Raw genomic sequence first — 57,671 nt, 5'->3', positions numbered from 1 at the left:
CTCCCGCCCTGCTGCGCGCGACCGAGCACACCCTCGATCGGCTCGATGCCAGCGTCCGGGCCGTGTTGCAGCGCGCCGCGGAAAAGGGGCTGCGCACTGCGGCCGAGGCACCCCGCGAAGTACTGGAGCTGCTGCGCCTACAACTGCTGCGAGCAAGAGCCCACGGCCAGCTGACGTGCCCGGAGCTGGTGCGCGCCTACCTGCACCACCACCCTGCCGAACGACGCCTCCAGGCCGGACCGGCCGCAACGGTCGCCGACTGATCATTCGAATCGGATAGCTGGATTCAGCAGCGGACTGGGCAGAGACCGCCGCCGGTCGGTTTGGGCCGTGCACCCTGGGCAATGTGCAGCTGTTCCAGCGCGACGCGGTCCGAAACGTGGCCAGGCGCGACTCACTCAGTAGCGCGCGGCGGGAAGCTGCTCGGACTCGGTGAGCAGCTTGCGCACGAGGTTAATGTCGTCGGGTGGGCCGTATTCGGGCACGAGCTGGGAGTCGCGCCAGCGCGCCAGCAGTCGCTCCCGCGCGCGGGGTGTGAGCCCACCGCGGATTCCGTGTTGCTCGGACAGCGGCCGGACCAGTTCAGCAGCCAGGCAGTCGGTCCGCACCGGACAGCTCGCGCAGAATTCGGTTGCACGCCGCCGCCGCCAGCGGGTCTGGTCCACCGGTTCCTCGTAGTCATCGGGACCGAACCACAGCTCAAGCATCGTGCCGTGGCACGCGGCATGGTCTTCCCAGCGGATGCTCATCGTTGACTCGACCTCCTGTTCTGCGGGCCTGGGAGAGCGCGGGCCGGGGCGCGGGGAGCGGGGCACAGCGCGGGTGAGGCGGCGGTGCGGGAGCGCGGCGGGCACACCCTCCATCCGCTCTGCCGCGTCTTGGCCTCGTACATGGCCAGGTCCGCCGCGACCAGCGCTTCCGAGAGCCCGATCTCGCGGCCGAGCGTGCTGATACCGAGTGAGACCCCGACCTGGAGCACTGTGCCGGTGCCGGTGCCGGCGTTGGTGATGGGGATCGGTGTGGTCAGCGCCCACACCAGGGCGTCGAGGTCGCCAGGGCAGACCTCGCGGGTGAGGACGAAGGCCAGCTCGTCGCCCCCGATTCGGCCGACGACGGCCGGGGGACCGAGCTGCGTTGTTAACCGGGTGGCCACGGTGCGCAGCACTTGGTCCCCGACCTTGTGGCCGTGGGTGTCGTTGACGGCCTTGAACGCGTCCAGGTCGACTAGGCCGACCGCGCTGTCACGGTGGCGCATCGCGGCCTGCGCGGCTGGTTCCCAGGCTGCGCGGGTGAGCAGTCCGGTGACGGGGTCGCGGTGGGCGCGGTGCAGTTGACGCGTGCGGGCGTGCAGCCGGGTGGCGGTGACCACCCACCCGGCTGCCGCGGTAGCCGCGGCCGCGCCGAGGGCCGTCGTCGAGTGCGCCTGCCAGGTCGCGGAGGGCGAAGCGGGGCGCCGTTCGAGGAAGAGCATGATCGGGCCTCCCTGTGCTTACGCGCTGCGTTGCGGTTTCGTTCGGCGGTGGTGTCATCTGGGAGTGGGCATGGTCCGGTTCATTGCGGGTCACCTGCTGTTTCCTCACGTCCACGTCCGCAGCGGCGGTAGAACCGTTCGCGGTTCGGTGTGGCCACCTCGTGGTGCAAGACGCCGACCTGTTGACCGGTATCGACGTTGACCGCGCGTGCGGTCCATCGCTGTTTCCCATCGCCGTCGGGCACGTGGGTGCGGTACACCTCGATGCGCACCTGCTGGCCGGGCAGGGTCGGCGCGGTGTGTTCGTAGACGCCGCCGCAGCCGACCAGCGCGCGTTCATCGGGCACGTGGGGAGCGATGACTTCCCAGGTCACGTCCTCCAGCATCGCGATCAGCGATCCGGTGGCCCACACCCGTTCGCCCCTGCTGGCCAGCAGGCTGCCGGGCAGGATCTCCGGCACGGTGTGCTCGACGCCGATGACGCGCAGCGCGGTGTGCAGGGGCGTCGGCTCGGCTGCGGGAATGGCACGGTGCGTGGTGTTGTAGTCGGTCATGACGGGATCTCCACGAGTGCTGGTGCGAGCGGATCGGCTGTTTCGCTGGGGTTTTCACGCAGTCCTGGTTGGCAGGGGTCACGCCAGGACACCTCGCAGTCGGGGCAGAACCACCGCAGCAACGGCTGCGGCAGCCAGCGGGTCGAGGAATGGCATTCCGGGCAGCGCGGTCCTGGTGCCGGACGAGCGCTGGATTGGTGTGCAGCGGTGGCGGTCATGACGGAACTTCCTTTCTGCCGTGAACTTCGTCATCAGCTGTGGCGGGGCCGGATGTGGCCTGGGTGAAGCGGTCGGGGCGGGCAGCGGCACCGGCGGGACGGTGTCGTCCGTCCATGCAGTGCGAGTGGGTCCACTCGCCGAGTCGGGCCGCGAAGCCGGGCCGCGAGGTGTGATGCCAGTACTGGGCATCGCGAACGTTGGCGGTGGCGCCGACGTTGGCCCTGCGCCAGCTGTAGGCCAGCGTGGCGATCTCCATCGCCAAGCCGGGGTGTTCGCGCCAGCACTCGGGGATCGGCTTGGCCGGGCCGCCCGTCAGCCCGACATAGGTCGCGTTGTACCAGGCCACGAAGTTGTCCAGTGTCCATTGCGGACTGTGGCCGTCCGTGCGGTGCTGGCGGTCTTCGGCGGCGGCCGGTGGGGTGAACACCACCCACTGGGCGGGAAGGTCGTGCTTTTCGTCCTGCTCAGCATCGTCGTCACCGTCGGAGTGGCTGTTGTCGAGCCGGTCGCGGAGCTTGTTGACCTTGCTGGACAGGCTGCCGACCATCTCGGTCAACGCGCTGACCTGCTTGTCCAGCTCTTCGATGCCAGCTGAGTCCTGCGCACCCGCCGCGGGTTCACTGCGGCGGCGCGGGGTGATGTCGTCGCTCACAGCGGCTTCACCTCCTGATAGGCGGCGGCCGCCGCGCCGGGCTGCGCAGGGGCGCTGAGGGCGTATCCGTCCGGGGACACGGCGGCCTCGCCGTTGCGCACCGCGTCGACGTCGGCCTTGAGCTGGCGCCAGTCGCGGCGGCGCTTGACGTCGACGGTGCGGGCCAGGATCGGGCGGAGGTGGCGGTGGAAGACCAGGACGCGGCCGCGGTCGACCGTGCGCACCGCGCCGGGCCGGTAGGTCGGCACGGACTCGGTGCCGACCGAGGTGCGGCCGATGCCGAACAGGCCATCGGATTGCTGCTGGTAGCGCCGCCGCTCGTGGTGGTCGGCGATCGTGGAGATCCACTCCAAGGTCTTGGGGTCCTTGATGCCGCCCCAGAGCGTCAGCGTCGTGGTGTTGTCCAGCAGCTGGCGGCGCCCGTTCTCGCCGTAGAGGGTGTCCAAAGTGCGCCAGCGACTGCGCGGCCCAGTGGATGATCACGCCCCGACCTGCCGAATCGGCCAGGATCTCCGGCAGTCGCGGCACGGGTGTGGCGTCGAAGAGTTCGTCGAGGTCGTTGGTGGCCGGCGGGTCAAGACGTCGCGACGGGTACGACAGGGCCATCTCCTGCTCGTTGGTCAGGATGTCCTCGACCAGCGCGGTCAGTACCGGGCGGACCTGGGCGGCTTGGTGTTCCCCGGCGACCAGGAACAGGCTGCCCTGTTGACCGATGAAGCTGCTGGGGTCGAATTCCTCCCCCGGTTTCGGGGAGCACAGCTCGCGCAGGTGCGGGTCGAGCCAGGGCTCGATGACCCGCCGCACGCTCAACCAGACGGCATCGCTGGTTTCGGCGACCATGCCGATCTCGGAGCGCAGGTTGTCGGCCAGCTCGGGAAAGCCGTGCTGGTGCAGCAGCTCGACCGGTTCCTGGTCCGGTGGCTTGGTGATCGCCCATCGGACGAGGTCGGCGACTCCGCGTCCGGCGTGGGCGGCGGCGAGCAGGTAGGACTGCACGACCATCTTCGCGCGTTCGCGGAACACCTTGTCGTTGCCGCCGACGTTTTCCAGTCCCACGGCTGCGGCGTCGACGAGGGTTTCGGCGCGGCGGCGCGCGGTGGTGAACGATTGGCACCCGGTCACCGGCGAGTAGCGGACCTGTGCGGGCCAGTGCACCTCGCCGGTGGTGTCGAAGACCAGCACGGGACCGGCTTCGGGGCGGCGTGTGCGGGCCAGCGCGGCGAATTCGACCAGGTCGGGCTTGGTCGTGGAGGCCAGCAGCGCGCCCGGCGCGGCGAGCGCTTTGTGCACCAGATCCGTGCGTGACTTGCCGGATTGGGTGGGTGCGAAGGCACCGGTGGGGTTTTCCAGCGGTGTGCACATGACCTGGTGAGTCGGGCCGCGGTGCAGCGGTGCGGCGACCTGTTCCAGCGGTGCGCGGCGCCGCTCGCGCGGGCTCAGGCTCGGCCGGGTCCACTCGGCGGTGCGCCGCGCGGCCTCCAGGGAGAGCTCGCGGCGGATATCCTCCCGGCTGGCGTGACCGGGCTGCGACGGGCCGAACCGGCGCCAGGCCAGCCCGGCTACCGTGGCCAGGACAGCCACCGCGATCGCGATGATCGCCAGCGTGACCGTCCAGTACAGGCCCGGTCGCCCGGCCAGCGCCGGTGCCCACGGTGTTCCGAGGCCTGCGGCCGGGTCGGAGGGGTTGCCGAGCACGGCGAACACGCCGGATCCCCAGGTGTCGAAGGTGGGCACGGCCCAGGGGCCACCGGTGAGCACGGTGGCGGCTGCGGCGCCGGCCATGAGCCCGGCAGCCAGGGCCATCAGTGCGCCGAGCACCGAGACCAGCACGCCCATCAGCGCGAGGTCGCGATCGGCGGTCGGTGAAATGCGGTGGTTGCTCATACCTGCGGACTCCCGTTCTGTGCTGGTGGCGGCGGTGGTGTGGTGGGTTCGGCGACCCGCCGGATGGACACGACCTGGGGCGCCCACGCATCGAGGCGTTCGAGGATCACGCCGGTGGAGGAGTCGTAGGCGTTGACGATCACGCCGTGGCCGGCGTACATGCCCACGTGCCGCGGATCGGACGGGGAGCCGAGCGAGCCGGGGATGAATACCAGGTCACCGGGCTGAATGTCGGCGCGTGAGACGGCGCGGCCGTCGTCCTTCTGGCCGTAGGTGCCCGCCGAAATCGGTACCCCGGCGCGGGCCCACGCGGCCTGCATCAGACCGGAGCAGTCGAAGGCGTCCGGGCCCTTGGCACCCCATACGTACGGGGCACCGAGCTTGCTCAGCGCGAACTCCACGGCCGCGCGCTGTTTCGGGTCACTCGGCAGCTGGAAGCCTGGCGGGAGCTTGGCCGGGTCGAGGGGGATGTTCGATGCGCCCTGGTCCGGGCAGCCCAGCGCGGACTGGCTGGTCGATGCCAGCTGCGCCGGATCACTTCCGGTCGGTGGCGGGACCGGGTTGTCCGGGCCGGTCCAGAACTTGTCCATCAGCTGGCTGGCGGGTTGTTCCTGCGGTGCGTAGCGGTCGGGGAACGCCGAGGCCTGCACCTTCTGCTGGGCCACCCCGGGCGGCATGGTGTGCCAGCCGTCGAGTTGCACCAGGTGGTCGAGGAACTTGCCGGTGGCGTAGGCGGGGTTGGTGACCTCCTCCGGCGAACCCCAGCCCATCGACGGGCGCTGCTGGAAAAGGCCGAGCGAGTCGCGGTCGCCGTAGTGGACGTTGACCAGCCGGGACTCGACGATCGTAGTCGAAATCGCCAGCACCGCAGCCCGTTTGGGCAGGTGACGCTGCTGGACCACCGAGGTGATGGTCTGGGCGTTGGTCATCTGCTCGCCGGACCACTGCTGGTCACCGACCTGCTGCCCGCCCCCGCCGGGGCCGCCGTCTCCGTGGCAGCCACCGAAAGCCGTGCCGAGGCTGCCGGAGACCGCCAGGACCGCGACCCCGACCATCGCCGCAGGCAGGATCACGAACGCCGTCAGCGCGACGGCGACCATCGACCACACCGTGCCCTTGCCCGAACCCGACATGGCCGCCTACCGGTCCCCGTCGGATTTCGTGAACTCACGAGGTACCGACCGCAGCTGGGCGTTGGTGTCGAAGGTGTGCTTCTCGGTGCGCGAGAGCACCGACTGGACCTTGTAACCGGGGTTGTTCTCGATCTTCCACAGCGCCCGGCCAGTGCGCTCCATGCACCAGCCCGTGGTGACATCGGATTCTTTCCCGGACAGGGCGAAGTCTTCGACGAGTTCGTCGGCCACCCGCGTGGACTGGCCGAACAAGATCCGGGTGGAGCACAGCGCCAGGAGATCCTTGGCGATCGCGACCTCTTGCGACCCGGCGTTGCCCACGGACAAGAAGTCGCTCGGCTTGTGGCCGACGAGGATCTGGATCTTCTTCTCCGCGCGGGACAGCCGCAGGTCGGAGTCGACGGCCTGCACGGCTTTCGGCCCGAGGCGCATCTGGCGCCAGACCTCGTCGCGCACGACGATCCGGATCTCCCCGTCGTCCTGAAGGTCGGTGATCATCGACGACCAGGAGCCCAGGCAGGTCAGCGCCACGGCCACCGCCTGGTCCCCGCGGCTGCGCAGCAGGGACAGGTCCATCGACTGGATCGGCGCGGCCCAGTCGAGCTCGAAGTTCGTCGGCTCGTCGAACAACCCGGCCAGCGGCCCGCTGACCAGGTTGGCCAGCGCGTCGGTGATCGGCCGCAGGTGATCGAGGAACTGCCGCCGGTCGGCGAAGCGCGTGTCCTCCCACAGCTCTGACGCGGGGTTGGCGAGTTCGCGCTGGACGTCTGGGATGGTGACCGGTCGCAGGTGGGTGTAGCCGTCGGCGGCGCCGACCAGGCGCCGCAGCACCTGCGAGAGCACCGCCTCGTCGGTGACCGTCGGCGAATAGCCCTGCGCTTCGGCCAGCGCGGTCAGCAGCTTGACCCACCGGCCAAGCACCCCGTCCAGCTCCTCGCGCTGCCGGTCAACCGACCAGGAATCCCACCGGCTGGCCAGCGGCCCCAGGTCCAGGGCGTTGAGCCGCGCCGAGGAGCCCCGGCCCAGCGCGATCGGGTTGATGTCCAGCGCCCGCAGCAGCGGCGAGTACTCCCCTTTCACATCGCCGCTGATCAGGGTGCGGACGCCGAAGAGCATCATGCGCAGCAAGAACGCGACCACAGTGGACGATTTGCCGCGCCCGGGCTCACCGAAGATCACCATGTTCGGGTTCGTGCACATGCCGCGCAGCACCCACTCGATGGGGTGGGCGTAGAACGCGCCGCCGGAGACGGTGTCGTAGCCGATGCGGGCTCCCACCGCGGGCACGCCGTTGGCCGCCAGCAGCGGGAACAGCCCGCCGATCTCGTGGGTGGCCGCCTCATACACCGCCAGCGGGGCCTCGACCGGAGCCCAGCCCTGACCGGGCCGCGCCAGGCCGCGACGCGGGGCGATCGGCCGGTTGACCTTCTCTTTTGGTGCTGTGCGCCGGTCCGGTGTGCGCGGTTTCCTCGGTGGCGGGGCACCGAAATCGGCCAGCAGCTGTGCGGCGCTGCGCTCCTTCGTGCGGGTCTTCACAGCACACCTCCCCGTGCGCGCGGCAGCCCGACGCCGACCGGCAGGCAGGCGGCGACGAACGCGGAATCCTGAGCGAGATCGAGCCGCAGCAGCCGGAACCGGCCGGCGGCGTCGTTTTCCAGGCGGGCGGCGTGGTCCTCGACGTTCCAGTGCGCGGGCACCGTCACCGCCGAGGCGGCGGCGTAGCGCACGATGGAGTGGCCTGCGGCCACGGCTCGCTCCTGTGCCTTGGCACCGCTGGCCTCTCGTTCATCCGATGCGGAGGCCGAGAACCCCTTCGAGCTCTTGTAATCGCGCAGCACACCGGCCCGGAACCGGTAGTTCTGCACCGCCCGCGAGGCTCGGCGGGCGTCCATGACCTCGTAGTGAATGGCCAGGCACCGACGTTCACCTGCGGTTTTGACCGCCAGCAGCGGCGAGAGGCTGCCGAAGACGGTGCCCGCCTCGGGCATGAGCACGCTGTAGCTCACGGTGGAGTACGCGTCGTGGTCGTAGCGTCGCCGAGGTGGCGAGGGCGCTTCGGTTGGCCCGGCGGCGGCCTTGGGCAGGCCCTGCTGGCCGTCGCCGGTGAGGTGCCCGGCCCGCAGCACCGCTGAGCTGTCCGGGTTGAAGCCGGTGCGGATCGCCTCGGCCAATGCCGAGCCGGAGAGCCATTCGACGCTGTCGGCGCCGAGGGCCTTGAGCGGGTCTTCGAGACCGTCGAGCACCCGGTAAAGCACCCGCGCCCGGCCCTCGGTCCCGCCCCCGGCGGCGGCCGCCGGTTTACGCAGCGCGTCCTCGGTGCCGGAAATGGTCACGAAGATCTCGTGGCGCACCGAGACGGCGCCGATGGTGCGGTCCAGCTCGTCGGCCGCTTGGCGGGCCAGCGGCGGCGCCGCGTCGACCTCGTGTTTCGAACGCCACACGCTGTACTCGGTGCCGTCGTCAGGCACGGTGCGCACCGACAGCGACATCCGGTCGATCACGTCGCGATGCCCGATGCTCAGCAGCAGGTTGCCCAGCCGGGAGGCCAGCCGCTCGCACTGCTCGTTGCTGAGCATCCCGACACCGGTGTGGGTCAGGCGCGCGGTCGCGCCCCACCGGCCGTCGCCGGTGTCGTGGATCAACGCGATCCGGCCGCGGTCCTTGAACACCGGACCGTCAGGGAACGAGACCCGTTGCAGGACACCAGGCAGATCCGGCTCGTCCGGATCGACCGGCAGGCCCGAGGCGGCCTTGGACTGCCAGCGCGACCAGCCGAACAGCACGCCCAGCTGATGCAGCACCAGGTGCCCGAGCCAGCGGAACGCCGGCCGCCCGCGCACCGGCACGACCACCAGGCACGCGATGATCCCGCAGATCGTGGCCAGGACCAGGGCGGCAAAGAACCTGCCTGCGGAGACGGTCCAGAGCACCGGAACGGCCAGCACGATGCAGGTCAGTGCCTGCACCGGGGTCAGCCCCATGATCCACCCGGCGTGCTCGCGCCGGGCCAGACCGCGATAGATCCGCACGTTGCTGGTACTCATACGATCACCGCCGCTTCCGCTGCTCCACTGGAGGCCGCGCCACCGCCGCCTCCGCCGCTGTTCTTGGGACCGCCGCCCCCACCGCCGCGAGGACTTCCGCCCCCGCCGTCGTCGCCGCCGGGGTCATCCCCGTGGTCGGGCGGTTCGGGAGGAGGCGGTTCGGGGTAGCCACCGCCTGCACTGCCGCTGGTCACGTTCTCGTCGCCGACGCCCTGCGGGCCGAGGCCATCGGAGGAGGTCACACGGCCGCTATTGGCCGCAGCAGGCGAGGCCGCAGCGTCGTCACCGCCGAGGACGTCGTCCTCGCCGTCGCCGCCGGGATCTGCTGCCGACGGGGATGCGGAGTTCTGGCCCCCGCCGCTACCGGAGCCGCCACCATCGCTGGAACCGTCGGAGCTGTGGCCGACGCCGTGGTTGTCCATCTCGCCGTCGGCGTAGTCGGCCATTGCCAAGTCGAAGCGGTCGGCGTTGGCAGACTCCTGCGCATCGCTGCCGCCCCCGCCGCCGAAGAGGGCGTTCGCGGCCCGAATCGCCGGGTTGCCAGAGCCGTAGGAGGACACCCCTGCTCCGGCGAGGGCGTCGCGGAACGTCGAACCGGCATCGGAGCTCGGATCGATGAAAGCGAACAGCCGGAACAGCACAAACGGCACGATCAGGGAAATGATCAAAACCCCGACCCCTGCCAGAAGCCCGGACAGGCCCTTCGACCCGCCGGAAATGGCCACGCCCAGCACCAGCGTCATCGCCAGCACCGGCTTCATAGCGATGCACGCCAAAATCCAGCGGAGCGCCTTCCAGAACCAGGACTTCGTGACGTTGGCCAGCAGCCCCGCGGCGGTGATCGGGATCGTAGCCACGAGCACGTAAATCGCGGCCTCACGGAACAGCATCTCCAGCACGTAGCCGATGCCCGCCGGGACGACCCCGATGAACGCGCAAATCCCAAGCACGACCGCCTTCACACCGTCCTGGGCGGCGTCGGCGAACGCGGTGTGCTGGAGCGCGTCCTGGAAGTTGGTCGACTGAAGGCCGTACTGGAGGATCCCGTGGGTGAGTCCGTCGGCCGCGGCGAGGAACCCCGCCACCATCCCGACGGTCATCGCCAGGGCGATCCCATACTGCACCGGTCCGCCGACCAGCCGCATGAACCCACGCCCGCCCTTGAGGGAAGTCATGGTCATCTGCCAGAAGAACAGCCCCAGCGCGAGCACACCGGAGATCCACAGCATCATGGGCCAGAGCACGGAGATCGGCCCTTCACGTGTGTCCACTGTGAACACTGAGAACCGGTCGGCGAGTTTGAACGCCTCACGCAGGATCCACAGGCTGGCGTCCCACAGCGCCTGCATCGCCGTTTCAAACGCCGAGCTGACCAGCTCTTTGAGCTTGCCGCCGATCGCGCCACCGATGTCGTCGAAGGGCCACATATCAGCCACCCCTCTTCAGATCCCGGTACCCGGCGTGGACCGCGTCGGCGCTTCCCGGCCACGCGCTCGGCGCGGCCGCGGGTAGCGGGCCGGGGGAAATCCGCCAGTCGCCACCGACGTGGCGCAGGGCTTGGCAGTCACCGACGCCGGCGGTGAGGGTTTGGCCCTGGTAATCGACCGAGAACTGGCCGAGCACGCAGGCCACGACGAAGCGGCCGCCGTCGGTGATGCCTTTGATCTGGCCGTGCGTGACCTGGTAGGTCGCGGTCAGGTCCGGTATCGGGCCGGTGGGGTTGATCCCCGCGCTGCTGCGCATCGAGCGCAGCAGCGAGTACAGCCCCGTGGTTTCCGGTTGCGGGGCGCCCGGCAGCGCCAGCTCGCGGAACCCGCGTGCGTAGGTGGCCGGATCCCCGCCGCGCATCGCGGCCTCATCCAGCGTGGTGAGCTGCCCCAACGCACCCTCCGGGGTGGCGGGGAACCCGCCGGAGATCCAGCGCCCGGCGGTCTGGGCGGGCATTGGAACGGTGATGGGTTCGCCAGCCCGCTCGGTGGTCATCGACTGTGGCTGAGCCGAGTGCGCTGGTAGTGCCGCCATCGGGGCACTCGCCAGGGCGTGCTCGGCCGCCAAGTCCCAGCCGCCCGAATCCAGGACCGGCCTCGAGGGCGGCGGGGCGGGAGCCGGTGCGGGCCGGTCGGTGACGTGGTGCGAGACCATCAGCGCGCCAGCAAGCGCGACGACGGCCAAGACCACGACGACGATGGCCGACAGGCTCAGCCCGGCTCGACGCTTGCGCTGCTGGTTCGTGGCAGGAGGGGCCATGACTCAAGCCCCCGCCGCGAAGTGGCTGATGAGCTGGTAGCCGACCCCGTACAAGATGCCGCCGCCAAGGGCGCACAACATCATGATCACGCCGATCTTGCCCGCGCGGTGGTGATCGACCCACCGGCCACCGGCCCACACCAGCAGCCCGATGAAGAAGCCGACCACCAGCGCCACGCCAGCACCCCACTTGACGTTGCCGACGGCCTCGATGATCTTTTGCGAGCCGGGCGGGGCCACTGGTCCTGGGTTGGGGATCTGGGCCAGGACAGGCAGAACCGTGTCCGTGAGGTGCTGAATCATTGGTCGGCTCCCTTCGAGCGGCGGGACAGGCCAGGCAGCCGCCCGGCCGAAGACGCCGCCGGGGTCAGCAGCTCCCAGCGGCGCAGCAGGGGGGTCATGGCCTCGCGCAACCGCTTCGGGGTGACCTCGGCGGTGATCCCGGAGGTGGCGATGTCCGGGCTGTGCGGGAGGAACAGCGCATCGTCGAGCAGGGCCGACACGCGGCGACCTGCGCTGCCGCGCACGCCGGTGGGCCAGCGCCGGGCACCGACAACCACCAGCTGGACCGGTGGCGTCGTGGCGCCGGAGCGGTCCCAGGCGTCCAGGCGCGCGAGAACCTGTTCGGAGTGCAGGAGCGAAGGGCGGGTAGCCCGGCAGACCAGCACCGGCCGCGGTCCCGGAGTGCCAGTCCGCAGCCAGGCACCGGCCCCGGCCAGCGGATGCGCGGCCACACGCCAAGCGTCGTGACCGACGTCGACCACGGTGACCTGCACCGACTGGTTCGACGGCTTGAAGAACCGAGGGGGCGGGACCATGCCGGGGCTGATGACCGGCAGATCGCTCTCTACTCGTGCCAGCAGTGCTTGGGCCCGCCAGGAGACCCGGACGCGCACCGCCGGGTGGGGGCCGGACAGCACGGGGCCGTCCGAGCGGGCCGCCGCGGCAAGGCCGGAGCGGGCGGGATCGGCGGTGTCGACCATGAGCACCCGCCGCCCGGCGATCTGCATCGCGTCGGCGAGCACCGTGGCAACGAGGGTGGCGCCGGCGCCGGGGGACGCCGACAGCACCGGGATCACGTCGCCGAAACCCGCCCAGTCCGCAGAGGCGTCGCTGATGGGTGCCAGACCCTGCCGCTGCACCACGGCTGCGGCCTGCCCTGTCTGCGCAGCGATGCGCAGACCCGCCTCGTCCTCGTAACCGTCGGCCGAGACCGCGGCCCACTGCCCGGCTTCGACGGCGGCGACCACGTCGGAGGTGGGCAGCTCCCCCCACGTCTGGATGGCCGTGCGGGCGAGCTGCCGATCGCGTTCCTGGAGGCCGCCGGGTTCGGCGGGAACGTCGCTGGGCTCGCTGGTGAGCGCGGGCTGTGGATCCGTGTCGGCTGGGGAGGGAGCACACGGCCACTGGGTGGCGGTGGCCGTGCGCTCCGGCTCCGGCAGCGACGGCGGTGTGGTGCCCGCCGCCGGTGGATCAGATGATGTCTCGCCGTTTTCGGAATGCATGGGCGTAGTCGGCACCGTTGAGGGCCCGCCACGCCCCGCACTGCTTTCCGTGAGCAGCGACGCCGTGGTCTGATAGGAACCGTTGCGGGCCAAGTGATTTTGTTCTGGTGCGGCCATGATTTCGTCTCCTTTGCCGTCCGCCTGTGGTGGGCCGGGCTGGTCACGAAGGCGCGTTGGTCCACCGCAGTGCGTGCACCGGTCCGAGGCGCGCGGTCTGGCGCCGATGTGCGGCTGGACAGCTCCGGGCGATTTGAGACGCGCTTGCCCTACTCAGAGCCCGGAAGGGCTGCTGAGCTGCGAAGACTCACGTAGTGCTCACCCGGCGTCAGGCGCAGGGATCGCTGAGAGGGGCTGCGCGCCGGGCAAAGCGGAACAACTGGCTTCCACCGCGGACTGCCCGTATGGGATGTATGTAGGGCCGTGCCTGCTGCGCGGCCCGAGGCCGCTGGGCACCTACCTCATGCGCAACGATGAGTGCGCGGTTGGTTCATATGGCACCTCCCGCATGGGAGAGATCGGCTCCCACGCTGTCTTTCAGACCGCACGGCCGGTTCCCTTCGCCGACTCCCTCGCCGGTCGCTGTTCGCCAGGCGATGGCCTTGGGCCCTTGCCTGACCTGTCCTCAGCGGATGGAGCACGACCAACTCCCCGAGTGGTCCGTGCGCTCCACACGATGGGCGCGTGTTGTGGTCAGCCGGCCATGTCCAGCCCGACAACTTCTTCGCCGCCATCCTCATCAACGACGACGCCGACCTGGCCGCGTTCTGCCAGCATCTTTGCGCGGTCGGCCGGGATGGTCGCTCCCCATACACCCCAGGACGCACCCGCCTCTGCTTCGAGCGCGAGGGCTACCGTCAAGCAATCGTTGATCACGGGGCAACCGCGGCAGGCTCGTTTCGCTTTGAGGCGCCGGTCGTCGGGGGCGTAGCGGCCTTTCTTCGGTTCCCGGTACCACGGATCATGGTTGGCCCGGTATCGCGGGCGTACGGGCTTGGCGCACTTTCCGCGGTGGGAGATGTAGAAGTGCAGCTCCTCGATGGTGGTGTCGGCTTCATGCATGATGGCCCCCGAATGGGTGATAGGGCCGCGGGGTGGTGGGCGCGCCGGGAACACAGGATGCCGCCGGTAGCAAGCCTCCGGCTACGGTGTCCACGAGCGCGCGCCCGCCCCCACTGGGCGGCGTTCGTCCTTGCTGCCAATAGGTTTGGTTCCGCGTGATCGAACACGGATCCGGTTTTTCCTCTTGGTTCGTCCACTGTGGGACGGTGAAGGCCCAACCGGCCAGAGATGACACGTTGACAACTGCTGTCAACAGTTGATCGTTTTCGCTGGTTACCATCGGTGCCCGCACGAGAGGGGGCGTGACGTTGCTACCTGAGGAGCTGGACTCGTTCGTCGGGCGCGAGGACGAGCTGGAGACGCTCGCGTCCCTCGTCGTACCGGGTAGCGGTTCCAGCCTGGTCACGCTGACCGGCCCCGGCGGCAGCGGAAAGTCGAGACTTGGACTCCGGCTCGCCCACCACGTCGAGGGCATGCAGTGCTGGGAGGACGGCGTCGGCTGGGTGTGGCTGCGGCCTGTCCGGGACAGGGCCCGGTTGGCCGACCACCTCGCCACCAGCCTGGGAATCCAGCAAGCCACCAACACCGCAGCCGGCATCATTGACGCACTGCGCAAGCGACGGATGCTGCTGGTACTCGACAACTGCGAGCACCTGCATGCGCCGCTACGTCAGTTCATCGCCGCTCTGTTGCGTGCGGCTCCCGACGTCACTGTGCTGGCCACGAGCCGATCGAGCATGGACCTGACCGGCGAGAACGTGCACCGCCTCGCCCCGTTGAGCACGGCCACGGGCGAGAACTACCAGGACGGCAAGTCCTATGACGCCGCTGAGCTGTTCATTCACCGAGCCCGGCAGGTCAACCCTGGCTTCGACCCCGACGGCCAGTACCGGACGATCGTGGAGCTGTGCCATCAGCTCGATGGCCTGCCGCTGGCGGTCGAGCTGTGCGCGCGCCGGACACAGACGTACTCGCTGAATGAGATCGCCGCGCGGCGCTTTGACCTGCTCAACGCTCCCCTGGACGACGAGCACGACAGCACCGGCGATCTGCTGGGCCTCGGTACCTCGTCGGCTGTGGACCGCGATGATCTGCTCAGCATCGGCCAGGACGACGCCCAACGTGCCCGGACCTCGCTGGACAACGTGCTGAGGTGGAGCTGGGATCTATGCACCCGCCGCCAGCAGCACCTGCTGCAACGGCTCTCGGTGTTTCCCGATGCCTTCGACCTCGAACAAGCCGAGGTGGTCTGCGCCGACGACGAGCTCCTGCCCCGCACGATGATCGCGCCCACGCTCGACGATTTGCAGCGCCAGTCGCTTGTGCAACGCCAATCCACCGCCCTGGATGAGCCGAGTCAGTTCCGGTTGCTCGATACCATCCGCACCTTCGCCGAGCACCGTCTGCGGGAGTCCGGGCAGGCCGAGCAGTTCCGCCACCAGCACTACGAGTGGGTGACGCAGGAATTCGCCCGGGTCGGCAGGGAATGGCTGGGACCGCAGGAAGTCGACATGCTGGTGCGCTGCCGTGGCCTGTTGCTCGACGTCTACGCCGCGCTGGATCACTGCCACGACACCAACAACATGGAAGCGGCGTTCAGGCTGCTCAACGCCACTTTCGCTGCTCGGATCCCGTGGTTCGGCGGCGCGCTGCCGGATATGTCACGGCAGTGGGCACGATTGCTGGAGCGCTACCCGCACCGCGACAATACACGCGCGGTGGCCCTGGCGTCGCTGGCCTACCTGGAGGTCTGTCGCGGCCTGCCCGCCGACATCCCCCTATCCCGGCTCGACGAAGCGCACGCGATCGCCGCGGAACTCGATGTCGAGCTGCTGCAGGTTCAAGTCGCGACCGCGGTCTCGCATTGCTTCGGCAACGGTGACGCCCAGTGCGTGGAGTTGATGGCCCACGCCTACAGCAAAACGCGTGCGCAGGACCCGACCAACCCCGGGTGGGCGATGATCGAAATGTGGTGGTCCATCTGCGCTGCCTTCTACGCGGATACAGACACCGCCGAGGCCATCACCCAGCAGCATCTTCAGACCATGACCGACGCCGGAGCCGAACACGCCCTGGGCTGGGCTCGCTGGGCACGGTCGGTCTTCCTCGTGCTGCATTGCGGCGACGACGCAGCGTTGGCCGAGGCCGAAGAGTTGATGCGGGCGGGCATCGCGACCGCTTCCCGCACCGGTGACCGGTGGATCCCGATCTGGTGGGCGGTGCTGGCGGCTATCCGTGCCGCCAAAGCCAGCGAGCACGCTCGGGCGGCAGAGCTGAGCGGCATCGTCGCCTCGCTCACCGTGACCACAGGCATTCGCGTCGACCGGATCGCCGGGCTTTATCCCGCGTTGCGCGACGGTCAGGACGCCGCTCGGGTCGCTCTGGGCGAGGAGGCCTACCTGGAGCGCTGGCACTCCACGCGGGATCAGTCCGCGGGCAACTACGCGGCCACGGTGGAGCTGCTCACGGCTCCGGTGCGGTTGACCTCTCGCGAGTACGAGATCGTCACGCTCGTCGTCGACGGGTACACCCATGACGACATCGCCAGCACGCTCCACATCGAAAAGGAGTCGGTGAAGCGCAACATGCGACGTGTGTACTCCAAGACCGGGTGCCGGACACGAGCAGAACTCCAGAGCATGGTGTCGCGCTCGGTCACCACCGATGGGCAGGCGTCCTGATCTCCACACGCATACCCGGACAAGCCCCCGGACAAGGCGGCCCCACCCCGGACAGTTCGCCGCGACACCCGGACAATGCGCGGTGTCTGGATGTCACGGGCCGACGTCGTTCGGCAGGGTTCGTCGCGGTGATCATCGCCCCGAACTGGAGTGACTGTGACTGAGACCCAGCGCCTTGCCCTAGATCCTGTGGGACGTGACCTGGCGGGCGAGTCCCGCCGCCTGCGCGCTGCCGGACCAGCAGCGCCGATCGAGTTGCCCGGCGGTATCCCCGCCTGGGGCATCGTGGACCCGGACCTGCTGCGAAAACTGCTGGTCAGCCCCGACGTGTCGAAGAACCCCCGCCTGCACTGGCCGGCCTGGTTCGAAGGCCGGATTCCGGGTGATTGGCTGTTGGCACCGTGGTTGAGCATGGAAAATATGCTCAGCGCGTACGGCAGCGAGCATCGACGACTGCGCACGCTGTTGTCGAAGGCATTTACGCCACGCCGCATTGCCGAGTTGGGGCCGTCGGTGCAGCACACCACCGACGAGCTGCTGAACGCGCTTCCGTCCGCAGCCGAGGACGGGGTGGTCGACGTGCGCGAGCATTTCGCCCACCTGCTTCCCTTCGACACCATCGGCAGGCTGTTCGGTCTGCCCACCTCGATGCACGACGAGCTGCGCGCCTGCATCGACATCGTGCTCGCGCCCGTGCTCGGCGCCGATGTCGCCATGGCATCAGAGCGCACCCGCGAGATCCTCCACGAGCTGCTCATCGCCAAACGCGAGACCGCCGGCGACGACTTGACCTCGGCGCTGCTGGCCGCCCGCGACGGGGACAACCCGCCGCTGTCGGAGACCGAACTGCTCCACACCCTCCAGCTGGTGATCGCCGCGGGTTTCGAAACGACCGTCAACGTCATCGACCAGGGGCTGACCGCGCTGCTCACCCACCCCAAGCAGCTGGAGCTCGTGCGCACCGGCCAGGCGTCGTGGGAGGACGTGGTGGAGGAGACGCTGCGCTGGCAGCCCTCGGTCCCGCACATGCCGCTTCGCTTCGCGGTGACGAACATCCCCGTCAGCGCGACCACCACGATCGCCGCGGGAGACGCGATCATGGCGTGCTTCGGTGCTGCCAACCGCGACCCCGACGTCCACGGAGACGACGCCGACGAGTTCGACATCACCAGGCCGAGCAGGCGGCAGCACTTCGCCTTCGGGCACGGAGCGCACGCCTGCATCGGCTCCGCCCTGGCCCGTATGCAGGCCACGACCGCGCTGCGCACGTTCTTCGAGCGGTACCCGGGCGCACAGCTCGCGGTGCCGACCGAGGAACTGGAGCCGATTTCGCTGGTCGCCAACGGACACCAACACCTCCCGATCCGGCTCTGAACAGATGCCGGATCGGCCTGGACACGACACCGGACAGCCCCGTGCCGGGGCCGGACAGTGTGGCCACCTCTCCCGGACAACACTCGCTGTCCAGGTACAACGGCCCTAGCCATCACGCACAGTGGACTCCGCAAGCGCACGAATGCGACCCCGCCTGGACTTGTCCGGGCGGGGCCTGCGGAGAAACATCCACGCAGCTGGCCCACCAGTCGAACGGATCTCAGCCAAGGGGCGGGTTGCGTAGCTAGCTGGGGAGGGCACATGCGCAGCACATCGACCGTGACCGCAGCGTTGCATGCCGGCGCGACGGAAACGACGGCGGTCACCGAGTTCGGAGCTGCGGTGTTGCGCTGGTGTGAAGACAACGGCGTCAACCAGGTCGACCTGGCCGACGAGGCCGGGCTGCACCGCAGCACCCTGTCCCGGGTGATCCACGGCCAGCGCGATGCCACCGAGGCAATGGTCACCGCCCTGGACGGGGTCATGCGCACCGGCGGGCGGCTCGCTGAGGTCGCCGAGCGCAGTAACCAGCACCGCGCCACCACCCGCACAATCCCTGCGGCGCGGCGCCGCCCGGTGCCCGCGCAACTGCCCGCAGTGTGCGGAACACTGCACGGCCGCGAGCAAGAGCTCGCCGCGTTGGCGGCCTGCGGGCCCGCGCCCGGACTGCGGTTGTGCCTCGACGGGCTGCCCGGTGTCGGCAAGACCACGCTGGCCGTGCATCACGCGCACCGTCTTTCCACCGCTTACCGATCTGGAACGGTGTGGGCCGATCTGCGCGGCCACCAGCTCGGCGGGCCTGCCGATCCCTCCGAGTTGCTTGGCGACTTCCTTGCCACCCTCGGGCTGGAGGTCCCCGATGGGCTGGAGGCACGTAAGCGGGCGTGGCGGTCGGCGACCTGGGCTTCCAGGTTGCTCATCGTGCTCGATGACGCCCGCTCGGCCGAGCAGATCACGCCCTTGCTGCCCGGTGGGACTGGCTGCGCAGTGCTGATCACCAGCCGCTACCGGCTCTCATCGGTGATGGCCGGAGCCGGAGTCCAGCAGTTCACGGTCGCTCCGCTGCGACGGGCGCAGTCCATCGAGCTGCTGCGCGCGCGTCTTGGGAACCGCGTCGACGCTGAACCGGCCACCGCCGGGCGCGTCGCTGAGCTGTGCGCCGATGTGCCCCGGGCAGTGTCGCTGGCGGCCGAACGCCTGTCGGTGCACCCCGAGATCTCGCTGGACGTCCTCCTCGACGAACACGAGGACCGGTGGGCGCTCACCGAGATCGCCGACGAGCCGGGCTGCAGCATGCGCGCCACCCTGCGCCGGTTCTACAACGCACTGCCGGCCCAACACCGGCGCGCCTGGCGCGTACTCGGTGCCGCTGGTGGGCGGATGACCAGCGCCGAGCTTGCGGAGAACACCGGGTGGGCACCTGGCGACACCCGGCAGGTACTCGATGGCCTGGTCCTGGCGCACCTGCTGACTCGCCGTGAAACCACCTGGGAGATGAACGAGCTCATCGCCGCGTGGGGTGCGCACCTGCACACCCACAACACGTAGTAGCTGACACATCGGTGGGGATGGGCGGAATCTCCCCGTTCCCGCCCATCCCCACCGGTTGCCGCGGACCTGCCGCGCCGGACACGGCGATCTCTGCCGGATGAGGGCACATAACCACCGTCAGAAATCACCGAGTCGCCGGTCGCGCCCCGAGAGGTCCACGGTCCGGCGGAGCATGCCACACACCTCGCTTGGCTGTCTTCGTATTGAACCTCATTAAGTCCACTGTGGACATCATTTTGCGCGGGTTAATACCAAGACTGATCAGCGTCGATGGGTTTACCGTCCGCCCTTGCCGCAACGCCCCCTCGCCACGCCTGGCGGGGAACCGCTGTCTCGGGGAGGACCTGATGACCACCACCCACCACACCACCCACCACGCCATCGACCGCGACACGATCGCCGCACGCCTTCGCGAGGCCGACTGGGAGCTCGGCCCGCAGGGGCAGTGGCTGGCGCACCTGATCCACCGTGGCAACGCACCCGGGTGCCACACGGCGCTGCGCGCCGTGCTCATGCCGCCCGCCCACGTCGCCGGCGCCCACCTGCACCGCGCCCACGAGGTCCAAGTGATGGTCCTCAAAGGAATCGCCGCGACGCTCCTGGGCGATGACCTCGCACCCCTGCTGCACGGGGCAGGCGATCCGATCTGCGTCCCACCAGGCACAACCCACGCTGCGGCTAATCTGTCCTCGACGCAGTGGTTGCTCGCCGTCGAGACCATCAGCGACCCCTACTCCGCCGACGTCCGTCCTCTGCCGCACCTGAACGCGCAGGTCGAGGAGACCGCCCGCCGGCTTCGACGGGAACGTGCGGTCGAGGTGTTCAACAAGGAGACCCAGACGGTCGAGTCGGTCGCTGACGAGCTCATCGCCGACGTGGCCATCCCCGCTCGGCGCTCCACCACTGGGCGGTGATCCAGACCATGACCACCACCTACCCCACCACGACCGCTTCCACAGCCACCGGCGGCAACGTGCGGATCCGCCTCACCCACAACGAATCACCATTCCCACCCACGCCCCGCGTGCGAGCAGCACTGGAGCACACCGCGGCCGGGGCTCACCGCTACCCCACCGTCAGCGATGAGGACGACCTCATCAAGAGTCTCGCCCGCCACCATGAGGTGCCCGACGACGGGATCCTGCTCGGAGCAGGGGCGGCCGGACTCCTGCAACTGCTCGCCCAGACCTGCGCCAGCCCGGGTGCGCAAATCGTCGCTCCCTGGAGGGCGTGGGAGGCGTATCCGGATATCGCTACCAGCGCGGGCGCTCGCTTCGTCCCCGTCCCGCTCACATACGACGAGGTCGATCTCGACGCGGTCGCCGACGCCATCACCGAGCGAACCGCGATGGTGTGGTTGACCCACCCGCACAACCCGACCGGCCAAGCCCTCACCCGCAGCGCGTGGGAGCGGTTTCTACAGCGCGTCCCAGCGGGGGTCATGGTGGTGCTGGACGAGGCCTACTACGAATTCCTCGATGCATCCGAACGCGCCCGTGCCGCCGATGGCATCGCGACGGTCCGCGACCTGAGCGTCACCACCAGACTCGTTGTGCTGCGTACGTTTTCGAAGGCCTATGGGCTGGCGGGACTGCGTGTCGGCTACGCCATCACCAGTCCGACGATTGCCCGGGAACTGAGGCATCGCCAGCTGCCGTTCACCGTCTCCACTGCCGGGATCCAAGCGGCGCTGGCCACGATGCGCGACACCGCGGCTCGCGAAGCGCAGCTGTGTGAGATCCGCAGCGAGCGCAATCGGCTCGCGCGCGAACTCGGTGCGCTCGGCTACCCGGTTCGGCCCAGCTCGGCGAACATGCTGTGGCTGCCGCTCCGATCCGCCGCGGAGCAGTTCACCCTGGGGCTGCGCCAGCACGGCATCATCGTGCGCTGCTGGAGCGGGGACGGCGTTCGCATCTCGGTGGGCACCCGCAGCGATCACGACGCCCTGTTGGCGGCGGCTCGTGTCCTCCCCCGCTGACACCCGCACGAGCCCGGCCGCACCAGCTCACGCCAGCGCGTGGCGGGGTGCGGCCGGGCTCGTCGCGATCGGCCTGCTCGCATGGTTGCAACGCGCGCCCGTTGCCGGTCTCGGCATCGCCCTGCCGGAGCTCCACCTCGGCGGCGGTCTCAACGCGGTGCTCACCGCGGCCCCAGCGCTGTGCATCGCCGCTGCCGCCCTGGTCCTGCCCGTACTGCACGCGCGGGTCTCCACCGTGCGAATCCTCGCCATCTCCGCAGGGATGCAGGTGCTGGGCCTCGCGCTACGCGCGCTGTGCGGCACCACCACGATGTTGCTGATCGGATCGCTGCTGGCCTACCTCGGCGTCGCTGCCGCCGGCATCGCCCTGCCCGTCCACGTCCACGCCCACTACCCCCGGCACGCGCCCCGCATCACCGCCGCCGTGGCCGCCCTCATCAGCGTCGGAGTCGCCACCACCACGGCAACCACACCGCCGCTGCTGCACACCGCACACGGCTACCCAGCCATAGCCCTGCTTCTCCCGCTCCCGGTCGCCGTCGCCGCCTGGACCTTGTGGGCACGCCAGAAGCCGAGCTCGGCCCCCGTTCCGGTCACGCGCGGCGCCTGGAGGTGGATGCTGCGAAACCCGCGGACCTGGATCCTCGTCGGGTTTTTCGGCTTGCAATCCGGACTTGCTGTCGGCCTGCTGTCCTGGGAGGCCGTGCTGTTCCGCAGAACTGGGATCCCCGGCGGAGCGGCCGGTCTGCTGGTCGCGGTCACCATGTTCATCTCCATCGGCACCGCGCTGACGCTCGGTGCCCGCACCAACCGCGCCCGCTCCCAAACACCGGGGCTTGCCGTCATGACCTGCGCCGGCATCGCCGGGCTCGTGGGACTGCTGCTCGCCCCCACCAGCGCACCGTGGTTGTGGGCCGGACTCCTCGGCGCCGGGGTCTCTGTTCTGTCCGTCGCGCTCGCTTTGCCGAACCTGCGCACGAACAACTCGCAGGACGGAATGGTCCTCAGCTCAATCGTCCAGGGCGCCGGTTACCTCGTGGCCGCGGCCGGACCCCTCGCTCTCTCGCTGACCACCAGCGCCACCGGCATCACGCTGCTCATCGCCGCCGGACTGGCCCAACTCGTGCTCACCGTGCTGGTCGGCCGCCCGCATCACATCACCCGCCCCGGCTGAACGGGGCCAGGACCGTAGCAGCCGCCTACCGAGGAGGAACACCATGTCGCGTCCCTACGACCGGTCGCAGCAACCCGCATGGGACGGCGCCGAACACCCGGTGTTCGACAATACCGACCCGCTGTTCACCCCCACCACGAACATGAGCACCCACACGCGAATCGGGTGCGACGACTACAACCATTACGGTGTCTTCCCTGACTACGACGACTTCGGTGAATGACCCGGCTCCGAATCAGTGCTGTTCCGGGCCAGCGGCCATCACTGGACCTTTGGTTCTCGATTGACGCCTTCCTGCGGGGATGGTGAGGGGCAACGGTGGCCGGTCGAGCAGTGTGCGACGGATTTTTGGAATCCGGAGCTACCGTTGTAGGCCAGAAACACTCTGCGCGACTGCATTTCCGATCTTGGGGAGGGTGACGTGTCCGAATCGTGGCGTTGCCTGGTTCGACTGGGCGTCCGGAGGCAACACGGTTCATCAGGTTGCCAGCGTCTCCGCAGGCCGCTTTTCCAGCCAGCGCCTCACGACACATCGATTGATCGCCCTCGGCGCCGAGTTCTAGGAGTTGATTCCATTGCCAGAGACAAATCCGGCCCAAATGACTCGAGGAACGACCGCCGAGCACATTGTCTCCGCGGTCGTTCCGGGCCAGCTGCACACGGCGCAGGACTCCGTGCAGCCGCTTCCGGTCTCCGACCTGCCAGAACTCCCGCGCGACGGGACGATGTTGTATCGGATCGCTTCGGTTGATCTCCGAGGACGGGTAGCTGACTCCACCATCGTTCAGGCGCTCGGATGGTCACCTTCGGAACCTATCCAGTTTGGAACATGGCACGGCGCTGTGGCCTGCAACCGAAGTTCAACCGGGTCTTCAGCCCTGACCAAGCGCGCTCACATCTCGATACCCTCCACGTTGCGACGTTGGTGCGGGATCGCCAGCGGAGACCGGGTACTGCTAGCAGCAGCCCCTACTCTCGACGTGCTCGTTATCTACACCATGGCCGCGCTCGATCACATGGTCCTCGGTTACCACGAGTTTCTGACCAGGACGGATCAGCCGTGAGCCAGGAGGAACTCGAGAAGGAAGCCGCTCGGGTGCTACTCGGGCGGCTAGGCCTGACGGCAGCAGATCTCATTGGCGATGGCAAGCGGCCAGCAAGTGACATCTGCGTACCAACCTTCCGCGACTACCTACCACGCGTTGCTGCCGCCATGTCAGATGGAGCCCAACGTACCTACGGACCCTACTGGTCTCAGATTCTTGCGGCATGGGGAGATCGTCGGATCACGGAACCAAGCCCGTTGGAACTCAAACACCTTGCCGCTCAAGCCAAGAAGCAAGCCTGTAATCGACGTAACTCCAGAGGCGGCCAGAGCGCAGCCGAACACCTCGTGTCAGCGGCACGCTGCATGTACAACCACGCCGTCGCGGACGGATGGCTCAATGAAGCCGAAAACCCCGCTCGGCGGGTCACTAAGCCCAGACGCCTCCCAAGCACCCGACGAGCTCTCCCGGATTCCCGATTGCACGAGATAAGCCAAGCCGCAGCGCGAACAGGCAACGACCCCGTTCTGGATGCTCTTCTCATCCGCCTGCACATCGAGACCGCCTGCCGACGCGGCGGAGCCCTCAACCTCACCCTCCGCGACCTCGACCCCGACCAATGCCTCATCCGCCTCCACGAAAAAGGCGAAACCGTCCGCTGGCAACCCGTCTCCCCCACCCTCATGACCCACCTCCGCGAACACGCCCACCAACGCGGCGCCACCAAACCCAGCGACCAACTGCTGCGCTACCACAACCACCGACCCATCACCCGACGCCGCTACGACCACCTCTGGACCCGCATCGGCCAACACCTCCCCTGGGTCCACACCCAAGGAGTCAGCACCCACTGGCTACGCCACACCACCCTCACCTGGGTCGAACGCAACTTCGGATACGCAGTCGCTCACGCCTACGCTGGCCACCACGACGGTAGAAGCGCCAGTGCCACCACCACCTATATTCGCGCCGACGTGAGCGAGGTTGCCGCAGCCGTCGCCACCCTCACTGGTGAAGACCATCCACTCATGCCCACCAACCCCGCGTCTCAGCACACGAGTACCGAAAAGAATCTCCGTTGTGTGGACCATTGAGCACGAATTCGCGCCCTGTGATTGCCAACGGACTTGCGCCGGCGTTGGCGCATCACGGAATTGATGCGAATTGACCGCTGGTTGAAACTCGAGAAAAGTGCGATGGAGATTCCATGACGGGAATTTTCCAATCAGGCGTCTTGAGGGACGGGACGTCCAATGTCAGCGACCACATTCTCGGGAAGTCCATTACGGAGAATGTCGATGACGGACGGCGTCCACAGAAGGGCATCGCGCAAGCAGCTGGTGTTCTGCCTCGGTCAGCTTAGTCAACTCTTCCAATTGCCAGCTCCAACGTGCCCCACACAGCCGGGCCTTCCAACACTGCCGTCGAGCGATCTTAGCTCCCCGCCAGCGGCCGATCTGGTCGCTCCTTCTCTCCCCGCCCGGAGCCACACAAACTCGGCTTCGACCGGGTACGAACCCAGGCGAAGACCTACTGTGCTAACTTCACCGACATGGAGATGAATCCCACGAACGGGGATTCCTCCCACTGGAAGGGGTTCAAGTCCCCCCTCGGACACGCACACTATTCACCCGGTTCGCCGGGTGAATTTTTATTTCGGCAGCTCTCTCACCCGGCTCGTAGCGAACCTGCAGGTCAACGGACTCGTAGAGGCTGGCCAGCCTCTCGGGTTTGGGGCTCGACAGCGCCGCCCTGACGTCGCCGAGAGAATCGACCATCGCATAGACCTCGGCCTCGGAGATCGCTCCGCCCGTCGTCGCTGTGTTCTCCAGTTCGGCACGGGCAGCCGTGCGTTCCGCTTGGGCTGTGTTGATCACATCAGTCAGCGCCGCGGGATCCACTCCGGCACCGATCGCATTGGAACCGACGCAACCGAGCCTCGGCATCAGTCAATCGGGTACACGGCCCGCTCGCCGTAAGGACTCGCCCGAGAAGTCGAGCCGTTGCAGGGCCAGGATCTGTTCCGAGGCCAACGCGGTAGGGGCAAGGCGCCTCAGCTATCCGGAACTTCCGGGCGAGGCAGATCCACTGCACGACGCGCCGTCGCCGTCGTCGTCTAGGACCGTCCCCGTACTCGGGCAAGAATCGCGCTCGTCAGCGGTGATAAACGGTTGCTTTGATCTTGTCCGAACGCACCCCGAGGCCGCTACCAGCCAGATGGGCGCACGTTGCCCATGACGCGCGTGACGGTGATCTCGATGACCACGCGCTCGGGATTGGGACGAGGGGGCCGGTAGCGCTGGGCGTAGCGTCGTTCGGCTTCGGCGACGGATTCCGGATCGTCCTTGATCAGCGCGGTGCCTTCGAGGGTGCTCCAGCGCCGCCCTTCGACCTGGCTGACCGCGACCTTCGCGTCAGGGCCGCCAGCCAGGACGTTGCGCACTTTGCGGGTCCCAGCGCTGCTGATGATGCGTGCGATGCCGGTTTCAGCGTCGAAGGTGGCGCCGACCGGGACGAGGTGCGGGCTGCCATCCGGGCGCTGAGTGGCGAGGGAGCAGATCCTGCGTTCCTGCCAGAAGTGGTCGTCCCTCGACTCGGTCGCAGCTGGTTCGGTCGTCATGTGTCCCGCTTCTCGCCTGGTGGATCGAGCTCGTCGCATCCCAGCACGAGGAGACACCTCGTGGCGCCGGTTGTGCACCGATTCTCCCCCGGCCCCGCGGGCTCCTGAGCAGCGGGTATCCACCACTCAGGAGGCTGCGGACCAGGACCGGGTCAGAGCACCGGGCGAATCACCGCCACATCATCGTGCGCAGGTGGCGAAGCTGGTAGATGTTCCGGGCACCGTGCACGGCGTTGCCAGCACGGCGCCGTCGAGCGCGGTGGGTGTTTCGAGTCCGATCTTGGCAGAGGTGACGACGAGGTGGTCTCCCGTGAGGCACACGCTGGTCGGCTGAGCGCATGGGATGTCGAGGACCTGATCCACCGAGCCGTCCGGCGCGTATCGGCGCACCTGTCCTGCTCCCCAGATCGCCGACCACAGGAAGCCCTCGGCGTCCACCGTCATGCCGTCCGGACTGCCGTTGTCCACGGTCGCGAACACCTGATGATCATGAAGTGTCCCGGCGCTCGGATCGACCCGGTACCGGTAGATCGTCCCCTCGGCGCTGTCGGCGAGGTGCATCACCGCTCCGTCCGCGCTGAACGCCGGCCCGTTCGGGACGGTCAGGCCTTGCACCGCCGTGCTGGTGGTGCCGTCTAGGTTCACGCGGTAGAGGGTGCCGGCGCCCGATGTGTTGTCGTAGGCCATGGAGCCCGCCCAGAACCGGCCGGCCGGGTCGGCGACGCCGTCGTTCATCCGCATTCCCGGGCCGCCTTCCAGCTCGGCCAACCACTGCACGTCGGAGCCGAGCACGGCGATACCGGTTCCGGCGGCCGCGATCCAGCCTCCCCCGCGCAGCGGAGCGACCGCTCCGAGAGGCTCCGGGATCTCGGCGATCACCTCTGGCGGGCCGTCGTCGGGCAACTGCAGCAGGCGGCCGGTGAGGATGTCGACCATCACCACGCGTCCGTCAACCACCCGCAGTCCTTCGCCGAGGTCGAAGCGTTCGCCGGGCCACGCGTTCCACTCCGTCACCGCAACGCCTCGCCTTTCTCCACGTCGAGCAATGCCAGTTCAGAGCGGGTCGGAAGCCCCTCCCAGTCACCCGAGGTCGAGACCGCGAAAGCGCCGCAGGTGTTGCCGCGCGCGAGCCGTTCCGGCACGGGCAGGCCGTCCAGCAAGGCCGACAGATAACCGGAGGTGAAGGCGTCGCCCGCACCGATCGAGTCCACCACCTCAACCCGGTTTCCGGATGCGCTCACCGTTCCGTCCGCTGTGGATGCCATGGCACCGGCGGCCCCCAGCTTGGTCACCACTTCCCGCACCCCTGCGGCGAGCAGGGACTCGGCGCCGCCGACGAGTTCGAGCTCATCGGTTGATCCGATGACCACGTCGGCTCGGCGAGCCAGCGGCGTCAGCACCTCCGCCGCCACTACCGGTGACCACAGCTTCGAGCGGAAGTTGATGTCGAAGGACACCATCGCGCCGACCTCGGCTGCTGCGTCCAGAGCCGCTTCCACCGCAGCACGGGGGCCTTCACCGATTCCCGCCGTGATCCCGCTCAGGTGCACCAGGCTCACCTCGCCGGACACGGCGTTGCGGACGTCGTCCGGGCCAAGCCGCGTCGCGGCCGAGTTCGCGCGGTAGTACTGCACTCTGACGAGATCCGGTAGCCGCTCTTCGAAGAGGATCAACCCGGTCGGCGAATCGTCGCGCGACACCGCGGACACGTCGACGCCCTCCGCGCGCAACGTGCGCAGGATCAGCTCTCCCGCTTCATCGCGACCGAGGCGACTCACCCACCTGGCGGAGTGGCCGAGCCGGGAGAGCCCGATCGCGACGGTGGTTTCGGCTCCGGCGATCGACGTGCGCGCACTCCCGCCGAGCCGCAGGAGCCCCGTGCTCCGCAGGGCCATCATCGTCTCGCCCAGCGTCACGACGGTCATCGCGACCCCACCGCCGCCAGGAACTGCCCGGCGCGTTCCCGCAGCGCCGCGAGATCACCGCCGTGGGGTGCGTCCCCGGCGAGCGGGCTACCGACCCCGACGGCCAGCGCACCTGCGGCGAGGTAGCGCGGCACGTCGGAGAGGTCGACCCCGCCGACCGGTACCAACCCCACGTCGGGGAACGGGTCGCCGAGCGCCTTGAGGTAGCGCGGGCCCAAGCTCTCGGCCGGGAACAGCTTCACCGCAGCGGCTCCGGACCGGTGCGCGGCGAGCACCTCCGAGGGGGTCATCGCCCCGGCGAGCACCGGCATCCCCAGCTCCACCGCTGCCGCCACGCCATCGGAGGCCGCAGGTGTCACGGCGAACCGGGCACCGGCGGCACCGGCGTTCTTCGCGTCCTCCGCACTGAGCACGGTGCCCGCCCCGATGCACGCCTCATCCCCCAGGGAATCGGTGATGCGCGTGAGCACGCCGAACGCATCGGTCGAGATCAGCGACACCTCGAGCAGCCGGACGCCCGCGCCGACGAGCACTTCGGCGGTCCGCTCGCACGCGGCCGGGTCGCTGCCGCGGATGATCGCCATGAGCCGGTGCCGCACCAGCTGTTCCGCCAAGTCCATACCGCTTCTCCTCACCATTCCGCGAACGAGCCGTCCGAGTGCCGCCAGGTCGGGGGGCGCCAGCGGTGCCCCTGCGCGTCGGCGCGGCGCACGGCGTCCTCGTCGATCTGCACTCCCAGGCCCGGTGCCTCCCACCGCCGGATCGCGCCGTCGTGGAACTCGAACGGGGTGCGGTCGAGCACGTAGTCGAGCAGTTCGGCGTCCTGGTTGTAGTGGATGCCGATGCTCTGCTCCTGGATCAGGAAGTTCGGCGTCGCGAACGCCACTTGCAGGCTCGCCGCGAGCGCGATCGGGCCGAGCGGGCAGTGCGGGGCGAGCAGGGCGTCGAAGGTCTCGGCCAGCGACGCGATCCGGCGCACCTCCGAGATGCCACCTGCGTGGGACAGATCCGGCTGCGCAACGGCGATGCCCGCCTGCAGCGGGGCCAGGAAATCCGTTCGCGAGTACAGGCGCTCTCCGGACGCGATCGGAACCGGGCTGGCCGTGACCACGTCCCGCAGCGCGTGCGGGTGCTCCGGCAGCACGGGTTCCTCGGCGAACAGCGGGTGCAGCGGGGCCAGCTCGGGCAGCACGCGGCGCGCGGCGGCGGCGCCGAAGCGACCGTGGAAGTCCACGGCCACGTCACGGGAATCACCGAGGACCTCGCGGACCGCGGCGACGCGGGAGATCACCTCGTCGGTCTCCGCGCGCGTCGGCATTCGGCTCGTGCGACCGGAGGCGTTCATCTTCACCGCAGTCAGCCCGGCTTCGACCTGCGCAGCGGCCGCCTCCGCGACCTGGTCCGGCTCGTCACCGCCGATCCACCCGTAGATCCGCACCTCGTCACGGACCGCGCCTCCCAGCAGCTGGTGCACCGGGACGCCCAAGGACTTGCCGAGGATGTCCCACAGCGCCTGGTCCAGACCGGCGACCGCGCTGGAGAGCACCGGACCTCCCCGGTAGAACGCGGATTTGGTCATCAGCTGCCACAAGTCCTCGATCCGCCTCGGGTCGCAGCCCAGCAGCAGGTCCGACAGCTCCTCCACCGCGGCGCGCACAGTCTCCGCGCGTCCTTCCACCACGGGCTCGCCCCAGCCGACGATGCCCTCGTCGGTTTCCACGCGGCAGAACAACCATCGGGGTGGGACCAGGAACGTCTCCACAGATGTGATCTTCACTCGCCTTGCATCTCTTTCTCTCCGGTACCGATGATGTCCGCGACGTCGCGGGCGGCCTTGTCCAGCAGCGATGCCACGGCAGCAGCAGCGGCATCGGCGTCCCCTCGGCGCACGGCCTCGACCACTTCGGCGTGACTGGGCACGGGGTCGTCCGCGCTGGCCCCATGCACGAGCGCGTCCCGCAGCCGCAGTGCGGGTTCGATGAAGACGTCCATCCGCGAGAGCATGTCGTTGTGGGTGGCCCGCAGCATGGCCCGGTGCCACCTGAGGTCGGCTGCGACCTCGGCTTCCGGACCCACGGCTCGTCTCATGTCCTCCAGCGCGGCGTCCAGTTCGGCGAGGTCGCGGTCGTCACGGCGCTGGGCGGCCATCGCCGCGGCCGCCGGTTCGACGACCGCGCGCACCTCGGCCAGGTCCCGCAGAACCTCTGCCGTGTCGCCTGTTTCGCTGCGCCACCGGATGACGTCGCTGTCCAGCAGGTTCCAGTGCTCTCGGGCGCGCACGTACGTGCCGCGCTTCTGCCGCGCCTCGACGAGTCCCTTGGCGGCCAGCACCTTGGTGGCCTCCCGCAAGACCGTCATGCTCACGTCCAGCTCACGACCGAGCTCACCCAGGTCGATCACCTCGCCCACCGCGATGTCCCCGGCCACGATGCGCGCCCCCAGCGTCGACACCGTCTGCCCGTGCACGCCTCGCCCGCTGTAGGCGTTCATGTCCCATTCCTCCTCGATGCCGCGGTCATGACGACATCTTGTAGACGCTCCACCCGCCGTCGACGGTCAACGCCGTCCCGGTCACGAAAGAGGCATCGTCGCAAGCCAGGAAGGCGATGGCCGCAGCGACCTCCGACGGGTCACCGAGCCGCTTGACGGCGGTCTCCTCGGCGCTGCGCCGCCGGTCGGCCTCGTCGATGTCGTCCCACGCGGCGGTCAGCACCGGGCCGGGCAACACCGAGTTGACCCGCAACGACGTGCCGTACTCCACGGCGAGCTGCCTCGTCAGGCCGGTGAGCGCGGCCTTGCTCGCCGCGTAGGCCGGCCGTCCCGGCAGCCCCACCACGGCGTGCACCGATGAGGTGAGCACCACGGAACCGTTCTGATTGCGTTCGAGGTCGGGCAAGCAAGCCCGGAAACCGAGGAACGTGCCGGTCAGGTTCACCGACAGCTGCCGCTCCCACGAAGCCAGGCTGGTCTCGTGCGCGGGCAGCACGTCGACCGTGTAGGCGTTGCTGACCAGGACGTCGATCGGGCCGAGCGCGTCGCGGCAGCTGTCCACCGCCGCGGCCCACTCCTGTTCGGAACTGACGTCGCAGCGCACCGCAAGCGCCCGCCCACCTGCGGCGTTGATCTCCGCGGCGATGTCCTCGGCGCCGTCGGAGACGTCCAGGATCGCCACCGCTGCCCCGTCGGCGGCGAGCTTGCGTGCGGTCGCCGCGCCGATGCCCTGAGCCCCACCGGTGACGATCGCGACTCGGTCGTCGAGCCGTGCGCTCATCGGTTCACCTCCACGAATTCCCACTGACCCGGCGGGATCGGCACCGGCCGACCCGCACGCACCTCGATCCGTTCCCCGGCCTCGATCACGCCGTCGGCGTAGGGGACGAACTCGTCGTCGGTCCAGTGCCCCAGCTCGGTCACATGCCGAACGGGCTGGTCCCCCGCCGTGACGGCGCAGTCGAGGGTCAGCGTCGTTCGTTCACCTGGCGCGAGGGCGGTCAGCGGCCCGAGCACCTCGCACTCCACGATGCGGGCAGGCGGACCGAGATCGCCCAGGGCCGCTAGCGGTTCTGGCAACGGGTGCTCCATCCACACCTCGACGCGCGAGCCACCGTCCGGGTATTCCGCCTCGGGATCCACGGCGAACGACTGGGTCAGCGTGGCACCCAGGCCGACGTGGGCCAACCAGCCTTCAGCGGCGGGGAAACCGAGCTTGCCGACGACGTCCTGATGGGGCACGTGCACGCAACTGTCCTCCGCCGTCCACTTCGGGTACCCGGTCCCCGCGAGCAGATCGGTCACCTCCGCGGCACCCGACACGTACGTGCCACCCGCCCCATCTCCGGCGAGCTGGGTGACGTTCCACAACGACCACCGAACTTCGCGGTCGCCCGTGTTGATCGCGGTCAGCCTCAGCCGGTACGAGCAGCGACCTCGCCGCAACTCGAACCGCCGCACGAACCGCAGGCCCGTTCGGGGGTCATCACCGCTGGTGAGCGTCACCGCCGCCCCCTCGTCGTCGACCTCGACCTCCGCCTCGTACCGGCCGGAGTCCAGCACCGGGTCCGGCGGACCCGCCCACTGAGCGCTGTGCTCCCACCCCTGCGGGGCGGGCCAGGTCTTGTCCCCGCCGTAGTTGACCCAGTCGCCGAGCTCACCGGAATGCGGCCGGTGCTCTCGCCGCAGAGCGAGGTCGTCGGTGAGCAGTTCGTCGTTGCGCCACAGCTGCTCTCGTCCATCCACACCAGACAGTGAGAGCAGCCGTCCGCCGAGCCTCGGCACCATGCCGAGGGTCAGCAGACCGTTGCCGAGCCACACCACCTCACCATCGGAACTGTGCTCGATGTGCGGCGCACTCCTGTCGTCCCGCACTCCTCACGCCCCCTCGGGTGTCGATCGCGCTCGGGGTGCACGGCTCGCGAGCTCGGACTCGATCTGTTCCAGGCTGCGCTGCTTCGTCTCCGGCACGAGGAAGTACGTGAACAACCACGCAGCGGTTCCGATGAGGGCGTAGATCCAGAAGGTGGTGGTGGGTCCCATCGCGGTGAACATGCTCAGGAACGTGAGCGCGACCAGGACGTTGGTCAGCCACAGAGCCACGGTGGACACGCTCATCGCCGTACCGCGGATGCGCAGCGGGAAGATCTCCGAGATCATCAGCCACACCACGGGGCCGAGGCTGACCGCGAAGAACGCCACGTACGCCGCGATGAGGATCAGCGCCGCATAGCCCGCCGCTCCACCCAGGGATGGCAAGAGGTAGACGCAACCGAGCAGGCCCGCCGTGATCGTCATCCCGCCGATGCCCATCAGGACCAGAGGTCTGCGGCCGATCCGGTCGACGAGGAAGATCGCGACCACGGTGAGCGCGACGTTGACCACACCCACTCCGACCGTGCTCAGGATGGCACCTGAGGTGCCGTACCCGGTGGCCTGCAGGATGGAAGGGGCGAAGTAGATGATGGTGTTGATCCCGGTGATCTGCTGGATGATCGCCAGCCCGATCCCGACGATCAGCATCGGTCGCACCGACGGGTCCGCCAGCCGTGCCAGGCTTCGATCCTGGTTGCGCTCCTGCTCGAGGACCTGACTGATCTCGGTCAGTTCGGACTCGACCTCGCTCGCCGGGCGGCTCCGTTGCAAAACCGCGCGCGCCGCGCCCTCTCGGCCCTTGCTGAGGAACCAGCGCGGTGTCTCCGGCAGGAACAGCATGCCCACCGCCAGGAGAACTGCGGGAACGCCGGCGAGCCCGAGCATCCAGCGCCACGCTTCGGCCGGTGCCAGCGCGGAGTTGATCAGGTAGGAGGCGAGGATGCCGATCGTGACCATGAGCTGGTTCAGCGAGACCAACGCGCCGCGAGTGCGAGCCGGGGTCATCTCCGCGATGTAGAGCGGAACCACGAGCGAGGCGGCACCCACAGCCAGACCGAGGACGAGTCGCGCCGCGACGAGGGTCCACGTGTCGGCGGCCATGCCGGAGCCGAGGGCTCCCAGGACGAACACACCGGCGGCGATCAGCAGCGTCGTCCGTCGGCCGAGCCGATCGCAGAGGCGTCCGCCGGTCAGCGCGCCGATCGCGGCGCCGAGCAGCAGGGCACTGGTGACCACACCCTCCAGGAGCGGGGTGAGCGCGAAGTCGTCGGCGATGAACAGCAGAGCGCCCGAGATCACGCCGATGTCATAACCGAAAAGGAGGCCGCCCAGCGCGGCGACGGCCGACACGGCGAGCACGAACGCGCTGTGTCCGGATTGCGGGGCCGTTGTCATCTCTCGCCACCTACGTCGTTCGACGAGCCGTAAGCTGTCCTCGATGCGCTCATGCCCGCAGCTCCGGAGACGGGAGCAGCACGACCTTGCCCTGGCTGGCACCTGCGGCGAGCCGGTACGCCTCGTCCACGTCGTCCAGGGCGAAGCGGTCGCTGACAATCTCCTCCGGGCGGATTCCCCAGCGGGCGAGGTTCTCGGCCAGCTCGGTCATCGCCACCAGCGAGGTCACCCACGACGCGTGCAACGTCAGCTGCTTGTGCAGCAGCGCGTCCGACACCTCGGTCTCCAGGGTGCCGCCTTCGCCGACCAGGGAGACCCGTCCCCATTCCGCGGCACCGGCGATCGCGGTGGAACGACCCGCTCGCGTTCCCGAGCAGTCGATCGTGGTGCTCGCGCCGGGCGCGTCCAGCACGTCGACGACGAGCGCGGCGGTGTCCTCGGCCGACTCGGCCGGTTCGACGGTCGCGTCGAAGACGCCGAGCTTCTCGGCCCACGCGCGGCGTCGCGGTGAGACCTCGACGCCCACGATGGTGCGCGCACCCATGCCCTTGCCGATCATCCCGGCGGCCAGCCCGACCGGTCCGAGCCCGACGATCAGGAGATCGCCGTCGCCGTTGACACCGATGCGTCGCAGACCTTCGTAGGCCGTGCCGAATCCGCAGGCGATCAACGCACCATCCACATAGGACAGACTGTCCGGCAGCGGCACGCAGGTCGATTCCTCGGCCAGCACGTACCGGGCGTGGCCGCCGTCGCGCTGCCACCCGTACGCCTGCCGTTCCTCCGCGCTGCAGCTGATGAAGTAACCACGTCGGCAGTTGTCGCACAGGCCGCAGCCGGCGATGTGGTAGACGATCACCCGATCGCCCTCGCCGAACCGCTTGCACCCGCGGCCGGTTTCCACGATGCGACCGGCCGGTTCGTGACCGGCGACCACACCGCGATAAGCCGCTCCGTCGACTCCGCGATGTCCCTTGTGCTCGTGGTAGATGTAGCCGATGTCGGACCCGCAGATGCCCGAAGCACCGACCTCGACCAGCACCTGACTCGGCCCCGGTCGCGGTACGTCGAGTTCGCGCAGCACCGCCGTCGAATCACCCGGCAGGTACGCACCGTTCATCGTCCTGCGCTCGTTCATCAGCTCTCCCTCGTGGCGCGCGTGCGCTTGGTGATGATGACGTTGACCAGAACAGCCACGACGATGATCACGCCGCGGACCACGTTCTGCAGGAACGAGTCCACGCCCAGCAGCACCAAGCCGTTTCCGATGACGGTGATGAAGATGACGCCCAGCAACGTGCCGAGCATCGAGCCGCGCCCACCGGCCAGCGCTGTGCCGCCGATGACCACCGCGGCGATCACGTCGAATTCGAGACCCGATGCCGCACCGCCGTTGCCCGAGCCGAGCCGGGCTGCCAGCAGCACTCCGGTGATCGCGGCCAGCAGACCCGTCGTCGCGAACAGCACCACGCGGATCTTGGCGAGGTTGATGCCCGCCATCCGGGCGGCCGGCGCGTTGCCGCCGACCGCGTAGACCGAACGACCGTAGGGCGTGTAGTGCGCGATGTAGGTGAACGCAGCGAACAGGACCACCATCACGATCGCGGGCGTCGGGATGCCGAGGATCGTGCCACCGAGCACCTCGAAGAGCCCGCTCTCCGGGAGAACGACCGGCAGCGCGTCGGTCATGTACAGCCCGAGACCGCCCAGCGCACTCCAGATTCCGAGCGTGGCGATGAACGACGGCACGTCGAACCGAGCCCGCAACCAGCCCGCCAACGCACCCCAGGCCGCTCCGGCCACCAAGGTCACCAGCATCGCGGGGACCACACCAAGTCCCCACTCCGACGCCCCTTTGGCCACGAGCACCGAGGAGAAGGCCACGGCTGGGCCGATGCTGATGTCGATCTCCCCGGCGATGATCACCAGCGTGACGCCCCACGCCGCGATGCCCACCGTGGCTGCGTCGCGGAGCATCCCCAGCTGGTTGTCCAGGCTCAGGAACCCGGCCGCCGTGCTGCCCAGCACCACGTAGAGCACCACGATCGCGGCGATCAGTCCGATTTCGTTGAGCGAGCGTCCGGCGAGCACCCCGCCCGCACTGCGCCGCTGGTCCGGTAACGTCTGTGTCACGGTCATTGTCGTCCTTGTCGTCTCTCAAGCCGCCATCGCAGCGGCGAGCACGGAATCCGTGGTCAGTTCCTCGCCGATCAGTTCTTCCACGACGCGCCCGCCGCGCAGTGCGAGCACCCGGTCGCACACCAGCGGGAGCTCTTCGAGCTCGCCGGAGACGAACACGACCGCAGCGCCCTCGTCGGCGAGTTCCCGCACCAGTTCGTAGATCTCGGCCTTGGCCTGCACGTCGACGCCGCGCGTCGGCTCGTCCAGCAGCAGGATCCGGCTGCCGGCGTGCAGCCACCGACCGATCACGGCCTTCTGCTGGTTACCGCCGCTGAGGTTCACGATCGGCGTGAGCAGGGAGGCCGTGGCGATCGACAGGCGCGCGATGAGGTTCTCGGCAACGCGCCGAACGCGCCCGGGCGACACGGTCGGCCCCGAGCTGACCTTGCTGAATTCGGAAAGCACGAGGTTCTCGTGCACGCCCAGCAACGGCACCACGCCCTCGCCCTTGCGGTCCTCGGGCGTCATGCCGATTCCCAGCTTCTTGCGCACCGCCGGTGTCGCGGCGCCGATGTCACGCCCATCAACGCTGATCGCACCACCGGCCACCGAGCTGAACCCGGCGATGGCCCGCAGGACCTCGGTGCGGCCCGACCCCATCAGCCCGCCGAGGCCCACGATCTCGCCCGGGTAAACCTCGAACGACACATCGACGACTTTCGGCGGCATCGCCAGTCCGCGCACCGTCAGCAGGGCACCGCAGGTCCGGTCGACCGCGCGCATTGGTGGTCGTTCGGCCGCCACCGCGGACTCGCCGAGCATCAGCGCGACGATCGTCGCCGTGTCGGCCTGCTGGACGTCGACGGTGTCGACGATCCGGCCGTCGCGCATGACGGTGGCGCTGTGCGCGATCTTGCGGATCTCCTCCAGGCGATGGCTGACGTAGATCACGGCCACGCCCTGCTCGGCGATGCGGGTGACGGTGTCGAGCACGACGGTCACCTCCTCAGCCGCGAGCGCGCTCGTCGGCTCGTCCAGGATGAGCAGCCGCGGCTGTTCCAGCAGCGCGCGGCAGATCTCCACGAGTTGACGGCTGGCCAGCGACAGGGTCTCGACCAGCGCGGCCGGGTCGATGTCCAGGCCGAGCCGGGCGAACACCTCCGAAGCGCCCGCTCGCATGGCTGCGAAGTCGACGGCACCACCCCGTCGCGGCCAGCGGCCGAGGTAGAGGTTCTCCGCCACGCTCAGCTCCGACACCAAGCTCAGTTCCTGGTGCACCGTGCTGATGCCGAGCTCGGTGGCCCGGCGCACTCCGCCGTCGCCGAGTTCCTCGCCGCGCACCGCGATGGTTCCGCGATCGGCGCGCTCCACACCGGACAGAGCCCGGATGAGCGTGGACTTTCCGGCACCGTTGCGCCCCAGCAGGGCGCGGATCTCCCCTGGGGCGATGCTCAGGTCGGCGTCCGTCAGCGCGCGGACGCCCTGGTAATGCTTGGTCACGCCGCTGACCACGACGACGGGGCTGTCGACCACTGCTTCTCCCTGCGCTCGTTCGGGTTTCCGATCTGGGCGGAAGTCGGTCACGGGACACCGTCCGGGTGCGCGGTCAACCAGGCCCGCCCCTGCTCCGAGGTGCCGTAGAGATCGATCGGAGCGGGCACCACGTGATAGGAGGAGGCCTCGCCGCGGAGGATCTCGTCGGCCGCCCGCCCGGCGAGCTTGCCGACGGCGATGCCCGAGATGTCCACGACACCCTTGAGAACCTCGCCGCCGGCGAGCTCCTGGGCGGCCTCGGTGGACATGTCGCTGCCGAACACGACCGTCTGCCCGACCTTGCCGCGGGCCTGCACCGCTCGAACGGCCCCCATGGTGGCTCCGCCGGCCTCTCCGTAGAACGCGTCGACGTCCGGGTGGGCGGTGAGGATGCGCTCGGCGACGTCGACCGCCTCGTCGATGGTCGAGCCCTCCTGGTTGGCGACGATCGTGGCTCCGGGGAGCTGTTCCTTCAACGCCTGCTCGAAGCCTTGCCGGCGCTGGATGCAGACCTCGACGAACTCGCAGTTGACGACCGCGATCTTGGGAGCGGTCTTGCCGGCGGACCGGAAGTGCTCGGCTGCGCGGTTCCCAAGCATGCGGCCGAATTCGATGGGATCACCCAGGACGTAGGCGGAAACATACTGCCGCGCGCTCTCCTCGGTGATGCAGGTGTTGTAGCAGACCACGGGGATACCGCTGCGGTGCGCGAGCTTGATCGCGGGCACCGACGCGCTGGCCGAAGCCGGTGACAGGATCAAAGCGTCGACCTTCGCCGCGCTGACCTGGTCGATGAAGGTGCTCTCCATCGACGCGTCGCCCTGGGCGTTGATCTGGAGCAGCTGCGGGGCCTCGCCCTGCGCGGTCGCCGCCTGCTGCATCCCGGCGCGAACACCGGCGTAGAAGCCCTGCGCGTCCATGTAGACGACACCGATCCGGCCGTTCTCGCCCACCCTGCCGCCGCACCCCGCGACCAACCCGAGCAGCACCACCGCGAACAGCACCAAGCCGACCCGGCTGCGCCTCGTTGCGCCCATCGATCTCTCCTCGCCACCACGTCCGACGCGGCTGGTAGAACGCCGCACCGCTTGCGGTTCAGAAGTCTGACCCAGGCATGTCATCCAGGTCAAGATTAATTATTAATTAATGTCTATTTGCTCCAGTTTCAGTCGCCACTGACGCCACCGTTCACGTCAACCACACGGCGATGCGGCTATTGCAGCGCAGAACAAAAAGGACCCTTCGTGGCGCTGACCAGGAGCTTTCTCCCTGGTAGCACCGCGAAGGGTCCTGAGATCGCGATTCTGTTGACGTGCTTCGCGCCTCCTGAGGCGTCGTGGCCCCCGTCGGTGCCGGTGTTCAGTTGTGCGCGTGGTCGCGGGAGGGGGCCACGGACCTTCGCGCGCTTCGTCGAACACGCCCGTGCCTGCGCCGAAGCAGCCGAGGTCGACGCCGTCCTGGTCGGCTCGCACACGGCGCGCACCCAGCTCGACGGCTGGGCGTGGAAGCCGATCGAAGACCTCGAACTCGCCATGAACACCTGGCTGGTGCACCGCACCGACGCCCGCGACGTCGTCCCACCCACCATCGCAGCCATCAAGACCTCCGCCGCACGACCGCACTTCGAGGCCACTCCCCCGGCGTGACGAGCGCGGCGAGGCACCGAGCACGTGCGCTCGGTGCCTCGTCCCACTCACGTAGGTGAACGATCAGCCGTTCGCACCTCGAGCACCGGTGGGCACGTACCCGAAGCGGCGGGTCGGGGTCAGCGGGCCGTAGTCCGGCCAGCGGAGCTCGGCTCCGAGGGTGCCCGTCAGCAGCCGCTGCAGTTCGGCGAGGTGGTGTTCGTTCGAACGCACCTGCCGCGGAACGGCTTTCCGCTGAGCGCAGTACGCGGCGAGCGCACCTGCGGCCTCCCCCGCGGTCCACTCGACCGGATGGACCCGGTAGGCGCCGTTGGTCAGGTGCGTGGTGCCCATGGTCTTGCCCGCTGCCAGGACGTTGTCGACCCGGGCCGGTAGCAGCGCACCGAGCGGGATCTCGAAGGGCCAGGTGTCCAGGTCCAGCGTGTTGCGGCCGGACGTCGACGGGTGCAGGTCCATCCGGTAGGCGCCGATTCCCACGCTGTCGTGGAACCTCTCGGCGCCGTCGCGGCCCGGGCGCGCCTCGACGCCGATGTGCTGCTCGCAGACGCGGAACTCGGGGACGATGCGCCGCCCCTCGCGGACGTAGGGCAGTTGAGCGAGACCGTCGTGGGTGCCGAGCACGTCGCCGCGCGGAACGAGTTCGGGATAGCCCTGGCCGCCGTCGTGCCGGGGTGCTTCGGTCTGCATCCAGTGCAGGAACGACAGCGTGAACTCACGGGCCTCGTCGAGAGCGCGCGCGGTCGTCGCTTCGTCCGCACCGACCAGCGGCAACGCGAAGTAGTCCATCATCGGCCAGGCGGCGATCGTGATGTCCGACGGCGGCAGGCCGGAGTCGGACTCGAGCTGGTCGGCGGCCAGCACGCGGCGTGCGTGCCACAGGTCGTAGCGGACGCCGTTCTCGGGCGGGTCCGCGAGGAACAGCGGTCGTTCGCGCGGCTCGTGGGTGACGTAGTCCGAGACGGTCCACCCCAGCAGGGGTCCCGGCCAGAAGTCGGGTCGGTAATCTCGCCATCGCGCGTACCCGTCCGGACGATCGATGACGTGGTCGGCACCGGGTTCGTAGGCCAGCGCCAGCGCCCAGGTGATGGCCTGCTGGTCCAGCGGGTCGGGCGCGTCGAGCGCGTGCGGCTCACCGGTCTGGTCACGGCTCTCCGCCCCGATCACGTGCTCCACCGCGGCGGCTTCGAGGAGATCGCCGAGGTCCGTGGCGTCCAGGTAGGAGGTGCCGCGCAGTTCGTGCTCGCGGTCCCCGTCGGTGACGGTCACCGAATCGACCCGATCTCGGGCGGTGACCGCGCCGGTCACGCGGAAGCCGCGCAGCACGGTGATCCGGCCGAGCGCCCGCCACGGCGCGACCAGCTCCTCGATCACCAGGGCCGCGACCGACGGTTCGTGGGAGATCGGCCCGATGTTGCCCAGACCCGGGTTCAGCCGGGCCTGGGACCGGGCGGCCGCGGTGAGCGGGTAGTGGCGCCGGTAGAAGTCGCGAACCGCGTCGCGGAAGGCGCGATAGCCCGGGGCGCAGCCGGTCGTCTCGATCCACGGGTGCTCGTCCGGCGGGATGCCCTGGCTGGAGACCTGGCCGCCGAGCCACTCGGTCTCCGAGACGATGACGGCCGTACCGCCGAGGCGGGCGACGGCCAGTGCCGCCGCCACGCCGGCGAGGCCGCCTCCCAGCACGACGAGATCGGTGTTCCTGTGCGCGATCACAGCTTCTCCTCCAGTTCGTCGCGCTGTTCTCCCCCGGTCACCGCATCGGCCCGGCGTGGCCAACCTGGCCGGCGAGGTAATCGAGTTCCACGACGAAGCCTGCGACATCGCCGACGGCCCGCACTCCGTGCTCGGCCGGGTCGAGGCGCTGTTCCACGAGATCCTCGACAAGATCGAGGCACGCTCGGCCGACGTCTGGGGCATCGGGATCGGCCTGCCCGGTCCCGTCGAGTTCGCCACCGGACGCCCCATCGCACCGCCGATCATGCCCGGCTGGGACGGCTACCCCGTCCGCGACCGGCTCGGCGGCGTCTTCGACGCTCCCGTGTGGGTGGACAACGAGGTGAACCTGATGGCGCTCGGGGAGGTGCGCGCCGGGTCGGGAGGCCGGCACGACGACATCCTCTACGTCAAGATCGGCACGGGAATAGGAGCCGGGCTGGTCTCCGGTGGACGCCTGCACCGCGGTCGCCAAGGGTGCGCTGGCGACATCGGGCACGCCGCGGTCCTCGACGACGAGTCGATCGTCTGCCGGTGCGGCAACACCGGCTGCCTCGAAGCCGTAGCCGCCGGCGCAGCCCTTGCCCGAGACGGGACGCGTGCAGCCGAAACCGGCCGCAGCGCGGTGCTCGCGGAAGCGCTCCGCGAACGTGGACGCGTCGAAGCCTCCGACGTCGTCCACGCGGCCACCTGCGGCGATCGCACGGCCGTGGAGCTGCTCGTCGCCGCCGCTCACCACATCGGCACGTTGCTGGCAACCCTGGTCAGCTTCTACAACCCATCGCTGGTCGTCATCGGCGGCGGCGTCGCCAAGGCGGGCGATCTGCTGCTGGCCACCATCCGGCAGAACGTCTACCAGCGCTCGCTCCCCCTTGCCACCCGCGAACTCCGCATCGAGCAGTCCACCCTGCACGATCACGCCGGGCTCACCGGAGCGGCTTTCATGGTCCTCGACGAACTGTTCACCCCCGCTCGCCTTGCCCGATGGCTCGACTCCACCACCCCCCACGGCAGCCCGGCGCTGGCCGACACCACCGCTTGAGTCCGCGACATCCGACGGCGCACGGGCGGTCCCAGCAGCACTGGGACCGCCCGCCTTGCGCGCGACGACCAGGCAACCCTCACTCCACCGACGGCTGCACCTCTCGTCGCTCGGTCTCCTCCGCGTTCATGGCACCGCGAGTCTCCGGGCTCAGCGCTCCCGCGACGATGAAGACCAGGACCATCACGAACAGGAACACCATGAGTCGACCGGGCACGTCCGCCAGCTGCGGGCTGGCGAGGTTGACGAAGCTCGGCATCAGACCACCGATCATGAAGCCGAGGTTCCAGCAGATCGCGGTTCCCCGTCCTCGCAGCGCCGTCGGATAGCGTTCGTTGAGGAACACCAGCACCGGGGCGTAGGCGGCGTTGGCGAAGAAGGCCAGGGCCGATGCGTAGAACATGATCAGGCCGGTGCTCGCCGGATCGGTGCTGGTGATCAGCCACACCAGCAAGGGCAGAGCGACGAGGTTGAACGAGCCGATCACCAGCATCGTGCGCCGGCGTCCGAAGTGCTCGCTGAGCTCGCCCGCCGCAACCGCGGCCACGATCACGCCCAGACTCGAGACCAGCAGGATCGTGCCCTGGGCGCTCTGAGCGACCCCGCTGACCTTGCCCAGCAGCGTGGGGAGGAAACCGGAGGTCAGGTAGTACTGCGAACCGGCGCCGGACACCAGCACCAGGTTCAGCACGAGAAGCCCTCCCCTGCCGCCACGGGCCAGGTCGGTGAAGCGCGTCTTCGGACCGGGAGTCTGCTGCTGCGCCTTCCACAGCGGCGATTCCTCGACCCCGCGAAGCACGAGGAAGCTGATCAGCGCCGCCATGAGCCCGGCGAAGAACATGACGCGCCACCCCCAGACGTTGAACTGCTCGCCCGGGAAGATCGCGCTGACCAGGATGAACACACCGCTGGCCAGGGCCGCGCCGATGCCCGCGCCGCCGCCACCGATCAGCCCGGACATCAGGCCTCGCCAGCGCTGCCCGACGCTTTCGGTGCCCAGGGTGTGCGTTGCCGCGACGACGCCGCCGACGAACACGCCCTGCACCAGCCGCAGCGCCAGGAACAGCAGCGGTGCGGCGATACCGGCTGCCGCGTAGGTCGGCACGGCACCCATCGCGGCGGTGGACAACCCCACGCCGGCCAGCACGATGACCATCGTCTGCTTGCGCCCGTTGCGGTCGGCGACCGCTCCGAAGATCGCCGCTCCGGCCGGGCGGAGCAGCACGCTCACCGCGAACGAGGCGTAGACGGCGGCGAGGCTCAAGGTCGGGCTCGCCACCGGGAAGATCAGGTCGCCGACGGTGCTGGCGACGTAGAGCAGGATGAACAGATCGAACAGGTCGAACGCCCACCCCGCCACCGAGGCGAAACTCGCGTACAGCGTGGCTCTTCTGGACAGTCCGGTGTTCCCAGTGGACATGTCCACCTCCTCATCGAGGTGTGTTGGTGTGGTTTGACGGAAACGTTCGTGTGGTTCAACTCGCGGAGCGCCAGTTCGTCGGCGCGGGGGCCACGGCGCGTTCCAGGTCGATCTCCTCCGCTCCCGGAACGCGGATCCTGGTGAACCGGCCTTGGTCGTCGACGGGCGGAATCGTCGCGTCGAGACCCATCTTCGCTCCAACACCGTCTGCTGTGGATGGATCGAGTCGTGATCCTTGCGCGCCACCGACGAGCACCAGATCGCGGTCGGCCTGGAAGCGGGTGGCGACGGCCCACTCGACCTCGTCCGGGTCGAAGACGTCCACATCGGAGTCGACCACCGTCACGTGCTTGATGTCGTAGTGCGCGCCCAGCGCCGCGAGGATCACGTTCTTCACCTCGCCGGGTTCGGGATCGCGGACCTGCACGTAGAGGTGGTAGCGGCACACGCCACCGCGCGGCAGGTGCACGGCCCGCACGCACTGGAAGCTCTGCCTCAGGTGCGCCAGGAAGGAGCCTTCGCGCGGAATGCACCCCAGCAGCAGGTGTTCCAGTCCACCGCCGACGATGGTGTGGTAGATCGGGTCTCGGCGGTGCGTCATCGCGTCGATGCGCACCACGTGGCGGTCGGCGCGAGGACCGTAGTACTGGGGGAATTCGCCGAAGGGCCCCTCCGGCTCCCGGACATCGGCGAGCAGCCTGCCTTCCAGCACGATCTCCGCGTCGGCGGGAACCCGGACCTCGTTGGTGACCGCCTTGGTCACCGGCAGCGGGCTGCCGCGCAGCGCACCGGCGATCTCCAGTTCGTCGTGGTCGATCGGTACCGCCGCTTGCGAGGACATCAAGGTGAGCGGGTCGACGCCGATGGCGATCGCCACCTCCAGGTCGGTGCCCGAGACTTCGGCTTGTCCGAAGAACGCGGCCGTGTGCCTGGGCAGCAGGAGCACCCCGAGCCGGTCCGGCCCGCTGACCTGCAGGCGGTGGATGGACACGTTCTGGGACCCGGTCGTCGGGTTGCGCGCGATGAGCAGACCCGCGGTGATGTACGGGCCGTGGTCGTGCTCGTTGTGCGTGGGAACGGGCAGCGAGCCGAGGTCGACCTCTCGGATCACCTCCTCCTGGCACGGGGCGTGCTCGACCTCGGTCCACGGAACGGGGTCTTGGCACGCCTGCTGGAAGCGGTCGATGAGTTCCGTCTCGGCGACCCCGAGCGCTTCTGCCATCCACTCGCGGCGCGACAGCAGCCCGGACACGACGGTGATGTCCTTCCCGCCGGGCTTCCCGAATACCACCGCGCGGTCGCCGTCGAGCCGGCTGGCGATTCCAGACAGCTCGAACCGCAGGTCCACTCCCGGCCTGGCTGCGGACAGGCGTCCGGTCGCCTGCAGGTGGTCCAGCCAGCCGCGCAGATCAGCGCCGACGGGCAAGGCGTTGTTCGTCATCTCTTCTCCCCGGTGACCGCCGGGACGGTCTTCGACCGGCCCGATGTGAGGTGGGTGCAGGTCATCACCAGCAAGGGCGTTGCGACCGCGATGTAGGCGTTGTCGATGCCGAAGGGGTCACCGAGCAGGAACCAGCCGATGGTGGTCGGCAGCGCGAGCACGATGGCCCAGAACGCACCTGTCCTCGTGCCGTACCGGGGCGCGTAGAACATCAGCAGCACCAGCACTGCCAGTGCCGCGCGGAGCGATTTCGCCAGGAACGTCACGGTGAGCACATCGGTGGCGAACAGCGCCAGCGCGATCGGGACCAATCCGGTCACCACCGTCGCCACCCGGAGGAACAGCACGTCGCGACGGTCGTCCCCGGCGATGTTGAAGTGCGGCTGGTAGAAGTCCTTGAGCAGCAGTGTGGAAGCTCCGATGACCAGAGCCGCGATGGTTCCGAACATCGCGCCGGCGAGCCCGGCGACGACGATCCCGGCCAAGACCGGGTCGATGTCCATCGCGAACGCGGGCATGGCCTGGATGCTCTTGATGTGCGGGTAGACGACCGCGCTGCACATGCCGATGAACGCGGCGAGCAGACCGTAGGGAACCAGGATCAGCGCCGAGTAGAACCCGGCTCGCTGCGCGCGGTGAGCGCTGCCGGCCGTGGTGATCGCCTGCACGACGTACTGGGTCGCGAAGATGGCACCGACACCGGCGATCAGCCACGCGAACATCTGCCCGAAACCCACACCGTGCCAGGAGAACATCGTAGGCGGCAGCGCTGCTCGCAGCCCGTCAACGCCTCCTGCGCGCTGGGCTCCGATGATCGCGAGGATGACCACCCCGGCCATCTTCACGATCGCGTGCACGACGTTGGTGTAGACGACCGATCGCATGCCGCCCACCACCACGTAGAACGTGGCGAGCGCACCGACCAGGACGACTGCCAGGTCGTGGTCGACGCCGAGGAGTCCGCTCAGGATCGCACCACCGCTGGCGTAGACCGAGACGGCGACGATCAGCAAGGAGCAGACCATGATCATCGACGTGGCGGTGCGCACCCTCCTCCCGTAGTAGCGGTCGAGCGCACCGGAGATCGTGTTCTCCCCCAGCTCGCTGAACTTGCGGGCCAGCAGGAAGGCGAAGAGCACGAACCCGATTCCCAGCGAGACGATGTTCCACGCGGCCGAGATACCGGATCGGTATGCCTCCTGCGCGGTCCCGATGCTCGCGCTCGTGCCGATGAACTCGGACGCGAGCAGGAATCCGATGAGGACGGCGGGAAAGCTCCTGCCACCGCTGGTGAATCCTGAGGCGGTGCGTGTCGACCGCCCCGCCAGGAAGCTGATCAGGGCGAGCAACGCGATGTAGCCCGCGACGATGAGAACGACTAACCAACCTGATTGCAAGGGAACCCTCCAACGCCGCTCCGTTGCGGCCAGAGAAACTACGAGCGAAGTTAGGCCGGTGCGCGAGGCCCAGCCAGAACCTGTTGCGCATAGCTCCTATTGGCGCGGGTTATAGCCCGACCGGGAAGTGCACGTGCTTGAGCTCGGTGAACTGCTCGACGCCCTCGATCCCGCGGGTGCGACCCATCCCGGACATCCGCACGCCGCCGGAGGGCATTTCGGCGTAGGAGTGGTTGTACCCGTTCAGCCACACGGTTCCGGACTGCAGCTCGCGCGCCACGGCGAAGCCGCGCGTAAGATCCCGCGTCCACACCGCCGCGGCGAGCCCGAAGGGCGTGGCGTTGGCCAATTCGACCGCGTTCTCGTCGGAGTCGAAGACCTCCAGCGACAGCAGCGGACCGAAGATGTCCTCCTGCACCACGGGCGATCGCGGATCCAGTTCGGACACGAGCGCCGGCGTGAGGAAATGACCCCGCAGGCCATCGGGGTGCACCTGCTGTCCGCCGACGAGGACGCGACCGTCCTCACGCGCGCGGTCGACGGCGTTGAGGACCTTGGTCACCGCGGCTTCGGAGATCAACGGACCGAGATCAGTGCTCTCATCCCTCGGGTCTCCCGGGGTCAAGGCGGACAACCGCTCGCGCAGGAGCTTCTCGGCGTCCTTCGCGTGGCGCGCGTGCACGAGCATTCTGGTGCACGCCATGCACATCTGGCCGCTCGTGATCACGGCGGCGCGGGCGGCCGCCTCCACCGCGGATTCCAGATCGGCGTCAGCCAGCACGAGCATCGAGGCCTTGCCGCCCAGCTCCAGCAGCGGCCTGGTCATGGTGGCCGCAGCGGCGCGCATGACCGCTTGTCCGGCCTCGGTCGAGCCGGTGATCGCGACGGCTCTGGTGTCGGGGTGCGCGACGAGTTCAGCGCCCACCTCGGCGTCACCGGGGAGCACGTGGAGCACCTCCGGTGGTACTCCGGCCCGGTGGCCGAGCGCGATCACGCGCCGGGTGATGTGCGTGGTCTGCGGGGCGGGCTTGACGAGCGCCGTCGCTCCGGCGGCGAACGCCGGAGCCAGATCGCGCAGCAACAGCAGGACGGGCCAGTTCCACGGGGTGATGAACACCGTCGGGCCGACCGGTTCGCGCACCAGGTGCGCCTCGCTGCCGTCGGGCAGGCCGGCGGCACGTCCCAGCGGAAGCCTGGCGAGACCGGCGTTGAACCGCAGGGAGTCGATCGCACCAGCGATCTCCTTGCGCGCTTCACCGATGGGTTTCCCGGTTTCTCGCACCAGGTCGTCGGCGAGCTCCGAGCTGTGGTCGCTGAGCAGGTCCGCCCAGGCGTTCAGGGACTGCGCCCGGAGCCGGTGATCTCGCGGCCACCCGGTGCGCATGGCGCGGGTCGCCTCCGACACCGCTTCGTCGATCTGGGCGTCCGTGGCTTGTTCGGCGATTTCCAGAGGTTCGAGCGTCGCCGGGTTGACCGGTTGGAGCGGTGGCTTCATCACTTCCCACCTCGGGAACGGCCGATTCGCTTGATCCGGTCCAGCAAAGTTCCGAACATCATGCGGAACGCGCTCGGCGCGGCGTGGGACTGCTGCGGTGCTTCTCCGGTGGTGGCGGCCTGGCGGACCGAGTCGGCGAACTGCTCGAACATGCGTCGGCTGATGTCCCCGGCCAGCGCTCGGCCGAACTGGGCGATGCGGCCGGTCAGGTACACGGCCGCATCGGCGCGGAGTTCCGTCCCCGCTGCGGTGGCCTGCGCCCGCAGCGTGATGTCGGCCTGGGTTTGCGCTCCGCCGGTGTCCTGCCCCTGCGCGAGCACGCGGATCGTCCCGGTTTCCCGGTCCTGTTCGAGCACCCGGGCGATCCCGTGGAACGAGAGCTTGATGGGGCCGACCGCGATCCGTGCCCGTCCGGCGTAGAGCTGCTCGCCGAGTTCCTCGGTGAGTTCCGCACCGGGGAGGCATCCCGCCAGCACGCGCACGTCGTCGAGCACGCGCCACACCTCGTCGAACGGCACGTCCAAGGCGGTGTCCACCTGCACCGCGATCGTCGGGTCTCCCTCGGGGAGCACGATCTCCACGTTCCTGCCAGGTTCGCCCGAAGGTTCCGCGCGCTCCTCGACGACCGTCGCCGACCGACCGCCGGAGCGGCCGACCAGCGCCCGCCGAGCGCAGTTGCCCGGTTCCGGGATTCCTTCCGGGTGCGCGGCGCGGGTCTGGGAGACGGCGGTCATGATGTTCCGGTATCCGGTGCAGCGGCAGATCACGCCGGACAGCTCCGCGGGGAGCTCCTCGTCGGTGACCTCGGGCTTGTTGCTGAGCAGGTCGTAGGAGCTGAGCAGGAAACCCGGGGTGCAGAAACCGCATTGCAGGGCGTGGTTCCGGCCGAAGGACTCCTGCAGCGGGTGCAGGTCGTCCGGACGCCCGAGCCCCTCGACCGTGACGACCTCGGCGCCGTCGAGCTGGCAGGCGAACAGCAGGCACGCGCGGGCTGCTTCGCCGTCGACGAGCACGGTGCACATCCCGCAGACCCCGTGCTCGCATCCGACGTGGGTCCCGGTGAGTCCCAGGTGGTCGCGCAGCGCGTCCGCCAGCGTGACGCGGGCGGGGAGGTTCAGCACGGCGGGTGTGCCGTTGACCGTGAACCTCACCTCGACGGTCTCGCCGGCTTCTGCGCGGACCGGTCGAAGCCCCTCCTGCACGGGCTCTTCTGTGCTCGTCATGATTCCACCTCAGCTGTGCCGCGCACCGCACGGCGGTGCGCCTTGGCCAATTCCCGGGCCGCCAGCGCGCGCAGCAGGCGCCGCCGGTAACCGTTCGACGCGTGCACGTCGCCGTCGGTGTCGACGACCTCGCGCACCACCTCGTCGAGCGCACCGGCCAGTTCGGCTTCGTCTCCACCGGTCGTGCGGACCAGGCTGGTCAGGTCGCGGGTGACGGGCCGGTCGGAGACGCCGAAGGCCGTCATCGTCGCGGCGGACACGCCCCTGTCGTCATCGACTCGGACGTGCGCTGCCACTCCGGCCAGCGCGAAGTCGCCGTGCCTGCGCGCGATCTCCGCGAATCCGAACCCCTCGCGCGGCCCGGCCACGGGGAAGGAGATCCCCGACAGGACGTCCTCCGGTCGCAGTGCGGTCGTCATCGCCCCGTCGAAGAACTCACGGGCTCGAACGGGGCGTTCGCCTTCGGGACCCGTCAGCGTCAGCTCCGCGTCCAGGCAGCAGGCGACCGCCGGGAGCTCGGCAGCCGGATCGGCGTGCGCCAGGCTCCCGCACACCGTGCCGCGGCTGCGCAGTTCGCGGTGCCCGACCCAGGGCAGCGCGAGCCGCAGCAACGGCACCTGAGCGGACTCGGGCGCGTGCTCCACGCGACGCTGCCGAACGGTGGCGCCGATCTCCAGCCGGTCGCCCACCGTCCGCAGCGCGTCGAGCCCGGTGACCGCGTTGATGTCCACCAGGGTGGTCGGCCGCGCCAGCCGCATGGCCAGCACCGGCACCAGGGATTGCCCGCCGGCGATGACCTTGCCGCCTCCATCGGCGTCGACGAGTTCGGCAACGGCGTCGGACAACGCCGCGGGGCGTGCGTACGCGAAAGGTGCGGCCTTCATCTAGATCCTCACCGCCCCTGGAACTTCGGGGCGCGCTTCTCGTTGAACGCGGCCACGCCTTCGGCGAAGTCCTTGCTGGAGCGCAGCATCGCGTAGGCCTTGCGCTCCAGCTCGATCCCGCTGTACAGCGGGGCGTCGACGCCGCGGTCGAGAACCTCCTTGGCGGTGCGCGCGGCGAGCGGGGAGAACCCGATCAGCTTGGTCACGAGCTCGTCCACCTTGTCGTCGAGCTCCGCTCGATCGGCGGCGAGGTCGGCGACCAGCCCCCAGTCATGGGCGTCGGCGGCGTTGATCCGGGACGCGGTCAGCACGTGGTACTTGGCGCGCGAGAGCCCGATCAGCCGGGCGAGGCGTTGCGTTCCACCGGATCCCGGGATCATTCCGAGGTTCATCTCCGGCAGCGCGAACTGGCTGCGCTCGGTCGCCACGCGGATGTCCGAGGACAGCGCGAGTTCGAACCCGACGCCGAAGCAGTAGCCGTCGACAGCGGTGATGACGACCTTGGAGCTGCGAGAAGGTGCGGTCACGTTGTGGCCGAGGTCGGTGAAGTCGATCGGGTCGACCTCCATGAAGCCGGCGATGTCGCCGCCCGAGGAGAAGTGCTCGCCTTCGCCTCGGATGACCACGACCTGGATGTCGTCGTCGGCGTCGATCTCGGCGAAGCGGTCGGCCATGACCTGCCGCGTCTCCCAGGTGATGATGTTGTACTTGCCGTGGTCCAGCGTCAGGTACGCGACCCGGCCGTCGTGGCCGCGGGTCAGCTTGATCTCGCCTCCGGTGAGGGCCATGTCGTCAGTTCTCCCCTTCTGTTTCTTCGAGCACCGCGGTATCCGTTGTCGCCGCGGTGAGCAGGCGGTGGATCACGTCGCCGTGGATCGGCAACGTGGTGATGTCGGCGCCGGACGGCGCGAGCGCGTCGGCGACCGCGTTGGCGATGGCCACCGGCAGGCTCATGCAGCTGCCTTCGCCGCAGCCCTTGGCGCCGAGGCGGGTCAGCGGCGAGGGCGTTTCCAGGTGGTCGCTGCGCAGCTCGTAACCGACTTCCGCGGTGGTCGGGCACAAGTAGTCCATGAACGTCGCGGAGGTGGGCTGGCCGTTGTCGGAGTAGCGCATCTCCTCGTACATCGCGCCGCCGATGGCGTGCGCCAGGGCGCCGTGGACCTGACCTTCCAGCAGCACCGGGTTCAGGATGGTGCCCGCGTCGTGCACTGTGGACACCAGCTCCAGGGTGAGCTCGTAGGTCTGCGGGTCGATCCGGCAGACCACGAGCTCGGCGACGAAGCCGTAGCACAGGCTGGAGTTGATCTGGTCGTCCCGGCTGGCGGCCTTGGCCTGCGGTGGTGTGAAGGCGGCTTCCTCGTACAGCCGGGCCGAGGTCCCCTCCGGCAGCGAGCCGGGGTCCCAGTGCACCACTCCGGCGGCGTGCCGGAAATCCACCGACTTCGCGTGGTCTTCGCGGTGTCGGATCCGGCCTTCGGCGAATTCGAGCTCTTCGGGGTCCAGCCCCAGCATCGACCCGGCCGCTGTCCGCATCGTGCGGGCGAGCCGGTCGCACGCCTCGACCAGCGCGCTGGTCAGCAGCGGTGCGAACCTCGACGAGTAGCTGCCGGAGCTGATCGTCCAGGGAGTGGTGGCCGTGTCCATCTCCACCACCGGCCGGACCTTCTCCAGGGGCAGTCCGAGCCGGTCGGCCACGACCTGCTGCGCGACCGTGGCGTGCCCCTGGCCTTGCGGGACGGTGCCCAGCAGGACCGAGACGACACCGTTGACGTCGACGCTGACCCGCACGTGCTCGGTGGAACCGGATTTGCCTCGCCCCGGTGGCCGCTCGTCGGCCGGAGTGGCCAGTCCCACGTACCCGATGTTGGTCGCCGACGGATCGACGATGGTGGCCAGCCCGATTCCGAAGTGCTCGCCGCGCTCCCGCGCCTCCCGCTGGCGCTGCCGAAGAGCGGGGTAGTCGGCGTTCTTCAACGCCATGTCCAAGGCCCGCGGGTAGTCACCCGAGTCGTAGATGCCGCCGGTCGCCGTCCGGTACGGGAACGCGTCGGCCTGCACCAGGTTGCGGTGGCGGATCTCGGCGGCGTCGATCCCGCAGGTCGCGGCGATCTTGTCCATCAGCCGTTCGAGCCCGAAGTAGAGCTGCTGGCCGCCGAAACCGCGGTTGAGCCCGGTCGGCGTCTTGTTGGTCACCACCGCACGGGAGCGGATCTGCACGGCTTCGACGTCGTAGGCCCCGGTGAGGTTGCCGAAGCACCGGTAGAGCGTGCTCGGTTCCGGCGGGCGCAGGTAGGCGCCGACGTTGTCGACGAGATCCGCCCGCAACGCCTGGACCTTCCCTTGCGCGCTGACCGCGGCTTCGAAGCGCATCGCCCGGTCCGAGCCCGCCGAGCTGGCGAGCAGGTGTTCGCTGCGGTCCTCGGTCCAGCGCACGGGCCGCCCGGCGTGCTTGCTGGCCAGCGCCATCAGCACCACGTAGGGGTAGATCCCGGCCTTGATGCCGAAGCTGCCGCCGTTGTCGGCCGGGATCATCAGCCGCACCCGCGAGGTCGGCACGCCCAGCGCTCCCGCGATCACCGGAACCATGGAGAACGGCCCGTGGAAGTTCGCCCAGGCCGCGATCGCCGGACCGTCCACTTCGTCCTGCCATTCGGCGATCACCGAGTAGCACTCCATCGGTGTCGACGAGTAGCGCGGGAACCGGTACTCGCCGCGGACGACGTGATCGGCTGCGGCGAAGAGCTCGTCCACGGGACCGAAGTGGAACGTGCGGTCGGTGGCCACGTTGCCATCGGCCTCGTCGTGGAGCCGTGGTGCCTCGGGGCGCAACGCGGCCTCGACGTCGACCACCGGCGGCAGCGGCTCGTAGTCCACGGCGACCAGCTCGGCGGCGTCCTCGGCGGCGTAGCGGTCGGCCGCGACCACGACCGCCACGGGTTCACCGACGAAGCGCGCCCGGTCGGTCGCCGTCGGGTAGTACCGCATGGGCGTCTTCAGCGACAGCGGGAACGGGTTCAGCGCTTCGAGGACCTCGTCGGGCCCGATCACCGCCGCCACGCCGGGGTGCGAGCGAGCTCGGGTGAGGTCGACGCCGCGGATGCGGGCGTGCGGGTGCGGGCTGCGCACGATCGCCGCCGTCAACGTGCCGGGCAGCGGGTCGAGGTCGTCGAGGAACCGGCCGCGCCCGGTCAGCAGGGCCGGGTCCTCGATGCGTGCCGTGGTGCGTGCAGGCGTCATCGACGTGCTCACTTTCGCGATCCGATCGAAGCGGCGGACAGCTCCGCCAGCGGGTTGAACCGCCCACCGGCGAGTTCGCGGCGCAGGATCTTGCCCACCGCCGACTTGGGGACCTCGGCGACCGCGACGACCTTCTTGGGCCGCTTGAGCGGCGGCAGCCCGGAGCCGGAACGGATGTAGGCGCTCAGAGCGGCGGCGGCGTCCTGCGGGGTCAGTCCCGCTGCGGGGACGAAGAACGCGGTGACGGCCTGCCCCCAGCGGTCGTCCGGCATCCCGACGACCACGACGTCGGCGACCTCCGGGCAGCGGATCAGCGCGTCCTCGATCTCGTCGGGGTAGATGTTCTCGCCACCCGAATTGATCATGTCGTCGACGCGGCCGGACACCCACAGGTCGCCGTCGTCGTCCGCGACGGCGAGATCGCCGGGGAAGTACCAGCCGCCGCGGATGGACTTCGCGTCGGCGTCGGGCCGGTTCCAGTACCCGGCGAACGCTTCCGGCGACTCCATCGAGATCGCGATCTGCCCCTGCTCGCCGGCACCGACCAGCGCGTCCGGCGTGGCCTTCGGGTGCGGGTCGACGAGGCGAACCCGCGTGAACACGCCGGGGCGTCCGGCGCATCCCGGTTTGGCCGCGACGTCCGGCCCGATGGTGAAGGTGTAGATCTCGGTGCTTCCGAAGTGGTTGACGAACACCTCGGGTTCGAGCGCGTCGACGAGCGACTCCGCCAGCGCGGGGGTCATCGCGGCTCCGGCGTAGGCGAGCTTGCGGACACCGGTCTCCCCCAGCCGGCCCGTGCCCAGCAGGCTCCAGTAGATCGTGGGCACCAGGTACAGCGCGGAGACGCGCTCGCGGGCGATCAGCTCCAACGATTCCTCGGCGTCGAACCGGACCTGCGGGACCCAGGTCCCGGCGCTGACCACGCTGGAGAGCAGGGTGCGCAGGCCCATCGTGTGGAACATGGGCATCACGCCGAGGGTCGTCTCGAAGGGAGCCGACCGGCTCTGGTGCAGGTGCGCGACGGCGGCGTGGAACTCCGCCCGGTGCGTGCGCGGAACGCCTTTCGGCTTCCCGGTGGTGCCGGAGGTGTAGAGCATGACGCTCGTGTCGGAGTCGCGGACCCGCACGTCGATCGCGCCCTCGGTCTGGCCCGCGGCGAGGTTCAGCAGCGCTGTGCCCCCAGCCGGGACGCCTTCACCGACGTGCGCGTGCGCCACGGGCTCGGTGAGGTGCAGCGCGGCGCACGCCGTCTCGACCGTGGACTGGTCGGTGACCAGCAACGTCGGTGCCGCATCGGATAAGCAGTAGGCGAGCTCGTCTGCACCGAAGCGGAACGACAGCGGAACCGAGACGGCACCGAGCTTCTGCGTGGCCAGGTGCAGCGAGGCCATCGGTTCGCCGCCGGCGAGCAGGAGCACGACCCTGTCGCCGTGCCCGACACCGAGTTCGGCCAAGGCCCGAGCCAGCTGATTGGTGCGGGCGTCCCACTGCGCGTAGGTCATCGAGCGCTCGCCGCCGACCGCACGTCTGGCGGGGTACCGCTCGGCGGTCCAGCTCAGCACTGTCCCGAGATCCATTCCCTGTCCTCTCGCAGCATCAGCGGTGCGAAGTAAGTCCGAAGCAGATCATCCGTTTCACATCGTCCGAAACAGATGATTGGAAACGTACGGTAGGGTTCGGAGCGTGTCAACGGTTCGGCTTTCCACGACCTCGTACGTCGTGCTGGGGATGATCGCCATGCGCGGGCCCTCGACCTCGTACGACCTCAAACGGGCCATCGGCCACTCGGTGGGCTACTTCTGGCACTTCCCGCACGCCCAGCTCTACTCCGAGCCCAAGCGGCTCGAACAGCTCGGCCTGCTCGACGTCGAGGAGGAGGGCGACGGCCGACGCCGCCGCACCTACACGATCACCGACGCCGGTCTCTCAGCCCTCCGCTCGTGGCTGGCCGAGCCCACCGACCAGCACTACGAGCTGCGCGACATCGCCGAGATCAAGCTCTTCTTCAACGAGCTCGCCGACCCCGACGACATCAAGCGGCTCGCGCAGGACCAGATCAAGCAGCACCAGGCCCGCATCGCCGAGTACGAGCAGATGCAGGAGCGCTTCGGCCACGAGTCGGCCATCTCACGACGCATGGTCACGCTCGGACTCGGCCTGGAGATGGAGCACGCGGCCCTGCGGTTCTGGACCTCGCTCGCCGAACGCGCGGAGCGGGGCGAGTTCGAGGACTAACGCCGCGCGGGCCGCTCGGCCGCTGCGTCCGCGAGCAGTTCCAGGAACAGAGCGGCCGGCGGTGACAGCGGGGTCCTGGAGCGGTGAACGATGCCCAGCTCCCGGGCCGCGCCCTGATCGTCGATCGGGATCGTGACGGGATAGCCCGCGCCGGCGAGTTCCGGCAGCAACGAGACGCCCAGACCGCTGGCCACCATGCCCTGCAGCACGGACAGCTGGGTGGTCTCCACCGTCACGGTCGGCTCGAACCCGGCTCGGTTGCAGATCTGCTCCAGCAGCTCCCGCAGCCCGTAGTCCCGTTGCATGGCGACGAACTTCTCGGACTTCAACTCGGCCAGCGCTATTTCACTCCGGTCGGCCAACGGGTGCTCCGGCGGGACCAGAGCCACGATCGGTTCGCGCACGATCGACCGGCCGACGAGTCCGGGCCGCACCCACGGGGCCCGGATCACCGCGAGGTCCAATCGCCCGTCCTCCACCATCCGCTCGAACTCGGCGGAGACGTTGTGCTCGGTGAGCCGGACTTCGACCTCCGGGTACTCGCGCCGGAAGTCCGCGAGCACGCCCGGCAGCAGCCCGGCGCCGACGCTGGGCAGCACGCCGATCGACACCCGCCCACCTTGCAGGCTGCGCACGGCGGCGGCGCCCGCCCGCGCCCGGTCGAGGTGCGCCAACGCCTGCTGGACGTGGGCGACGAACTCCTCACCGGCCGCGGTGAGCACCACCCTGCGGCCCAGCCGGTCGAAGAGGGCGATGCCGAGCTCCTTCTCGAGCTTGCGGATCTGCACCGACAACGACGGCTGGGCCAGGTAGAGGTCCTCGGCCGCTCGGCTGAAGCTCCCGGCGCGCGCGACCGCGAGCACGTAGCGCAGTTGGTGGAGCTCCATGCCGACATCATGCGCGAACCGACCGCCGATCGGTAGCCGACGACGAGCTCCGCTCTCCGGACCACCGGGTCGCGTGCGGGTGCGGCAACGACAGGGCGTCCAGCGCGCGAGCCACGGTGTGGGTGACCATCTCGTCGATCGACGCCGGCTGGGTGTAGAACGCCGGCACGGGCGGCATCAGCACCGCTCCAGCTTCGGCGGCCTGCGCCATCAACCGGATGTGCCCGGGGTGCAGCGGTGTCTCGCGCAGCATCAGCACCAGGGGCCTGCGCTCCTTCAACGTCACATCGGCGGCGCGCACCAGCAGGTTGTCGTCGAAGCTGTTGGCGATCGCCGACAACGTCTTGACGCTGCACGGCGCGACGAGCATTCCGTCGACCGGGAACGACCCGCTCGCGATCGCGGCCCCCAGATCGTGCTCCGAATGCGTCACCGACGCCCGCTCCCGCACGTCCGCGGCCGTCCAGGACGTCTCCTGCACCAAGGTCGCCCGCGCCGCGCGGGTGAGCACCAGGTGCGTTTCGACTCCCAACTGTGCGAGCAGCTCCAGCGCGCGGACCCCGTAGATCACACCGGACGCACCGGTGATGCCGACGACGATGCGAGGTGGGAAATCGTCGGGACGCATCACACGAACACCCCTCCGCCGTCCACCACGATCGTCTGCCCGGTCACGAAACCGCTGCCGTCGCCGCACAACCACACCACCGCACCGACCAGGTCCTCGGGTTCCATGGAACGCGGCACGGAACGCGTGGTCTTCATGCGTTCCAAGTAGTTCGCATCGTTGATGTCGCGAGAAGCCGCGTCGTCGACCAAGCCGGGCGAGACGGCGTTCACCGCGATGCCCTCCGGACCCAGCTCGCGCGCCGCGGCGCGGGTCAAACCCTCGACCGCCGCCTTGGACGCCACGTAGTGCGCGAAACCGGCCGCCCCGGTCCGGGACACGACGGAGGCGATGTTGACGATCCGCCCGCCACCCCGCTCCCGCATGGCGGGGGCAACGGCGCGGATCGACTGCCAGCAACCGCGAACGTTGACGCGGAGCACGAGGTCCCACTCGTCGTTGGTCAGCTCCGTGAGCGTCCTCTTCGGCCCCAGCGTCCGGTAGATCGCCGCGTTGTTGACCAGGCAATCCAGGCCGCCGAACCGCTCACCGGCCAGGTCCACCACGCGCTGCAGGTCCTCGTCCGACGTGATGTCGCAACCGGCGAAAACAGCTTGACCCGCACCTTGCGCCGTGGCCTTCTCCGCGATCTCCCGACCCGTTTCGGAGAAGCCGTCCAGGTCGGTGGCCACCACGTTCGCGCCCTGCCCGGTCAACGCCATGGTGTACGCAACGCCGATATCACCGGTCGCACCCGTCAGCAGGACGACCTTGCCGGTCAGGTCAGCACCCATCACCGCACCCCTCTCCACCCGCACGAGCCCGCCAGGCGCTGTTGCCTCGCGGACGCCCTGTCATCCACTGAGTCAAAGCGCTCGTGCGGGGCGCCGACAATGAGCGATGCCCTACTCCGGCC

General features: G+C 69.2%; 52 protein-coding genes and 1 pseudogene (1 of these 53 running past the window's edge). 13 read left to right on the top strand and 40 right to left on the bottom strand.

Annotation, left to right across the window (positions count from 1 at the left end; all coding sequences use genetic code 11):
• A protein-coding gene (locus REH65_RS31120; protein ID WP_406690306.1) for a helix-turn-helix domain-containing protein crosses the window boundary here: on the top strand, positions 1–263 show its end. Its footprint begins 922 nt before the window's first position; 263 of the gene's 1,185 nt are visible here — the last part of the coding sequence; the start codon falls outside the window, past its left edge; it ends in the stop codon at positions 261–263.
• Positions 264–398: 135 nt separating this feature from the next.
• On the opposite strand, the gene REH65_RS31115 is transcribed toward REH65_RS31120, so the two are convergent.
• From REH65_RS31115 to REH65_RS31095, 5 genes are all read right to left on the bottom strand, one after another.
• Positions 399–749, bottom strand: coding sequence for a WhiB family transcriptional regulator (locus tag REH65_RS31115; RefSeq protein WP_406690305.1), 351 nt, complete (start codon positions 747–749; stop codon positions 399–401).
• Positions 746–1,471 carry a GGDEF domain-containing protein gene (locus REH65_RS31110; RefSeq protein WP_406690304.1) on the bottom strand — a complete coding sequence of 242 codons (726 nt, stop codon included), beginning with the start codon at positions 1,469–1,471 and terminating at the stop codon, positions 746–748. The genes REH65_RS31115 and REH65_RS31110 overlap by 4 nt, the downstream gene beginning before the upstream one ends.
• A gap of 80 nt (positions 1,472–1,551) precedes the next feature.
• Positions 1,552–2,025 (bottom strand): thioesterase, FlK family, encoded by a 474-nt coding sequence (locus REH65_RS31105; protein ID WP_406690303.1) that lies wholly within the window; start codon positions 2,023–2,025, stop codon positions 1,552–1,554.
• Positions 2,026–2,239: 214 nt separating this feature from the next.
• The gene (locus REH65_RS31100) at positions 2,240–2,896 is read right to left on the bottom strand and encodes a hypothetical protein (protein ID WP_406690302.1); all 657 of its coding nucleotides are present in this window, start codon (positions 2,894–2,896) and stop codon (positions 2,240–2,242) included.
• Positions 2,893–3,342 carry a TraM recognition domain-containing protein gene (locus REH65_RS31095; protein ID WP_406690301.1) on the bottom strand — a complete coding sequence of 150 codons (450 nt, stop codon included), beginning with the start codon at positions 3,340–3,342 and terminating at the stop codon, positions 2,893–2,895. Before REH65_RS31095 ends, REH65_RS31100 begins: the two co-directional genes overlap by 4 nt.
• 1 nt (position 3,343) lies before the next feature.
• Between REH65_RS31095 and REH65_RS31090 the strand changes: the two genes are divergently transcribed.
• Complete coding sequence (locus REH65_RS31090) at positions 3,344–4,201, top strand: hypothetical protein (RefSeq protein WP_406690300.1); 858 nt, start codon at positions 3,344–3,346, stop codon at positions 4,199–4,201.
• Positions 4,202–4,776: 575 nt separating this feature from the next.
• Here the strand turns inward: REH65_RS31090 and REH65_RS31085 are convergent.
• The 8 genes from REH65_RS31085 to REH65_RS31050 form a co-directional block, all read right to left on the bottom strand.
• Positions 4,777–5,913, bottom strand: coding sequence for a C40 family peptidase (locus tag REH65_RS31085; RefSeq protein ID WP_406690299.1), 1,137 nt, complete (start codon positions 5,911–5,913; stop codon positions 4,777–4,779).
• A 6-nt stretch (positions 5,914–5,919) separates the two neighbouring features.
• A complete protein-coding gene (locus REH65_RS31080) occupies positions 5,920–7,449 on the bottom strand; it encodes an ATP-binding protein (protein WP_406690298.1) in 1,530 nt (509 codons plus the stop codon).
• Positions 7,446–8,957, bottom strand: a complete 1,512-nt coding sequence (locus REH65_RS31075; protein ID WP_406690297.1) for an SCO6880 family protein — start codon at positions 8,955–8,957, stop codon at positions 7,446–7,448. The genes REH65_RS31080 and REH65_RS31075 overlap by 4 nt, the downstream gene beginning before the upstream one ends.
• Complete coding sequence (locus REH65_RS31070) at positions 8,954–10,384, bottom strand: hypothetical protein (protein WP_406690296.1); 1,431 nt, start codon at positions 10,382–10,384, stop codon at positions 8,954–8,956. The genes REH65_RS31075 and REH65_RS31070 overlap by 4 nt, the downstream gene beginning before the upstream one ends.
• A 1-nt stretch (position 10,385) precedes the next feature.
• The gene (locus REH65_RS31065; protein ID WP_406690295.1) at positions 10,386–11,204 is read right to left on the bottom strand and encodes a hypothetical protein; all 819 of its coding nucleotides are present in this window, start codon (positions 11,202–11,204) and stop codon (positions 10,386–10,388) included.
• A 3-nt stretch (positions 11,205–11,207) separates the two neighbouring features.
• Positions 11,208–11,507, bottom strand: coding sequence for a hypothetical protein (locus tag REH65_RS31060; RefSeq protein WP_406690294.1), 300 nt, complete (start codon positions 11,505–11,507; stop codon positions 11,208–11,210).
• Positions 11,504–12,709 carry a hypothetical protein gene (locus tag REH65_RS31055; RefSeq protein ID WP_406690293.1) on the bottom strand — a complete coding sequence of 402 codons (1,206 nt, stop codon included), beginning with the start codon at positions 12,707–12,709 and terminating at the stop codon, positions 11,504–11,506. Before REH65_RS31055 ends, REH65_RS31060 begins: the two co-directional genes overlap by 4 nt.
• Positions 12,710–13,399: 690 nt before the next feature.
• Positions 13,400–13,768 (bottom strand): WhiB family transcriptional regulator, encoded by a 369-nt coding sequence (locus tag REH65_RS31050; protein ID WP_406690292.1) that lies wholly within the window; start codon positions 13,766–13,768, stop codon positions 13,400–13,402.
• A 302-nt stretch (positions 13,769–14,070) separates the two neighbouring features.
• Here REH65_RS31050 and REH65_RS31045 point away from each other — a divergent pair, with 302 nt between their 5' ends.
• The 8 genes from REH65_RS31045 (at position 14,071) to REH65_RS31010 (ending at position 24,666) form a co-directional block, all read left to right on the top strand.
• Positions 14,071–16,449, top strand: a complete 2,379-nt coding sequence (locus REH65_RS31045; protein WP_406690291.1) for a LuxR C-terminal-related transcriptional regulator — start codon at positions 14,071–14,073, stop codon at positions 16,447–16,449.
• A gap of 189 nt (positions 16,450–16,638) precedes the next feature.
• On the top strand, positions 16,639–17,823 hold the full coding sequence (locus REH65_RS31040) for a cytochrome P450 (protein ID WP_406690290.1): 1,185 nt from the start codon (positions 16,639–16,641) through the stop codon (positions 17,821–17,823).
• A gap of 261 nt (positions 17,824–18,084) precedes the next feature.
• The gene (locus REH65_RS31035; RefSeq protein WP_406690289.1) at positions 18,085–19,371 is read left to right on the top strand and encodes an NB-ARC domain-containing protein; all 1,287 of its coding nucleotides are present in this window, start codon (positions 18,085–18,087) and stop codon (positions 19,369–19,371) included.
• 350 nt (positions 19,372–19,721) lie between these two features.
• Entirely contained in the window at positions 19,722–20,288 is a 567-nt protein-coding gene (locus REH65_RS31030) for a hypothetical protein (RefSeq protein ID WP_406690288.1), read from the top strand.
• Positions 20,289–20,296: 8 nt separating this feature from the next.
• A complete protein-coding gene (locus REH65_RS31025; RefSeq protein ID WP_406690287.1) occupies positions 20,297–21,352 on the top strand; it encodes an aminotransferase class I/II-fold pyridoxal phosphate-dependent enzyme in 1,056 nt (351 codons plus the stop codon).
• The gene (locus REH65_RS31020) at positions 21,336–22,526 is read left to right on the top strand and encodes a CynX/NimT family MFS transporter (protein WP_406690286.1); all 1,191 of its coding nucleotides are present in this window, start codon (positions 21,336–21,338) and stop codon (positions 22,524–22,526) included. Before REH65_RS31025 ends, REH65_RS31020 begins: the two co-directional genes overlap by 17 nt.
• A gap of 43 nt (positions 22,527–22,569) precedes the next feature.
• Entirely contained in the window at positions 22,570–22,749 is a 180-nt protein-coding gene (locus tag REH65_RS31015) for a hypothetical protein (protein WP_406690285.1), read from the top strand.
• Positions 22,750–23,586: 837 nt separating this feature from the next.
• Positions 23,587–24,666, top strand: a complete 1,080-nt coding sequence (locus REH65_RS31010; protein WP_406690284.1) for a tyrosine-type recombinase/integrase — start codon at positions 23,587–23,589, stop codon at positions 24,664–24,666.
• A gap of 504 nt (positions 24,667–25,170) precedes the next feature.
• Here the strand turns inward: REH65_RS31010 and REH65_RS31005 are convergent.
• From REH65_RS31005 to REH65_RS30940, 14 genes are all read right to left on the bottom strand, one after another.
• On the bottom strand, positions 25,171–25,518 hold the full coding sequence (locus tag REH65_RS31005; protein WP_406690283.1) for a hypothetical protein: 348 nt from the start codon (positions 25,516–25,518) through the stop codon (positions 25,171–25,173).
• A gap of 260 nt (positions 25,519–25,778) precedes the next feature.
• Positions 25,779–26,192, bottom strand: coding sequence for a pyridoxamine 5'-phosphate oxidase family protein (locus REH65_RS31000; RefSeq protein ID WP_406690282.1), 414 nt, complete (start codon positions 26,190–26,192; stop codon positions 25,779–25,781).
• 180 nt (positions 26,193–26,372) lie between these two features.
• Positions 26,373–27,206: an SMP-30/gluconolactonase/LRE family protein gene (locus tag REH65_RS30995; RefSeq protein ID WP_406690281.1), complete on the bottom strand. Its 834-nt coding sequence runs from the start codon at positions 27,204–27,206 to the stop codon at positions 26,373–26,375.
• Complete coding sequence (locus REH65_RS30990; RefSeq protein WP_406690280.1) at positions 27,203–28,117, bottom strand: sugar kinase; 915 nt, start codon at positions 28,115–28,117, stop codon at positions 27,203–27,205. The genes REH65_RS30995 and REH65_RS30990 overlap by 4 nt, the downstream gene beginning before the upstream one ends.
• Positions 28,114–28,737, bottom strand: coding sequence for a bifunctional 4-hydroxy-2-oxoglutarate aldolase/2-dehydro-3-deoxy-phosphogluconate aldolase (locus REH65_RS30985; RefSeq protein ID WP_406690279.1), 624 nt, complete (start codon positions 28,735–28,737; stop codon positions 28,114–28,116). The genes REH65_RS30990 and REH65_RS30985 overlap by 4 nt, the downstream gene beginning before the upstream one ends.
• Positions 28,738–28,748: 11 nt before the next feature.
• Positions 28,749–29,894, bottom strand: coding sequence for a galactonate dehydratase (dgoD, locus tag REH65_RS30980; RefSeq protein ID WP_406690278.1), 1,146 nt, complete (start codon positions 29,892–29,894; stop codon positions 28,749–28,751).
• Entirely contained in the window at positions 29,891–30,607 is a 717-nt protein-coding gene (locus REH65_RS30975) for a FadR/GntR family transcriptional regulator (protein ID WP_406690277.1), read from the bottom strand. Before REH65_RS30975 ends, dgoD begins: the two co-directional genes overlap by 4 nt.
• A gap of 25 nt (positions 30,608–30,632) precedes the next feature.
• Positions 30,633–31,388, bottom strand: a complete 756-nt coding sequence (locus REH65_RS30970; protein WP_406690276.1) for an SDR family NAD(P)-dependent oxidoreductase — start codon at positions 31,386–31,388, stop codon at positions 30,633–30,635.
• The gene (locus REH65_RS30965; RefSeq protein ID WP_406690275.1) at positions 31,385–32,428 is read right to left on the bottom strand and encodes a DUF4380 domain-containing protein; all 1,044 of its coding nucleotides are present in this window, start codon (positions 32,426–32,428) and stop codon (positions 31,385–31,387) included. Before REH65_RS30965 ends, REH65_RS30970 begins: the two co-directional genes overlap by 4 nt.
• A 57-nt stretch (positions 32,429–32,485) precedes the next feature.
• Positions 32,486–33,877, bottom strand: a complete 1,392-nt coding sequence (locus REH65_RS30960) for a sugar porter family MFS transporter (protein WP_406690274.1) — start codon at positions 33,875–33,877, stop codon at positions 32,486–32,488.
• Between the two features lie 49 nt (positions 33,878–33,926).
• Positions 33,927–35,015 carry a zinc-binding dehydrogenase gene (locus tag REH65_RS30955; protein WP_406690273.1) on the bottom strand — a complete coding sequence of 363 codons (1,089 nt, stop codon included), beginning with the start codon at positions 35,013–35,015 and terminating at the stop codon, positions 33,927–33,929.
• On the bottom strand, positions 35,015–36,010 hold the full coding sequence (locus tag REH65_RS30950; protein WP_406690272.1) for an ABC transporter permease: 996 nt from the start codon (positions 36,008–36,010) through the stop codon (positions 35,015–35,017). The genes REH65_RS30955 and REH65_RS30950 overlap by 1 nt, the downstream gene beginning before the upstream one ends.
• A 24-nt stretch (positions 36,011–36,034) precedes the next feature.
• Complete coding sequence (locus tag REH65_RS30945) at positions 36,035–37,531, bottom strand: sugar ABC transporter ATP-binding protein (RefSeq protein ID WP_406690271.1); 1,497 nt, start codon at positions 37,529–37,531, stop codon at positions 36,035–36,037.
• A gap of 47 nt (positions 37,532–37,578) precedes the next feature.
• Positions 37,579–38,568, bottom strand: a complete 990-nt coding sequence (locus REH65_RS30940; RefSeq protein WP_406690270.1) for a substrate-binding domain-containing protein — start codon at positions 38,566–38,568, stop codon at positions 37,579–37,581.
• 318 nt (positions 38,569–38,886) lie between these two features.
• Here REH65_RS30940 and REH65_RS30935 point away from each other — a divergent pair, with 318 nt between their 5' ends.
• Positions 38,887–39,177, top strand: a complete 291-nt coding sequence (locus tag REH65_RS30935) for a hypothetical protein (RefSeq protein ID WP_406690269.1) — start codon at positions 38,887–38,889, stop codon at positions 39,175–39,177.
• A 63-nt stretch (positions 39,178–39,240) separates the two neighbouring features.
• On the opposite strand, the gene REH65_RS30930 is transcribed toward REH65_RS30935, so the two are convergent.
• Entirely contained in the window at positions 39,241–40,887 is a 1,647-nt protein-coding gene (locus REH65_RS30930; protein ID WP_406690268.1) for an FAD-dependent oxidoreductase, read from the bottom strand.
• A gap of 52 nt (positions 40,888–40,939) precedes the next feature.
• Here REH65_RS30930 and REH65_RS30925 point away from each other — a divergent pair.
• Positions 40,940–41,929: pseudogene (locus REH65_RS30925) on the top strand (ROK family protein); the annotation flags it as partial.
• Positions 41,930–42,008: 79 nt separating this feature from the next.
• Here REH65_RS30925 and REH65_RS30920 read toward each other — a convergent pair.
• The 9 genes from REH65_RS30920 to REH65_RS30880 all read right to left on the bottom strand — a co-directional run bounded on the left by REH65_RS30920 (position 42,009) and on the right by REH65_RS30880 (position 54,603).
• Positions 42,009–43,349, bottom strand: a complete 1,341-nt coding sequence (locus tag REH65_RS30920; protein WP_406690267.1) for an MFS transporter — start codon at positions 43,347–43,349, stop codon at positions 42,009–42,011.
• 55 nt (positions 43,350–43,404) lie between these two features.
• Entirely contained in the window at positions 43,405–44,790 is a 1,386-nt protein-coding gene (locus REH65_RS30915) for a UbiD family decarboxylase (protein ID WP_406690266.1), read from the bottom strand.
• Entirely contained in the window at positions 44,787–46,187 is a 1,401-nt protein-coding gene (locus REH65_RS30910) for a sodium:solute symporter family protein (RefSeq protein ID WP_406690265.1), read from the bottom strand. The genes REH65_RS30915 and REH65_RS30910 overlap by 4 nt, the downstream gene beginning before the upstream one ends.
• Positions 46,188–46,296: 109 nt before the next feature.
• A complete protein-coding gene (locus tag REH65_RS30905) occupies positions 46,297–47,682 on the bottom strand; it encodes an aldehyde dehydrogenase family protein (protein WP_406690264.1) in 1,386 nt (461 codons plus the stop codon).
• Complete coding sequence (locus REH65_RS30900; RefSeq protein WP_406690263.1) at positions 47,682–48,905, bottom strand: 2Fe-2S iron-sulfur cluster-binding protein; 1,224 nt, start codon at positions 48,903–48,905, stop codon at positions 47,682–47,684. The genes REH65_RS30905 and REH65_RS30900 overlap by 1 nt, the downstream gene beginning before the upstream one ends.
• Positions 48,902–49,789, bottom strand: a complete 888-nt coding sequence (locus REH65_RS30895) for an FAD binding domain-containing protein (protein WP_406690262.1) — start codon at positions 49,787–49,789, stop codon at positions 48,902–48,904. The genes REH65_RS30900 and REH65_RS30895 overlap by 4 nt, the downstream gene beginning before the upstream one ends.
• 8 nt (positions 49,790–49,797) lie before the next feature.
• Positions 49,798–50,577: an enoyl-CoA hydratase/isomerase family protein gene (locus tag REH65_RS30890; RefSeq protein ID WP_406690261.1), complete on the bottom strand. Its 780-nt coding sequence runs from the start codon at positions 50,575–50,577 to the stop codon at positions 49,798–49,800.
• Between the two features lie 4 nt (positions 50,578–50,581).
• On the bottom strand, positions 50,582–53,026 hold the full coding sequence (locus tag REH65_RS30885; protein WP_406690260.1) for a xanthine dehydrogenase family protein molybdopterin-binding subunit: 2,445 nt from the start codon (positions 53,024–53,026) through the stop codon (positions 50,582–50,584).
• An 8-nt stretch (positions 53,027–53,034) separates the two neighbouring features.
• Entirely contained in the window at positions 53,035–54,603 is a 1,569-nt protein-coding gene (locus REH65_RS30880; RefSeq protein ID WP_406690259.1) for a class I adenylate-forming enzyme family protein, read from the bottom strand.
• A 106-nt stretch (positions 54,604–54,709) separates the two neighbouring features.
• On the opposite strand from REH65_RS30880, the gene REH65_RS30875 reads away from it, so the two are divergent.
• Positions 54,710–55,261 carry a PadR family transcriptional regulator gene (locus REH65_RS30875; RefSeq protein WP_406690258.1) on the top strand — a complete coding sequence of 184 codons (552 nt, stop codon included), beginning with the start codon at positions 54,710–54,712 and terminating at the stop codon, positions 55,259–55,261.
• Here the strand turns inward: REH65_RS30875 and REH65_RS30870 are convergent.
• From REH65_RS30870 to REH65_RS30860, 3 genes are read right to left on the bottom strand one after another with little or no spacing between them, the layout of a single operon-like run.
• On the bottom strand, positions 55,258–56,148 hold the full coding sequence (locus REH65_RS30870; RefSeq protein ID WP_406690257.1) for a LysR family transcriptional regulator: 891 nt from the start codon (positions 56,146–56,148) through the stop codon (positions 55,258–55,260). The two genes, REH65_RS30875 and REH65_RS30870, sit on opposite strands and share 4 nt — an antisense overlap.
• Before the next feature lie 7 nt (positions 56,149–56,155).
• Positions 56,156–56,776 carry a UbiX family flavin prenyltransferase gene (locus REH65_RS30865; protein ID WP_406690256.1) on the bottom strand — a complete coding sequence of 207 codons (621 nt, stop codon included), beginning with the start codon at positions 56,774–56,776 and terminating at the stop codon, positions 56,156–56,158.
• Positions 56,776–57,549, bottom strand: a complete 774-nt coding sequence (locus REH65_RS30860; RefSeq protein ID WP_281456855.1) for an SDR family NAD(P)-dependent oxidoreductase — start codon at positions 57,547–57,549, stop codon at positions 56,776–56,778. The genes REH65_RS30865 and REH65_RS30860 overlap by 1 nt, the downstream gene beginning before the upstream one ends.
• Positions 57,550–57,671: the final 122 nt, after the last annotated feature.

This window comes from Saccharopolyspora sp. ID03-671 (assembly GCF_045278815.1).
Taxonomy (GTDB): Bacteria; Actinomycetota; Actinomycetes; order Mycobacteriales; family Pseudonocardiaceae; genus Saccharopolyspora; species Saccharopolyspora ipomoeae.
The sequence above is the reverse complement of the archived record's forward strand: the minus strand, read 5'-3'. Positions and strand labels throughout refer to the sequence as shown.

Bases quoted from the DNA above. Each gene is read 5' to 3' on its own strand.
- REH65_RS31115 (WP_406690305.1), bottom strand. From the start codon at position 749: ATGAGCATCCGCTGGGAAGACCATGCCGCGTGCCACGGCACGATGCTT.
- REH65_RS31110 (WP_406690304.1), bottom strand. From the start codon at position 1,471: ATGCTCTTCCTCGAACGGCGCCCCGCTTCGCCCTCCGCGACCTGGCAG.
- REH65_RS31105 (WP_406690303.1), bottom strand. From the start codon at position 2,025: ATGACCGACTACAACACCACGCACCGTGCCATTCCCGCAGCCGAGCCG.
- REH65_RS31085 (WP_406690299.1), bottom strand. From the start codon at position 5,913: ATGTCGGGTTCGGGCAAGGGCACGGTGTGGTCGATGGTCGCCGTCGCG.
- REH65_RS31075 (WP_406690297.1), bottom strand. From the start codon at position 8,957: ATGAGTACCAGCAACGTGCGGATCTATCGCGGTCTGGCCCGGCGCGAG.
- REH65_RS31070 (WP_406690296.1), bottom strand. From the start codon at position 10,384: ATGTGGCCCTTCGACGACATCGGTGGCGCGATCGGCGGCAAGCTCAAA.
- REH65_RS31065 (WP_406690295.1), bottom strand. From the start codon at position 11,204: ATGGCCCCTCCTGCCACGAACCAGCAGCGCAAGCGTCGAGCCGGGCTG.
- REH65_RS31060 (WP_406690294.1), bottom strand. From the start codon at position 11,507: ATGATTCAGCACCTCACGGACACGGTTCTGCCTGTCCTGGCCCAGATC.
- REH65_RS31055 (WP_406690293.1), bottom strand. From the start codon at position 12,709: ATGCATTCCGAAAACGGCGAGACATCATCTGATCCACCGGCGGCGGGC.
- REH65_RS31050 (WP_406690292.1), bottom strand. From the start codon at position 13,768: ATGCATGAAGCCGACACCACCATCGAGGAGCTGCACTTCTACATCTCC.
- REH65_RS31035 (WP_406690289.1), top strand. From the start codon at position 18,085: ATGCGCAGCACATCGACCGTGACCGCAGCGTTGCATGCCGGCGCGACG.
- REH65_RS31030 (WP_406690288.1), top strand. From the start codon at position 19,722: ATGACCACCACCCACCACACCACCCACCACGCCATCGACCGCGACACG.
- REH65_RS31025 (WP_406690287.1), top strand. From the start codon at position 20,297: ATGACCACCACCTACCCCACCACGACCGCTTCCACAGCCACCGGCGGC.
- REH65_RS31015 (WP_406690285.1), top strand. From the start codon at position 22,570: ATGTCGCGTCCCTACGACCGGTCGCAGCAACCCGCATGGGACGGCGCC.
- REH65_RS31005 (WP_406690283.1), bottom strand. From the start codon at position 25,518: ATGCCGAGGCTCGGTTGCGTCGGTTCCAATGCGATCGGTGCCGGAGTG.
- REH65_RS31000 (WP_406690282.1), bottom strand. From the start codon at position 26,192: ATGACGACCGAACCAGCTGCGACCGAGTCGAGGGACGACCACTTCTGG.
- REH65_RS30990 (WP_406690280.1), bottom strand. From the start codon at position 28,117: ATGACCGTCGTGACGCTGGGCGAGACGATGATGGCCCTGCGGAGCACG.
- REH65_RS30985 (WP_406690279.1), bottom strand. From the start codon at position 28,737: ATGGACTTGGCGGAACAGCTGGTGCGGCACCGGCTCATGGCGATCATC.
- REH65_RS30975 (WP_406690277.1), bottom strand. From the start codon at position 30,607: ATGAACGCCTACAGCGGGCGAGGCGTGCACGGGCAGACGGTGTCGACG.
- REH65_RS30970 (WP_406690276.1), bottom strand. From the start codon at position 31,388: ATGAGCGCACGGCTCGACGACCGAGTCGCGATCGTCACCGGTGGGGCT.
- REH65_RS30960 (WP_406690274.1), bottom strand. From the start codon at position 33,877: ATGACAACGGCCCCGCAATCCGGACACAGCGCGTTCGTGCTCGCCGTG.
- REH65_RS30955 (WP_406690273.1), bottom strand. From the start codon at position 35,015: ATGAACGAGCGCAGGACGATGAACGGTGCGTACCTGCCGGGTGATTCG.
- REH65_RS30940 (WP_406690270.1), bottom strand. From the start codon at position 38,568: ATGGGCGCAACGAGGCGCAGCCGGGTCGGCTTGGTGCTGTTCGCGGTG.
- REH65_RS30920 (WP_406690267.1), bottom strand. From the start codon at position 43,349: ATGTCCACTGGGAACACCGGACTGTCCAGAAGAGCCACGCTGTACGCG.
- REH65_RS30915 (WP_406690266.1), bottom strand. From the start codon at position 44,790: ATGACGAACAACGCCTTGCCCGTCGGCGCTGATCTGCGCGGCTGGCTG.
- REH65_RS30905 (WP_406690264.1), bottom strand. From the start codon at position 47,682: ATGAAGCCACCGCTCCAACCGGTCAACCCGGCGACGCTCGAACCTCTG.
- REH65_RS30900 (WP_406690263.1), bottom strand. From the start codon at position 48,905: ATGACGAGCACAGAAGAGCCCGTGCAGGAGGGGCTTCGACCGGTCCGC.
- REH65_RS30895 (WP_406690262.1), bottom strand. From the start codon at position 49,789: ATGAAGGCCGCACCTTTCGCGTACGCACGCCCCGCGGCGTTGTCCGAC.
- REH65_RS30890 (WP_406690261.1), bottom strand. From the start codon at position 50,577: ATGGCCCTCACCGGAGGCGAGATCAAGCTGACCCGCGGCCACGACGGC.
- REH65_RS30885 (WP_406690260.1), bottom strand. From the start codon at position 53,026: ATGACGCCTGCACGCACCACGGCACGCATCGAGGACCCGGCCCTGCTG.
- REH65_RS30880 (WP_406690259.1), bottom strand. From the start codon at position 54,603: ATGGATCTCGGGACAGTGCTGAGCTGGACCGCCGAGCGGTACCCCGCC.
- REH65_RS30870 (WP_406690257.1), bottom strand. From the start codon at position 56,148: ATGGAGCTCCACCAACTGCGCTACGTGCTCGCGGTCGCGCGCGCCGGG.
- REH65_RS30865 (WP_406690256.1), bottom strand. From the start codon at position 56,776: ATGCGTCCCGACGATTTCCCACCTCGCATCGTCGTCGGCATCACCGGT.
- REH65_RS30860 (WP_281456855.1), bottom strand. From the start codon at position 57,549: ATGGGTGCTGACCTGACCGGCAAGGTCGTCCTGCTGACGGGTGCGACC.